This is a genomic window from Rhodococcus sp. 06-1460-1B (assembly GCF_002258475.1).
In the GTDB taxonomy this organism is placed as follows: domain Bacteria; phylum Actinomycetota; class Actinomycetes; order Mycobacteriales; family Mycobacteriaceae; genus Rhodococcoides; species Rhodococcoides fascians.
Genome location: NZ_NOYS01000019.1, coordinates 451,472 through 508,712, shown reverse-complemented (window position 1 = coordinate 508,712; position 57,241 = coordinate 451,472). Strand labels below are relative to the sequence as shown.

Genomic DNA, 57,241 nt, shown 5'->3' with positions numbered 1-57,241 from the left:
CGGGGAGTCGTCCGGCGAGTGCCCATCCGGCTCCCGAGAGATCGAGAGCCGTCCGGTCGCGTACCAGTACGAGCACGCTGACCACGACCGCGAGCATGATCAGCGTTCCCGGTACCAGTCCGGGGTCGACGATGGCCACGATGGGGGCGGCCAGCATGCCCATGCCGAAGCCGATCGACGCCTGCATCGCGGATGCGAAGAAGATCGCGAGGGCGACGACGACGAAGCCGGTGACACTCAGGTGCGTGAGTGTCATGTTCCGGCGGCGACGAGACCGAGATTTCCTGCCACGAGCGGATAATGGCATTCGGCAACATGATCGGCCTCGTCGGCGTCGTGTGCGACGGGTGGTGCGTCGCTCGCGCACAGGTCGGTCGCCTTCCAGCAGCGAGTACGGAAACGGCATCCCGACGGCGGATTCAGTGGCGACGGCACCTCGCCTTTCAGCAGGATCTTGTCGCCGCGGCTCGACGCGTCGAGTGTGGGTGCGGCCGACATCAACGCTGCGGTGTAGGGGTGGGCGGGCCGATCGAATACTGCCTCCGTAGCGCCTGATTCGACGATGCGGCCCAGGTACATCACCGCGACTCGGTCGGCGACGTGCCGGACCACCGAGAGATCGTGCGAGATGAAGACGTAGGAGATGCCGAGTTGCTTCTGCAGATCGTTGAGCAGGTTGAGCACCTGGGCCTGGACCGAGAGATCGAGAGCCGACACCGGCTCGTCGCAGATGATGACGTCGGGGTTCAGTGCCAGAGCGCGCGCGATGCCGAGGCGCTGGCGCTGACCGCCGGAGAACTCCTGTGGGAACCGGTTCTCGTCGCTCGGCCGCAAGCCCACCAGATGCAGCAGCTCACGCACCCGCGCGGAGCGGTCACGTCGAGTCTTGTACAGGCTCTTGTGGGTTCGCCATGGTTCACCGATGATGTCCCCGGCCGTCATGCGTGAGTTCAGTGAACCGTACGGATCCTGGAACACCATCTGTACGCGGCGGCGCCAGGCGAGGAGTTCCTTGCCGCGGAGCGCGAACGGATCCGTGCCGTCGAAGGCGACGGTGCCCGAGTCCGGGCGTTCGAGCATCATCAACGTCCGCGCGAGGGTGGACTTGCCGCAGCCGGATTCGCCGACCAGGCCGAGGGTTTCGCCCCGCCGCAGGTCGAGGTCGATGGAGTCCAGGGCGCGGAGCTTTCCGCGGCCGACGTCGAAGGTCTTGTTCAGGCCACGAACGGTCAACAGTTGCTCAGACATTGCGCGATACCTCGTTCGGGAAGTGGCAGGCCGACAGGCGGCCGTTGCCGACGGATTCGAGCGGCGGGCGGCTACTGATACAGATCTCACGGGCGATGGGGCAGCGTGCTTGGTAGACGCATCCGTCGGGGATCGAGTGCAGATCCGGCGGGGTGCCGCCGATGGATTTGAGATCCTCGCCGCGGACGGCGTGGACGGGGACCGAGTCGAGCAGACCCTTGGTGTAGGGGTGGCGCGGCGATCCGAACACCTCCGAAACCAACCCGGTTTCGACGACGTTGCCCGCGTACATGATTGCCACTCGATCGGCCTCTTCGGCCACCAGAGCGAGGTCGTGGGTGATGAGTACGACGGCCATGTCGTGCTCGGTGCGCAATTCCTTGAGCAGTGCCATGATCTGCGCCTGCACGGTCACGTCGAGGGCGGTGGTCGGTTCGTCGGCCAGCAGTACCGACGGACTCAGGGCCACAGCCATCGCGATCAGCAGGCGTTGCCGCATGCCGCCGGAGAACTGGTGCGGGTAGGAGTCGGCGCGTGATTCGGGCTCGGGGATACCCACGCGGGACATCAGGGCGATCGCTTCGACTCGCGCCTGCTTGGCCGACATACCCCGGTGGATCCGAAACGGCTCGGCCAGTTGAGTTCCCACGGTGTAGACGGGATTGAGTGCGGTCAGTGCATCCTGGAAGACGATGGCCAGTTCTGTGGCCGCGATGGTGCGTCGCACCTTGGTCTTGGCGGTGACCAAATCGACGTCGCCCATCTCCACCGAGCCGCCGGTGATGTCGGCGATCGGCTCGAGCAACCCGACGATGGCCTGTGCCGTCATCGACTTTCCACAGCCGGATTCGCCCAGCAGAGCCAGGGTTTCACCGCGGCGTGCGCTGAAGGTGACGTTGTCGACGGCGCGAATGACGCCTGACGGCGTTCGCAGGTCGACGGTCAGTCCGCGTACGTCCAGGGCGACACTGCCGGTGTCGGGTCGCGCCGACGGTGCGCTGGTTGCCGGTGCGCTCATGAGACGACCTTTCGTGCGGGGATCAGGCGAGACCGCTTGGAGCGGGGGACATTGAGTCGCCACCGCTGCGCGGGATCGGTGGCGATGCGGGCCCAGGCGGCGAGAACGGTGGCCGAGACGGTCGTCAACACGATCGCGAGGCCGGGGAAGAAGGAGAGCCACCAGGCGGTCTGCAGGTAGGTACGGCCCTGCGAGACCATCAGGCCCCAGGAGACGTCGGGCGGCTGAATGCCGATGCCCAGGAAGCTCAGTGACGACTCGGCCAGGATGACGAAGCAGAAGTCCAGGGTCGCGACGGTGAGCAGGGTCGGCAGCAGGATCGGGGCCACATGGCGTCTGATCACCGATCCGCTCTTCGCGCCGAACGTACGGGCAGCGTCCACGAACAACCGACTCTGCAGTTCTGCGGACTCGGCGCGGGCGGTACGCAGGTAGATCGGGATACGCGTGACCGTCAGGACCAGAACGATGTTCGCGGCACTGGGCGAGAAGACGTAGAGCACGACGACGGCCATCAGCAGGGACGGAAAGCTGAGGATGACGTCGGCTACGCGCATCGCCGCGGTCTCGCGCCAACCGCGATGGAAGCCGGCCCACATTCCGATGAACGAGCCAATGATCGCCGAGAGGATCACGGCCGGAATGGCTACCGACAGTGTGGTTCTGCTGGCGACGATCAATCGGGCCAGCATGCTGCGTCCCAATGGATCGGTGCCGAGGATGTTCATCCAACCGGTGTCGAGGGTGAACGGTGGCAGGTTCGAGCGATCGAGATCTTGGTCGGTGGCGGCGTCCCCGACCAACATCGGGCCGAAGATTGCGGTGAGGAAGACCAGCACCAGGATTGCGGCAGCGACGGTGGCGACCCGGTCCCGCAGGAGTAGCTTCCACAGCGGGGCCGACGCCTTGCGGGCTTCCACCGGAGCCGTCGGTGGAACATCCTCCGGCTCGGATGTTTTCGGTGCTTCGAAGTCGAGTGACATGTTCTTAGACCTTCGCCTTGTCGCGAACCCGGGCATCGAGCAGTGCATAGCAGGCATCGATGACGATGTTGAGCACGAAGATGCTCACCGCCGTCAACAACACGGCCGCCTGCAGAACAGCGAAGTCGCGCTGCAGGATGGCGTCGATCATCAGTTTTCCGATACCCGGCCAGCCGAAGATGGCTTCGACGACCACCGCGCCGTTGACGAGTCCGACCATCAGGTCGCCGGCCACGGTCAGCGCCGGTGCCGCGGCGTTGCGCAGAGCGTGGTGGGTGACAACTCGAAGGTCGCCCGCCCCTTTGCTTCTCGCCAATCGAACGTACGGTGCCGACAGTGCCGAGACCATCGCGCCACGGACGACCTGAGTCAGGACGCCGAGCGGTCGAATGAGCAGCGTGGCGATCGGCAACACCCACGAGAGCATTCCGCTGTCCACCCCGGAGGTAGGCAGCCAACCGAACAGGATGGCGAAGACGTAGACGCCCATGATGGCGAACCAGAAGTCGGGAATGGACGCCGCCGTCATCGACAGCAGGCTCGAGATGCGATCGGCGAGCGAGTTCGGCCGGTATGCGGCCCAGCAGCCGATGATCACCGCACCGAGGATGGCGAGGAACATCGTTGCGAACGCCAGCTGCAGCGTTGCGGGGAAGGCGCGCAGGGCCATTGCCGACGCGTCCTCGCCGGTGCGCAGTGACTGCCCGAAGTCGAGTTGTACGACACCTTTGAAGTAGTCAAGCAACTGAGTCAGGACCGGCTGATCGAAGCCGTTGGTGGCGCGGAACGCTTCGCGCTGCGCCTGGGTGGCCGACTCGGGGAGGTACAGGCTGGTGGGATCGCCGGTGAGCCGAGCGAGGAAGAAGACGCCCAGCAGGACGACGAACAGCGGGATCAGGCTGGTGTAGATCCGTCGGCGCAGAAATCTGAACATGTCAGGGCCTCTCGGTCTCGGCGCGGGTCATCGCGGCCAGATGCATTTCGTCGACCGTGGCCGAGTCCGGGGTGTAGTCCACGGAGGCGGCCTTCGCCAACACCCCGTTCATGTGTGCGATGTAGGCCATCTGCATGATGTCCTTCGGCTCGTCCGCGAAGACCTGCGCGTACGCGGCCTGCCTGTCTTCTCCGGTGAGAGCGCCGGCAGCGGCGATCTCCTTGTCGAAGTCCGCTGTGCCGTAGGCACTCTGGAACCCATCACTGGTGAAGTACTGATCGACCGTGAAGGCGGAGTCGCCGGCCTGGTTGCCGTGCTGGATGACCAGCAGGTACGGACCGACGTCCGGGAACGGCCGCTCCTGGTACTCGGCGGTTCCTGCGGCGTCCATCATTTCGATCTTGACGTTCATGCCGATCTTGGACAGCGAGTTCTGGATGACCTCTACTGTCTCGTTGATCTTGGGGAACTGTCCGGTGCGTCCGATCAGGCGGATCTCGGTGTCCACCGGAACCCCGTCGGCACGGGCCTGCTCGATCAACGTCCTGGCCTCGTCCATGTCGTAGGGCCAGGGAGTCAGGTCCTCGTTGTATCCCACGACGCCCTCGGAAATGAGCTGTGCTGCAGGTGAACCGAGTCCGCGGAACAACGCCTTGACGATGCCGTCGCGATTGATGGCGTAGTTGATCGCCTGCCGAACCCGCATGTCGTCCAGTGGCGGTTGCGCGGCCTGCATGCGCAGTGCCGTGGTCTCGTTGTTGGGATAGGCCACGCCGAGGTCGCCTGCACCGTCCTCCGGTCCGACCGACGTGGCGATCTCGGCCTCGCCGTTGGTCACCATCGACGCGCGGACACTGCCTTCACTGCGCCATTGGTATTCGGCCCTGGCGTATTCGGGCTTCGGGCCCCAGTAGGTCTCGTTGCGTACCAGGGAGAGCTTCTGGCCGTAGTCCCACCGCTCGATCGCGAACGGGCCGGTGCCGATCGGTTCGCGTACCCGCTCGGTGTAGCTCGAAGTGCGCGGAACCATTTCCACAAACGAGAGCCGCAGCGGCAGAATGGGATCGGGCTCGGGTGACTGCACCGTCAGCGTCAACGGGTCGACGGCTTTCACCACCAGGTCGGCGTCGCCGAAGACGTATCCCTCGACGTTGCATCCCAGTTCGGAGTTGACGGTGCGGTCGATGGAGAACGCTGCATCCTCGGCTTCGAAGGGGCTGCCGTCGCTGAACGTCACGCCGGGGTGAATGGCGAACGTCCACTCGGTGTCCGAGGTCTGCTCCCACGAGTCCGCCAACTTCGGTTCGAGATCACCCGTACTCGGATTGCGCTCCATCAGCGGCTCGGTGATGTTCGAGCGCGTGACCACTCCGACCGACGTCAGGGATACGTCGCAGGCTTCGAGGGTGGGCGGTTCCTGAGGCAGAACGATGCGCAGGGTGTCTGCGCGGGCTGCGGTTCCGTTGCTCGAGTTCGCGACGGTGCAGCCGCTTGCGATCAATGAAAGTGATAGTGCGCCAACAGCAATAGCGGCGACGCGACGGGTCCGTCCCTGCTGCACGGAGAGTGCAGGGCTCATGGTGGCCTCCAGTGGGAAAAGGGATACGCGTCATCGAGCCGCATTCGGATCTGTGACGGTAGACACACGGTAGGAGTGGGTGATCTCCACCGTCAACCGGACGAAAGCGACGTTTCGGCTCGTTATCCACGTCACAATCGTGCTGGATCAGTGCGGATGCTCGCAGTTCAGCGCCTCTGAGCAGGTCGAACGTCCAAACGGGTTAGGTCTACCTGCATGCTGAGGGTCATGTTCATGCCGTTTGGGTATCGGTCCATGTTATTTGCGTGTTGGACAGGTATCCGAGAAGCGGCATACCGTACAGGAAACGCGCACGCTCCACCACATCGCGAGGAGAACAACGGTGACCACCGGTCAACAGGAAAAGTCTGTGTTGCAACAAGATTCACGCCAAGGGGGCCGCGTGCTCCGAGTCGGGCCGCTGAAGCCGTCCCTGATGGACACTCTGGTTGCCGACTACGACGCGCTGACCTTGCCCGACGGGGACGAGCGTGAGCAGTTCCTGGCCGAACACGGCCCGTCGATCACCGCCGTCGTCACCTCCGGCCGAACCGGCGTCGACGCAGCGCTGATGGAGCGGTTGCCGCAGCTCGGAGCCGTCGTGAACTTCGGAGTCGGATACGACACCACCGACGTCGACGCGGCCACCGAGCGTGGCATCGGGGTCAGCAACACCCCGGACGTGCTCACCGACTGCGTCGCGGATCTTGCTGTCGGCCTGGTGATCGACACCGTGCGTGGGCTCTCGTCCGCGGAGCGATTCGTACGGGCCGGCCGCTGGCCGGCCGAGGGCAACACTCCGCTGACCCGTCAGGTCACCGGCAAACGAGTCGGGATCATCGGGCTCGGCCGGATCGGATCTGCAATCGCGGACCGGCTCACCGCATTCCGATGCCCCATCTCGTACCACAACCGCAACGAGATCGACGGTTCACCGTATGTGTACGCGGCCAGTCCTGTAGCGCTCGCCGAGAGCGTCGACGTACTGATCGTCGCCGCCTCGGGCGGCTCGGGAACGGCCCATCTGGTCGATCGCGCGGTGCTCGACGCGCTGGGGCCGCAGGGCTATCTGATCAACGTGGCGCGCGGAAGCGTCGTCGACGAGGAGGCGCTGATCGAACTGCTCGCCTCCGGGCAGCTCGCCGGTGCGGGTCTGGACGTGTTCGCCCACGAACCGAACGTGCCCGACTCTCTGCTCGCGATGGACAACGTGGTGCTGCTGCCGCACGTGGGCAGCGCAACGGTGGAGACTCGCGCCGCCATGGAAGCACTGACACTGGAGAACCTCGATCGATTCCTGGCCGACGGCTCCCTCGTCACGCCGGTGACGAAGTGACGGTCGTCGTCGGCTACTCGCCGACCACCGAAGGAAAAGGCGCGCTGCCCTTCGCATTTCGCGAGGCCCAGATGCGCGGAACGGATCTGCTCATCGTCGCCGAGGACAACAGCGCGGCAGACGCCGACTTCGCTGCCACCGTCGAATCGGCTCGCGAGGAGGCGTCGGCGGTCGGTGTCACGACGAAGATTCACGACAACGAGGCCGGCCGCTCGCACGCCGACAACCTGATCGACCTGTCGTTCGACGAGCAGGCTCAGTTGGTCGTCATCGGCATCCGACGTCGATCGCCCGTCGGAAAGTTGTTCATGGGCAGCATCTCTCAGCGCGTACTGCTCGAGGCGCACTGCCCGGTGACGGCCGTCAAGCCGCCGGTGGGGACGCCGCGATAGTTCGGTCGCGTGTGCGGCGGTTCGGGTGCCGAGTCGCCGGACGATGCCGGTGAGCAGGTTGACGTTGCGAAGCGCAGCCCAGAAACTCATCGGCAGGAAACTCCCGGTGGGTATGCGCTGATTCATCGCTCCAAGAATCTCGCTCAGCGGTTTCCTGAACCTCTGCGGTGCTCCAGCTGGCGTGTCAATTTCGTGTCGGTGGACATCGACCTCGACAGCAACGACCTAGCGGAAACCGACGGCAACAGCGACAATGGGGGCTACAACACACCGCGAGGAGCGCCCATGACCACCACCGAACCGCGCCGGGCCTGGACCCCCGAGCAGCGCCGGAAGGTACGCGCAGCAGCCGCAGGAGCGTCCATCAAACTCCGCGAGTACGACAACAAGCCGGTCCCGCAATGGCTCCGCGACGTCGCCGCTGGCAAAGACGCCAATCCGCCCAAAGACTGAGCACCCACGAACCCGACAAGGCCCGCTCCCAACCAGGTGCGGGCCTTCGTCGGCTTTCGTGGCGCGCCGTATTCACACGAGCACTCGACCGAGACCGGCTTCGGGCACTGTCGAACCACGCCTCGATCAGCAGGAAAAAATCACGACCACTCACGCGTCGGCAGCACATCGGTCATGAAGCGGTGCAGTGCCGGGTTGTCGTTGTCGACGCGCCAGGCAGCGTCGAGTTCGACGGGGCGTTCCTTTACGGTCCGAACCGGCCGGAACACAACGCCTTCCGGCCGCATGGTCGACGCCGACTCGGGTACCAGGGCCAGTCCGATTCCCGAGCGAACGAGCACCAGCATCGTGTGTACCTGGGTCACGTACTGCACGTAGCGCGGTGAGACCCCGACGATGGTGAAGGTGCTGATCAGCAGTTCGTGGAAGTACCGCGCGTCGACGGGCGAGTACATGATGATCGGCTGCTCGTCGAAGTCCTCTACCGACAGCTCGTCCTTTGCGGCCAGTGGGTGTTCTTCGGGCATCGCCGCGATCAACGATTCGTGCAGCACCGGCCGGGACGCGATGCCCGGTCGCTTGAGCGGGGGTCTGGCCAACCCGAGATCCAGATCGCCAATGGCCAGAGACTCCATCTGTACCGCCGAGACCATCTCGCGTAGAACGATTTTCACGTCCGGTAGCTTCTCGCGCGCGGCGTCTAGCAGCTGCGGGAGCACCGCATGCGCCGATGCCCCGGTGAATCCCACGACCACAGTCCCCAGGTCTCCGGTGGGAACGCGTCGCACCGTCAGCAGTGCGCCCTCGGCGAGGTCGAGGATGCGTCGGGCCTCGGGTAGGAAGGCCAATCCCGCGGCCGTCAGGGTCACCGACCGGCTCGTGCGGTCGATCAGCTGCACGCCGACTTCGCTCTCGAGTTGTTGGATCTGCCTGCTGAGCGGCGGCTGCGTCATGTGCAGACGTTCGGCGGCGCGGCCGAAGTGCAATTCCTCGGCGACGGCGATGAAACAGGACAGCCTGTTGAGCGAGAACATCGATTCATTCCTTGCATCGCGCTGGGAGTTCCGGCGTGCCTTTTCGTATAAATCTAGCGCACGTCGTCCGTGCTTCGATGATTGGTAACCTTCCCTCCGGTAAGAGTAGAGTTGCTCGCGGAGTGGACGCCCATCCCGGTTGTCGTCCCTCGTAACCATCGAACGGAGTCGTCGTGTCTCGAGCTGCCCAGGTGCCCGGCACCGCCGTCGAAGACGTCTCGGTGCTGGGTGCGTTGCGCTCACCGAGGCGACTGAAGACCGAGGTTCTTGCCGGACTGGTGGTGGCGCTGGCGTTGATCCCGGAAGCCATTTCGTTCTCGATCATCGCCGGTGTCGATCCGCGCGTCGGCCTGTTCGCGTCGTTCACGATGGCCGTCACCATCTCCATCGTTGGGGGTCGACCGGCGATGATCTCCGCGGCCACCGGAGCGATCGCCCTGGTGGTCGCCCCCTTGGCTCGCGAGTACGGCCTCGACTACCTCATTGCCGCGGTCATCCTCGGGGGAGTGCTGCAGATCGTGTTGAGCGTCCTCGGTGTCGCCAAGTTGATGCGATTCATTCCGCGCAGTGTCATGGTCGGATTCGTCAATGCGCTGGCTATCCTGATCTTCACCTCACAGGTGCCGTACCTGATCGGGGTGCCGTGGTTGGTCTACCCGATGGTCGCCGTCGGACTGCTCATCATGTTCTTCCTGCCGAAGCTCACCACTGTCGTGCCGGCACCTCTGATCGCCATCGTGATCCTCACCGCCGTCACACTCGTCTTCGCGCTGGCCGTCCCGGACGTGGGCGACGAGGGTGAACTGCCGTCCTCGCTGCCGTCGTTCCTGATCCCGGACGTGCCGTTCACGTTCGACACCCTGTCGATCATCGCGCCGTTCGCTCTGGCCATTGCCCTGGTCGGTCTGCTCGAATCACTGATGACGGCCAAGCTCGTCGACGACATCACCGACTCGCACTCCAACAAGACTCGTGAGGGCTGGGGCCAGGGCGTGGCGAATCTGGTCACCGGATTCACCGGCGGTATGGGCGGCTGCGCGATGATCGGCCAGACCATGATCAACGTGAAGGTCTCCGGTGCCCGCACCCGTATCTCCACGTTCCTCGCCGGCACCTTCCTGCTGATCCTGGTGGTCGGTCTCGGCGACATCGTCGCACTCATTCCGATGGCCGCATTGGTCGCCGTGATGATCATGGTGTCGGTCGGCACCTTCGACTGGCACAGCATTCACCCGAAGACGTTGCGCCGCATGCCCAAGAGCGAAACTCTCGTCATGGTGGCCACCGTGGCTGTCACCGTGGTCACCCACAACCTCGCGTACGGCGTCGTCGTCGGAGTGATCACCGCGATGGTCTTGTTCGCCAGGCGGGTTGCGCACCTGACCGAGGTTGTCGACGTCGCACATCCCGACGACGACACCCGCGTCTACGCCGTCAAGGGCGAGTTGTTCTTCGCGTCGAGCAACGATCTGATCTACCAGTTCGACTACGTCGGAGATCCGAAGAATGTCGTCATCGACATGTCCGAGTCGCACATCTGGGACGCGTCGACCGTTGCGACCCTCGACGCCATCACCACCAAGTACGCCGCCAAGGGCAAGACGGTGGAGATCGTGGGCCTGAACGCGCCGTCGACCGAGCGGCACGATCGTCTCAGTGGGAACCTGGCTGCCGAGCACTGACTAGGGTGGTTGGTCGGGCGAAGAGAGGCGGCACATGACAGACGACGGCGTACACATGCAGATCGGGCAGGTAGCTCAGCGAACCGAGCTGTCGATTCGCACGGTTCGTCACTACGACGATGTCGGTCTGGTCACGCCCTCTGCTCGGACCGTCGGCGGCTTCCGGCTCTACACCGAGTCCGACGTCGAACGCCTGCTCGTCATTCGCCGGATGAAGCCACTCGACTTCACGTTGGCCGAAATGAAACAGCTACTCGAATCCCTCGACATTCTCGGCGACGAGAACGCGACCGACGACGCGAGGTCGTCGGCCGCGGCCTTCGTTCGTGAGTGTCACACCAAGGCCGAGGAAAGCTGCCGCACGTTGCGGCGGCAGCTCGCCTACGCCGAGGAGCTGACCGAGGTGCTGTCGACTCGCGGCGCAGCGGCCCAAATCTGACCGGCCCAGATCTGACCGGCCCAAATCTGACCGCCCAGTTCTAGCCGTCCACGACCACCGGGACGATGAGGGGCTGGCGGCCCAGGGTCTGCTTGGCCCAGCGGGCCGATTCCTGCACGATGCGCTTCTCGATGTTTTCGCGGGAGGCAACCTTGACGTCGCTCTCGCGTGTGAGGGTCTTGCCGATCGCCTTGGCCAACGAGTCGAAAGCGTTTGCCTCATGAGCGAATCCGCGTCCGATGAAGTCGACGTCGTCGACCAGCAGGCCGGTGTCGGGATCGACGATGGCGATGACGGTCAGCACGCCCTCGTTCGCGAGGAGGCGACGCTCGGCCAGTGAATCCTCCGTCACGCCACCGACGGCACTGCCGTCGACGTAGATCAGTTCGATGGGGACGGAGCCGGTGATCTGCGCGACGCCGTCGTACAGGTCGATGACGCTTCCGTTCTCGGCGATGATCACGCGATCGCGAGGAACACCGGTCCTGATGGCGAGATCGGCATTGGCACGCAGGTGCCGCGACTCACCGTGTACGGGAAGCACATTGGCGGGTTCGAGGATGTTGTAGCAGTAGACGAGCTCGCCGGCGCTGGCGTGACCGGAGACGTGCACCTTCGCATTGCCCTTGTGCACCACGCGTGCACCCTTGTCGACGAGGCCGTTGATGACGCGGTAGATCGCGTTCTCGTTGCCGGGGATCAGGCTGCTCGCCATCAGCACGGTGTCGCCGTCGCCGACCTTGATCTGATGCTCGCCCGACGCCATCCGCGACAGCGCCGCGAGGGGCTCGCCCTGGGAGCCGGTGCAGATCAGCGTGATCTTGTTGGCCGGAAGCCGATTGAGCTTCGGGAGGTCCACGACGAGGCCGTCGGGAACGTCGAGGTAGCTCAGGTCGGTCGCGATCTTCATGTTGCGCACCATCGATCGGCCGACGAACGCCACCTTGCGGCCCTGTGCGTGTGCGGCGTCGAGTACCTGTTGAATGCGGTGCACGTGACTGGCGAAGCTCGACACGATCACGCGTCCCGTAGTTTCGCGGAACACCTTCTCGATGGCCGGGACCAGGTCGCGTTCGGACACCATGAACCCGGGCACTTCGGCGTTGGTGGAGTCGACGAGGAGTAGATCGAGCCCTTCCTCGCCAAGGCGTGCGAAGCTACGGAGGTCGGTGATCCGACCGTCCAGCGGGAACTGGTCCATCTTGAAGTCACCGGTGTGCAGCACCAGCCCGGCGTCGGTACGGATGGCGATGGCCAGACCGTCGGGGATCGAGTGGTTGACGGCAATGAACTCGAGCTCGAACGGGCCTTCCTGCCGGGTTTGCCCCGCCTCGACCTCGATCAGCGTGGTCGAGACCTTGAATTCCTCGAACTTGGCAGCCAGGAAATGCAGCGTCAGCCGCGACGAGATGACGGGAATGTCGCCACGCTCGCGCAGCAGATACGGGACGCCGCCGATGTGGTCCTCGTGCCCGTGCGTCAGAACGATGGCAACGACGTCGTCGAGGCGATCCCGGATGCAACTCCAGTCGGGGAGGATGACGTCGACGCCGGGCTGATGCTCCTCGGGAAACAGCACGCCGCAGTCGACGATGAGCAGCTTTCCGTCGAATTCGAAGACGGTCATGTTCCGGCCGATCTCGCCGAGACCGCCCGTCGCGATCACGCGAAGGTGCCCTGCCGACAGCGCTGAGGAGGATCGCTTTCGAGGTGCGGCGGGGGATCTGCGTTGGCGTGGTGATCTAGACATGACCTCAACGCTACGGGGGACTGCCGACCTGGCTTCGACCCCGGTCCGAAGATCCACGCATTGCTCGCCGTCGAGGGTGGAATGCCGACCGTGTCATGGCCGTCCTCGAGCCATGGGACAGCTCGTCGTCCACGTCGATCTCGCGGCCGGCGCTCGTGTCGTCAGGGGGTGCAGAGTGAACGCGATGCAGCAACCAAGGCTGCAGCGTGCACGATGTCCCTGTCGTGGGCGGTGTTCGTGGCAACGACCGCTTGGACGAGGTCCGTGTAGCACGTCGGTGATCGAAGGGCTTGCGCGTTCGAGGCAAGCTGGGTGACCACCGCAGAAGTGAGTGCGGTGATGCGTTCCCGGATCGGCGCGAGGTCCGCGGGCGCATCGGGAGCGCCGGCCGGATCGGCGTGCCACTGGGCCAGGCGGAGCGATTGGATCGCCTTGCCCACCTCGATCTGGTCGCGAACCACAGTCCCTGCGCGTTCTGGTGCAAGTCCGAGCCCGATGGCAGCGTTCTGCGCCGCATCGATCACCTGGGCCTCGCGCTCGGGATCGCTGACGGGGCCGCCTGTCTTCCACTTCACCGCGGCCACGCTGTCTGCGGTGGCCAGACGGTCTGCAAGAACGTCGGTCAGAGATTGCAGATTCTCGGCAGGCGTCTCGGCCGCGCTCGTCGCCGCCGTCGGTAACAGGACCAGCGGTACGACCGCTGAGATCACGGCAATTCTGGCGATGCGACGCAGCCGCGACGCGTTTGCCGGTAAGGACACCTCAGGAGACATCTCACGCACCTTTCGTTCGACGGTTCGACGCCGATAGTGCCCGACGACGGTGAACAACAAGGGAACCGCCATTGCGGAATCACACGTCATCACTTTAATGTGATGACACGCAACATCGGATTGCGTCTTGTGCTGGAGGGGTTCGTCGATATGCGTATTCATACGGTGGTGATCATCGGTAGCGGCTTCGGAGGTCAATGCGCCGCCAAAGCCCTGCTCGACCGCGGTATCGACGACCTCGTCATTCTCGAGCGAAGGCCCTTTCTCGGTGGAACCTGGAAGCAGAATCGCTACCCGGGCGCGGCAGTCGACGTGCAGAGTCCCCTGTACTCCATTGCCTCCGAGCCGTTCGAGTGGTCGCGCATGTTCGCCGAGCGGGAGGAACTCGAGCGCTACACCCAGCACGTGCTCGAGTCCAACGGGCTGCCGCAACGCACACATGCCGACACCGACGTTCAGAAGATCCAATGGGTCGGCGATCACTGGCTGATCACCACGTCGCGCGGTGACTACGCAGCGAAGTTCGTCGTCAATGCATCCGGGCCGCTCAGCACCCCGGTGATCCCCCCGTTCTCAGGCCGAGAGAAGTTCCGCGGCAAGCAGTTCCACACCAACGACTGGGACACTTCCTACGATCACGCCGGAAAACGGGTAGCCATCGTCGGTAGCGGTGCCAGCGCCGCACAGGTGATCCCCGCGATCCAGCCCGACGTCGAAGCGTTGCACGTCTTCCAGCGCACGCCACACTGGGTGATGCCGCGTCACGATCGCGAATTCACGCCGCTGCAACGAAAGTTGCTGCGATTCGAGCCCATTCGTCGGCTGGTGCGAGCCGGCATCTACTGGAGCCTCGAGACCCGCATCATCGGATTCAAGTACTCGCGGCGGATGCTGAAAGCCGTGGCCCAGCGGACTGCCCTGAAGCACATCGAGTCTCAGGTTCCGGACTCCCAGCTTCGGGCGAAAGTCACCCCCGACTACACCATCGGGTGCAAGCGCGTGCTGCTGTCCAACACGCTGTATCCCGCACTGGGAGAAGCGAACGTGACCCTGCACGACAAGAACGACGGCATCGCCGAGATCACCGAAACCGGGATCGTGACCACCTCGGGGGAACACGTCGACGTCGACCTGCTGGTGTGGTCGACCGGATACGACGCCACCGACGGGGTCATCTCGTATCCGGTGATCGGGCGGGACGGCCGGGCGCTGTCCGAGGTCTGGGATCCTTATCCCCGCGCCTACCTCGGCACCACGATTCCCGGTTTCCCCAACCTGTTCGTGGTCACCGGGCCGAACACCGGGATCGGGCACACCTCCGCCATCTTCCTCATCGAGGCGCAGATGGAGTACATCGTTCGAGCCGTCGACGCAGTTCAGCGCACGGGTGCAACCGCCATCGAGGTCACTGCCGCCGCCGAGCAGGAGTACACCGACACGATTCACCGCGAGATGGACGGCACCGTCTGGAAGGACGGCGGCTGCCACAGCTGGTACCAGTCGAAATCCGGGCATGTTGTCGCAATGTTCCCCGGCTTCAGCTTCACGTTCCGACGGTGGGCCAAGCGTTTTCGGCCGGAAGCCCATCACATCCATCGGTCGTCCACCGACGTGACGACGAAGGACGAGGTATCGGCATGAAGAATCATTCGGGCCAGGTAGCGCTGATCACCGGTGCGGCAGGCGGTATCGGCTCTGCTGTGGCGGCAGCACTGCATCGGCGCGGTGCCTCGATCGTCCTGGTCGACATGGAGTCGACCGATCTCGAGTCGGTTGCTGCGAAGCTGGGCAACCAGCGCGTAGCGATCGCCCATGCCGACGTCACCGTGCGAGAGCAACTCGACGCGGCGGTCGCCACCGCGATCGACACCTTCGGCTCGCTCGACATCGTGTTGGCCAACGCCGGAATCTCCAGCGGTGCAGAGGCATCGACGATCCGTTCCGTCGACGATGGTGTTTTCGAGAGAGTCATCGGGGTCAATCTCGTCGGTGTGTGGAACACGGTGCGAGCGGCGCTGCCGCACATCGTCGAGTCCGGGGGCTACGTGCTGCTCACCTCCTCGACGTACGCCTACCTCAACGGTCTGGCGAACGCACCGTACGCGGCCTCGAAGGCGGCGGTGGAACAACTCGGTCGCGCTCTGCGTGCGGAACTCGCGGGCACGAAAGCAACAGCGGGAGTGCTGTATCCGGGGTGGGTGGCGACGCCGATCGCCGACGTTGCGTTCGGCGGCGACACCGTCGCTACGGCGATGACTGCCCGCGCCTTTCCCTCGCCACTGCTCCGCCCAATCACACCGGACAAGCTTGCCCGCGTGGCCGTACGAGGCATCGGACGCCGGGCGGCGCGCATCGCCGTGCCCGGTCGCTGGATCCCGATCTCGATATTGCGCGGCATCGTCAACCCGATCATGGACGCCGCGATGGAGCGGGATGCCGAATTGATCCGTCTGACTGCCGAACTGGATGCCCGACAGTCATGAGCACGGTGTCCGAAGCGGCCGGCCGCGCCTACGGCGGTGAAAGCGCGGCCGACCGCGACGATCGCAGGCGGCGACAGTTGCTGGACGCGGGACTGCGGGTGTTCGGCAGCGTCGGGTACCGCGCCGCAACCGTCCGTGGACTGTGCCGTGAGGCCAAGATCGCCGATCGGCACTTCTACCAGTATTTCGACAAGACCGAGGATCTTCTGCTCGCCGTCTACGCAGAATGCATTGCACACCTGACCGACTCCGTGTCCGAGGCCATGGCCGAGGTGGATCCGGACGGCGACCTGAAAGCGGTGGCCGAACACTTGCTCGAACCGTTCTTCCGAGTCGTCGAGGACCCGCACCTCGCCCGGGTGGTGTGGATGGAGGTGCTCGGCGTCAGCCCTCGCGTGGAGCAGACGTATCTGACGGTGATGCAGCAATTCGGCACCCTGCTGCTCGGCTACCTCCGCACGTTGGCCGGTGATGTGCCGTCGGGCCCGGAGCTCGACGTGGACCTGCTCGCCACCGCTGCCATCGGCGCCATCAGCCACACCGCCATGACCTGGTACCAGAGCGACTACGCCGCGGATCGCCGCATCGTCGTCGCCACGATCGCGACCATGCTCGCCAATATCGTCGCGCCGCTGCAGACGTAGAGTCCGATCACCAACGTGGGCAGGTGTTCTCGAAGCTCGGATCGATGCTCTGCATGTATCCGGTGTCGTCGCGGTCACGAATTCCGCAGTCGAGGTACTGCTGATGCAGTGCCGCGAGTGCGTCCTCGTCGATCTCGATGCCCAGACCGGGTCCGGTGGGAACGGCCACTGCGCCGTCGACGAAGTTCAACACCCCCGGCACGACGACATCCTCGTTCTTCCAGGGCCAATGCGTGTCGCAGGCATAGGTCAAGTTCGGTGTCGCCGCTGCGAGATGAACCATGGCGGCCAGACTGATTCCGAGGTGGCTGTTCGAGTGCATCGACAGCCCCATCTCGAACGTATCGCAGATTCCGGCGAGCAACCTCGATCGTTGGAGTCCGCCCCAGTAATGGTGGTCGGACAACACCACCTGCACCGAATCCTTCACCACGGCAGGCTTCAGGTGATCGAAGGCAACGACACACATGTTCGTCGCCAGCGGCATCTTGGCTTCGCGCGCGACCCCGGCCATCCCGTCGAGCCCGGGTGTGGGATCTTCGAGATATTCGACGATGCCGTCGAGTTCGGCGGCTACCCGGATGGATGTGTCGACAGTCCAGGCGGCGTTGGGATCCAACCGCAACGGTAGCTCCGGGAACGCCTGCCGGAGCGCCTTGATTCCGGCGATCTCCTCGTCGGGCGTAAAGACGCCGCCCTTGACCTTGATTGCCCCGAAGCCGTACTCGTCGATCATCTTTCGGGCCTGACGAACCAATCCGTCCGGATCGATCGCCTCGCCCCATTCGTCGGGCTCCTGGCCGGGATGAGCTGCCCACTTGTAGAACAGATACGCACTGAACGGAACGGAGTCCCGAACCTTGCCGCCGAGCAGGTCGGACACCGGTCGACCCAGGATCTTGCCCTGCACGTCCAGGCACGCGATCTCGAAGGGGGAGAACACCCGATCGGTGGTGCTGGCCGTGGTGATCATGCCTGCGACGCCGTCGCCGCCGGTGATCGACAGGGTTCCCAGGACGGCATCGATGGCATCTCGGATCTCGTTGAGCGCGAACACGTCCAGACCGGAGATGGCAGTGGAGGCCGCTTCCAGTCGAGCCAGATGAGCAGTGTCGGCGTACGTTTCACCGAGTCCGACGACACCGGCGTCGGTGTCCAGCTGAATGATCGCGCGGAGCGCATATGGCTGATGCACGCCGACGGTGTTGAGCAACGGAGGATCGACGAAGGCGATCGGTGTGATTCGAGCGCCGGTGATCAGTACCGGTTCTTGCATCAGTGCACCGCAAGCTCGTCTGCCAACACGGCCCGGCCGGCGGCAACGATTGCGGTGAGTTCCTCGAGGTGCGGTGCGCTGATGTCCACCAGGGGTGGGCGAACCGGCCCTGCTTCGATGCCCTCCATCGTCACGCCGGCCTTGATGAGAGAGACGGCGTAGCCGGGAACCTTGTCGCGCAAGCGCACGAGCGGGTGGAAGAACTCGCGGAGCAGTGCGGCAGTGAGCTTGTCGTTTCCGCTGTCGAGAGAGCGGTAGAACGCCAGTGCCAGTTCGGGTGCGAACGCGAATGTCGCGGAGGAGTACAGCGTGACACCGATCGCTCGGTACGCCTGCTGGGAGACCTCGGCGGTGGGTAGTCCGTTGAAGAACTGGAAGGGCTTGCCCGACGGCTCCAGTGCGTCCAGTACCGCGCGGACGATGCGGCCGACCTGATCGAGATCGCCGGTGCCGTCCTTGAATCCGACGACGGTGGGAAGCTGTGCGACCTCGACGGCGGATTCCTCGGTGAAGCGAGCGTTGCCGCGGTTGTAGACGATCAGCGGCAGGTCCGATGCGGCGGCAACGGCCTTGGTGTAATTGACGAGACCGGCTTGCGGCATCGTCACCAGGTACGGCGGCAGCAACAGGATGCCGTCGGCTCCGTTGGCCTTCGCAGCGTGCGCGAATGCCTTTGCCTGCGCGACGGATCCGCCTGCACCGGCGTAGACCGGAACGCGGCCTGCGACGCTGTCGACTGCGGTGCGGACGATCTTGCCGAACTCCTCGATTTCTAGGGCGTGGAATTCGCCCGTGCCGCAGGCGATGAACACTCCACCGGGTCCCGCATCGACACCCTTCGTGATGTGAGCGGCCAGGAGGTCGTAATCGACCTCACCGGATGCGGTGAACGGGGTGACGGGGAAGAACAGAACTCCGTCGAGCATGGGGGTCTCCTCGAGAACTAGGTGGGGTGTGTCAGTCTTGGGTGAGCTGGCCGTCGATGCGGCGGAAGATGCCGTCCGGGTTTCCGTCCGCGATGGCGTTGGGCAACAACGATTTCGGTACGTCCTGGTACGCGACCGGGCGCAGGAAGCGTTCGATCGCGAGCGATCCGACCGACGTGGTGCGGGAGTCCGAGGTCGCGGGGAACGGCCCGCCGTGCACCATGGCATGGCCGACCTCGACTCCGGTGGGCCATCCGTCGAACAGGATCCGGCCGGCCTTGAGTTCGAGCACCGAGAGCAGCTTTCCGGCCTCGGAATGATCGGATTCGTCGGCATGAATGGTGGCGGTGAGCTGACCTTCGAGCTGTGCTGCCACCCGCCGAACCTGCTGGGCATCTGCACAGCGCACGACCAGGCTCGACGCGCCGAACACCTCGGCCTGCGCTGCCTCCGAGGTGAGGAACGTGTCCGCATCGGTGTCGAACAGCGCTGCGCGGCAGGCATTCGGGGCATCGGTGTCGGATCCCCGCGCTACCACCGTCACCGCGTCGGACAGTGTTCGCACACCCTCGGCGTAGCTCGAGGCGATGTTCGGCGTCAGCATCGTGGAGGGAGCGGATTCGTGCACGGCGGCGGCAGCGGCGTCGATGAACGACTGCAAGCCCGGGCCGTCGACGGCGATGACCAGACCGGGGTTGGTGCAGAACTGACCCGAGCCCATCGTCAGCGATGCGACGAACGCGCGGCCCAATTCGGCTCCACGGGTGGCGAGTACACCGTCCATGACGAACACCGGATTGATGGAGCTCATCTCGGCGTACACCGGGATGGGCTCACGACGACCCGCCGCTGCGGCGACGAGAGCTGTTCCACCCGAACGCGATCCGGTGAATCCGACGGCCTTGATGCGAGGGTCGGTCACCAGAGCGGTGCCGAGTCCGCGACCGGAGCCGAACAGCAACGAGAATGTGCCGGAGGGCATTCCGGTGGAGACAACCGCGTCGGTGATGGCGCGGGCGACCAGCTCGGAGGTTCCTGGATGGGCGTCGTGTGCCTTGACGATCACCGGGCAGCCGGCAGCGAGGGCGGACGCGGTGTCGCCGCCGGCGACGGAGAAGGCGAGTGGGAAGTTGCTGGCACCGAACACGGCAACCGGCCCGAGGGGGATTTGGCGCTGACGGATGTCTGCACGCGGCAGCGGGCTGCGCTCGGGCTGGGCCGGGTCGATGCGGGCTCCGTTCCAACTGCCCTCGCGCAGAACCGAAGCGAACAGGCGGAGTTGACCGGTGGTGCGGCCGACCTCGCCGGTGATGCGTGCCAGCGGCAGACCGGACTCGGCGACCGTCCGCTCGATGAGCGTGTCGCCCAGGGCCGCGATGTTGTCGGCGATGGTCTCGAGAAACCGTGCGCGAGTGTCCGACGAGGTAGCGCGGTAGTCGGCGAAGGCGTCGGCCGCTGCGGCACAGGCCCGCTCGACATCCGAGTCGTCGCCGTGGCCGTAGGCGGGTTCGAGATCTTTCCCGGTACCGGGATCGATTCCGTGAATCTGCGTCCCGGCACCGAAAACCGGAACGCCGGCGATGATCATCCGACCGGTGAGGTCGGTGGACTGTGTCGTCGACGCTGTCATGGGGTGACTCCTAAGGCAGTGGTGCGGTACGTGCAGTGACGCCGAGGCCGTGACCTGGCTCATAGCTCACCACGGTAGGAGCCGGATCGATACATGTCCAAGTCTAAAAATGTTGTGTTTGATGCAGTCTCGGTATCGCCTCGCTGACCGTCTACTCGAGCGTGGATGCCGGTCCTCGATACCTCGACTGCATCAGTCGATGCGCAGATGGTGTTGGACGGGAATCGATAGCTGGCCCTACTGTCGTCTGTGAGCCGAATCACCAGAGGTATGCGAGAAAGGTCGGGCATGGTCGTCCACACCAGCACCCCCGTCGTCACCGAAATGCGTGTCATTCCCATTGCCGGTCACGACGACATGTTGCTGAACCTCAGCGGCGCGCACGCGCCGTATTTCACCCGCAATCTGGTGGTGCTCACCGACTCGGACGGGCGCACCGGCGTCGGCGAAGTGCCGGGCGGGGAGCCGATTCGACAGACGCTCGAGGACGCGCGCGTACTGGTCGAGGGGCAGAACATCGGCCGGTACAACGCGGTGCTGGCCGCAATGCGTCGCGCGTTCGCAGATCGTGATGCAGGTGGCCGCGGCGCGCAGACGTTCGATCTGCGGATCGCCATTCATGCGGTAACGGCAGTGGAATCGGCATTGTTGGATCTGCTCGGTCAGCATCTCGGCGTCAGCGTCGCGGCGTTGCTGGGCGAAGGACAGCAGCGCGAGAAGGTGCAGGCGCTGGGCTACCTGTTCTTCGTCGCCGATCGCAACAAGACCGATCTCGCATACCGGAGCAGCGCCGACGAGGCGGCCGGAGCCGACGACTGGCTGCGGATCAGGCACGAGGAGGCGATGGATCCGGAGTCGATCGTGCGCCTCGCCGAGGCTGCGCAGGCACGCTACGGCTTCCAAGATTTCAAGCTCAAGGGTGGTGCACTGCCGGCAGCCGAGGAGGCCGCCGCTGTTCGTGCTCTGGCCGAGCGCTTTCCCGAGGCGCGAATCACGTTGGATCCCAACGGCGGCTGGTTGCTGAAGGATGCGATCGAGACCTGCCGAGGGCTGCGTGACGTGCTGGCGTACGCCGAGGATCCCGTCGGCCCCGAGGGCGGTTTCTCGGGCCGCGAGGTGATGACGGAGTTCAAGCGGGCCACCGGGTTACAGACCGCGACCAACATGATCGCGACGGACTGGCGCGAGATGGGCCACACCGTCCGGTCCGGTGCCGTGGACATCCCGCTGGCCGATCCGCACTTCTGGACGATGGCCGGGTCGGTGCGTGTCGCGCAGCTCTGCGACGCGTGGGGCCTGACGTGGGGATCGCACTCCAACAATCACTTCGACGTCTCCCTGGCGATGTTCACGCACGTCGCTGCTGCAGCTCCCGGGAACATCACCGCCATCGACACCCACTGGATCTGGCAGGACGGGCAGCGAGTGACCAAGGAGCCGTTCACGATCGAGGATGGCTACCTCACGGTGCCCGACAAGCCGGGTCTGGGTGTCGAACTCGACTTCGAGCAGATCGATGCGGCGCACGAGCTGTACCAGAAGGAAGGACTGGGGGCCCGAGACGACGCCATCGGCATGCAGTACCTGATCGAGGGCTGGACGTTCGACAGCAAGCGCCCGGCCCTCGTTCGATGAGTTCTGGTGCGTCGAGTTCTGGTGCGTCGATGAAGATCGTCGTCGGTGACCGCAACGTCGTGCCACATCGCGAGCAGTTCGAGGCGGGTCTGCCGGCGAACGCCGAGGTGGTGTGGAGCGTTCCCTTCGACGAGCAGGACGTGATCGCCCATCTCCACGACGCCGACGTCTATGTCGGCGGCAAGTTCAGTGCGGCCATGGGGGCGGCTGCCCCGAGGCTGCGGATGGTTCACGTTGCCGGTGCCGGTACCGACAACGTGGATCGATCCGGAATGCGGCCCGATGTGCAGGTGTGCAACACCTTTCACCACGAGCAGTCGATTGCCGAATACGTCGTCGCGGCAACGGTGATGTTGCGACGAAAGTTCCTGGAGCAGGACCGTGCCCTCCGCTCGGGGTTGTTTGCCACGTCCGTGTACGACCCGACCATCCCGCAGCCGTTGTCGCTGAGCGGTGCGCGGATCGGGTTCGTCGGGTTCGGGCACATCGGCCGGCAGACCTGGCAGCTGTTTCGGGCATACGGGGCAACCGGTGCTGCCGTCACCGGGAGCGGTCGTGCCCTGGGCGATGGCCTCGAATGGGTCTCGGATACCAAGGATTTGGGAAAGCTTGCCGAGTTCGCCGATGTACTCGTGGTTTCCGCACCACTGAACGAGCACACCCGCGGCATGATCGGTGCCGAGGAACTGTGCAGGCTGGGAAGCGGAGGGGTCGTCGTCAACGTCGGTCGAGGCCCGCTGATCCAGGAACAACCACTGTTCGACGCCCTCTCTCGCAACGAGATTGCAGCCGCCGCCATCGATGTCTGGTACAGCTACCCGGGGCCGGACGGGCGTGGTGAGCCCAGTTCCCTGCCGTTCCGCGAGCTGGAGAACGTGCTGATGACGCCGCACTCGTCGGGCGTCACGCATCACACGTTCGTCGGCCGGGTTGCCGACATCGCGTCGAACATCAATGCACTTGCCGTATCGATGGCCCGCTGAATTGTGTTGGACGCGTATTGGAACCCGAATTAGGCTGTGAGGCAACACCCTTCGCAATCACAGGAGATGTGAGATGACAACGTACATCGACAAGCCCTCGAGCGGTCTCACCGCGCCCGATGCGGCGATTCGGGCCCTCGCATCCGGTGACGCGTCCGTCGACAGCATCGCCGAGGTGACGCTGTCCTCGATCGTGCTGCCGCTGCGCAATCCGATCAGCGACGCCAAGGTTCTCACCGGTCGACAGAAGGCGATGACCGAGGTGGTGTTTCTGTTCGTCGAGATCCGTACCGAACAGGGCCATGAGGGAATCGGTTTCAGCTATTCGAAGCGGGCGGGTGGGCCTGCCCAGTTCGCGCACGCCCAGGAGATCGCGCCGGTGCTCATCGGTGAGGACCCGAACGATATCGGCAAGGTCTGGACCACGTTGGTGTGGGCCGGAGCGTCGGTGGGCCGCAGTGGCGTTGCCACACAGGCCATCGCTGCGATCGATATTGCCCTGTGGGATCTCAAAGCCAAGCGTGCCGGGTTACCGCTGGCGAAGCTGATCGGCGCGTCCCGCGATTCGGTGCAGACGTACAACACCTCCGGTGGATTTCTGCACACTCCGATCGAGGAGGTCATGGATAACGCGGCCGGGTCGCTCGCGAACGGCATCGGCGGTATCAAACTCAAGGTGGGCCAACCTGATTGGCGCACCGACATCTCACGCGTCACCGCGGTACGCGAGTTTCTCGGTGACGACGTCCCGCTCATGGTCGACGCCAATCAACAGTGGGATCGTCCGACGGCCAACCGCATGTGCCGCATCCTCGAGCAGTTCGACCTCGTCTGGATCGAAGAACCGCTCGATGCCTACGACGCCGAGGGTCATGCGATGCTGGCGAGAAACTTCGACACCTCCATCGCGACGGGGGAGATGCTGGCCAGCGTCGGCGAGCACGTCCGTCTCCTCGAGGCCGGCGCGGTCGACATCCTGCAGCCCGACGCACCCCGCATCGGCGGCATCACCCAGTTCCTGAAATTGGCCGGGTTGGCCGAACACCACAATGTGCAGCTTGCCCCGCACTTTGCGATGGAGATTCATCTGCACCTCGCAGCGGTGTACCCACTGCAGACCTGGGTGGAGCACTTCGACTGGTTGGACCCATTGTTCGACGAGCACCTCGAGACGCGGGACGGCCGGATGCACCTGTCCGCTCGCCCGGGGCTGGGATTCACATTGAGCGAGCAGGGCCGGGCCTGGACGGTGGCGAAGGCAGTGGTGCGCTGACGTGGAGCGCTGACGTGCGCGGAAACTCGACCCCTGCTACGAAGTTCCGCGCACGTGCCGCGAAGCGGCTTTACCGCACTCCCTCGGCTCGCAGTTCTCGGGCCCAGGCCGCAGCATGGTCGGTGAGGACGCCCGCGATGCGTTCGAGTTCGCCCGGGTACGACGCGACTTCGGCAGGCATGGAGACGCTGAGTGCGTCGGTGGCCGGAATTCGGTACGGCACCACGGTCGCGATGCAGACGACGCCGGGGGTGCCCTGCTCCTGCTCCAGTGACCAGCCGCGGCGGCGAACCTGCGCGAGTTCGGCGATCAGGGCATCACGGTCGACGATGGTGTTCTCGGTGTACCGCTCGAGTTTCTTCGGCAGCAGCTGTGTCACCTCGTCGGTCGTGAGTTCGGCGAGCAGTGCTTGGCCGAGGGCGGTGACGTGGCACGGCAGCTTGCGTCCGACACGGTGCATGCGCCGCACCTCGAGCTTGGAACCGCGGCTGGCGAGGTAGATGACGCAATCCTCGTCGCGCCGGGCGAAGTGGACGGTGTGCCGGACGTCCGAGCGCAACGTCTCCAGTACCGCTGCGGCCCGACCGACGACGGAATCCTTGTCCAGGTAGGACGTGCCCGTGAGTAGCGCGTGGGTCCCGATGCCATATCGCGAACCGGATTCGTCGGCCTCGATCCAGCGGAGGTCTTTCAGCGTCCTGAGCAGTGCATGCAGACTCGACCGCGGATACCCGCAGGCCTCCTGGAGCTCGCCGAGACTCATGCGGGTGGGAGACGCGGCCAGGGTCTCGAGGATGTGGATCGTGCGTTCGGCGGACTTCACCGGCTGGCTCTCCGGCGCAGCTGTTGCCGTGACATCGTTCACCATGGAGACAGTGTCCCCCATGATGAACGACGGCTCATACGCGGACACGAATTTTGTGGACGGACATCAGTACTCGGCGACCAGATTGTTCGAGATGTACTCGAGGTCGATGTCCTCGCCCAGGCCCGGGCGGGTGGGCATCTGGACCATCCCGTTCGCGTCGATCGGATCGACGATGGACTTCAGATGCGGCGGCACCCAGTCGTAGTCCACCAGCGGATGCAGCAGGCCGCGCTCGTACCACTGGATGTTCGGAGCACCGCCGACGAGCGCGAGGTTGGGTGCGCCGTTGCCGTGGATCTCGCAGTCGAGTCCGAAGCCGTCGGCCATGTGCACCGTCTTGAGTGCAGGCGTGATGCCGCCGCCGTTCATCGCACCGACGCGCAGGATGTCGCAGGCATCGCTCGCAATCCAGTCCGCTCGCGAACGATGCCGACCTGGTGTGGTTTCGGGACCGATGACGGGTGTGGCGATCTGATCCGCCAGCCACTTGTAGGAGCGCATCGAGAATTCGTCCATGGGCTCCTCGAACCAATCGAACTTCAGCGCATCGAGTTCGCGGCCGAGCTTGAGAGCGTCGGTGCGGGAGTACCAGTGATAGCCGTCGAGCATCAACGAAAACCCGGGCCCGACGGCATCTCGTACCGCGGCGCAGGCCTCGATGTCCCGAGTCAGGTTCGGAGCCCCTTCCAGGGGTGGCATCCAGGTGTGCAGTTTGATTCCCTGATAGCCCTGATTCTTCAGTACAACAGCAAAATCCGCGTACTCCTGGGGACTCGAAAGGCCGCCCTCGATGGTGTCTCCGCACATGGTGCTCGCGTAGGCCTTGACTTCACTTCGGGCTCCGCCCAGCAGCTTCCACACCGGGGTGTCGAATCGGTTGCCGGCCAGATCCCACAGGGCCTGATCGAGGTAGCTGCAGGTGTGTTCGGGAAGCTCGACGGCCCTGGTGCGTTGTCGAATCGCGAACTTGCGATCCATCTCCTCGCGATGCAGCGGGTCGGTACCGATCAGCACCGGCCGAAAGTGCTGCTCCACTTGATCTTCACGCAGATAGTTGGTCTTGCCCAGCACGTGCCCGCTGACTCCGTCGGAATCGGTGATGCGCAGCAAAGCCTGGGTTGTGGGTATCGACGGTCCGGGGTGTCGATGTCCGTAGGAGTCGACGGCGGTACGGGCCTCGGTCTTGAAGACCTGGACGGCAATCTCGGTGATGACGCTGGACATAGTAGTGAAACCCCTATTTACCCTGTCGGGCATCGTATTTGGCCTTGGAACGGTTGAGCTTCTCGGCGAAGTCGTCGGCGAAATCCTGGGCGCTGAGCTGTCCGATGAGCACCTTCTGCCACTGCCCGAGCATCTGAACCTGCACGATCTTTCCGAAATCGGGTAGATAGTCCGGCGGGGTGACCAGCACGGTCTTCGGATCGTCGAGGGCGGACTGGGCCGCCTGGACCGATGGCATCGTCTGGAAGGACGGTGCGGATCTGGCGGTGGCATTGACCGGGATTTGGCCGACGTTCTCGTTCCAATAGGCCTGCGAATCCGGCGAGGTCATGAACTCGAGGAACTTCCAGGCCGCTGCCTGGTGCTGGCTACTCTTGAACACTGTGTAGGAGGGGAACGGATCGGTCATCACCGTGCGGACGCCGTTGTCCGCGAGTGGAAGCGCAACGGCACCGACTTTGTCGCCGAGTGCCTTGCGGTGGTTGCTCAGTGATCCGAGGTTGTGCTGCATCATCGCAACCGAACCACCGCCGAAGCTGGCGACCATCTGTGGAAAACCGTTGTTGACGTCGGCGGTAGGTGTGTCGACGTCGTAGAGGGCCGCAAAACGTTCGATGGCGTCCACCATCTCGGGCCGGTTGACGGTGGATTCGCTACCGTCGAAGAAGTTGTCGATGCCGGTGGTGGCGAACATGTGCTGCAACAACGGGTAGATCGAGCCGGCACCGCCTCGGATGGTGAACCCGTAACGACCCGCGGACTTGTCGGTCAGTTCGTCTGCGGCCTCGTAGAATTCGTCCCAGGTGTCCGGTGGCTCGATGCCGGCCTCCACGAACCAGTCGGCTCGGTACCACAGCGTGGCGTTGTTACTGGTGAACGGCAGACCGTACAGGTTCTCGCCGCCTCCGGACTCCATCGCCGACTCGATGATCTTCGGGTCGTACTGGTCCTTCTGCGGAGAGGCCGCCATGAAGTCGTCGAGCGGAATCACGGCATTCTGGGCAACGAGCGGTGCAAGGTACGCGGTGGATACGATGCCCAGATCGGGAGCCGACCCACCGGCGAGGGCTGTCTGATACTTCTGCTGGGCACTGTCGGACGGTAGACCGACGTATTCGATGTCGATGCCGGGGTTGATGTCCTCGAAGCGTCGAATCAGTTCCTCGTACAACGGGGTTCGATCAGGCCCGGCGTTGTTGTCCCAGAACGTGAGGGTTCCGCTGTTCGGATCGCCGAGGGCACCGTCGGGCAGGGAGGTCTCGGAACTGCAGGATGCCAGCACGAGCGTGGCCACCGCACCGACGAGGGCGGTGCGCAGCAGGGTGCGTCGATTCATGTCGATTCTCTTTCCGTACGTCATGATCAGCCCTTCACCGCACCGGCGCTGAGGCCTTGGACGAGGTACTTCTGGATGACGGCGAAGACCGCGACCACGGGCACTGCGGCGATCAGACCGCCGGCCGCGAGGACGCCGAAGTCGACGTTGTAGGAGCCGATCGTGTAGCTCAAACCGACTGGGAGAGTGAACTTGTCCTGGCTACTGATGAACATCAGACCGAACAGGAAGTTGTTCCAGCTGCCGATGAATGCGAAAGAACCGACGGCGATCAACCCGGGCCGCAGAAGCGGGAGCATGATGATTCGGAAGGCTTTCAGACGCGAGCAGCCATCGACCATCGCGGCCTCTTCGAGTTCGACGGGGATCTGAGAGATGAAGCCTGCCATCAGCATTGCTGCAAGTGGTAGTTGGAAGACGGTATCGGCGACGATGAGACCGAAGAGGTTGTTCACCAGGCCCATTTCGCGGAAAACCTGGAACAGCGGAATGAGCAGCATCGCGCCGGGGACGAACTGGCTGCACAGCAGAGCCATCACGAGGGGAATCTTGGCGCGGAACTTGAAGCGTGCCAACGCATAGCCGGTCGCCAGCGCGACGAAGGTGGTGAGCACGAGAGACAGGCCGGCCACGATGAGGCTGTTCTTGAAGAAGAAGCTGAAGCCGAGGGTGTTCCAGACCGTGTCGAAATGGTCGAGCGTGATAGGCCAGGGGAGCATCGAATTGGACCCGGCAGGCCGGAACGCGAAGACGATCATCCAGTAGAACGGGACGAGGGTGAAGAGCAGGTAGACGGCCAACGGAAGGCCGACGCTGAACACGCGGGGCTTGGCGCGATGCACGCGCACCTTCTCGGAGTGGTCCTGCGGCGGAGTGGTCACGACGGGACGGTCTGCGGTAGTGGTCATGTGCGTCAGGCCTTATCGCTGTTGAATTTGCTGAGGCGCAAGTAGAGGATCGAGCAGAAGAGCAGGATCACGAAGGCCACGGTGGTCAGAGCCGATCCGTACCCGAAGTCCTGCGCGGTGGTTGCGAGCTGAGAGACGTAGAGCGGCAACGTGGTTGTCACGTCGGCCGGTCCGCCCGCAGTGAGGGTGTATAGAAGATCGACGTTGTTGAACTCCCAGACCCCGCGCAGCAGGGTGGACAGAATAATCACGGCTTTGAGGTGTGGCAGCGTCACGAACCGGAAGCGTTGCCAGCGGTTCGCGCCGTCGACGTTCGCGGCCTCGTACAGATCCTTGGGCGCACTCTGCAGTTCGGCCAGGATGAGAATGGCGAAGAACGGAACTCCGCGCCAGAGCTCGGCAACGCTGGTGGCCCAGAACGCGGTGTCCGGATCGGCGATCGGCGCGGCGGTACCGTCGCCGATGCCCATGTTGCCCAGCAGTTTGAACAATCCCGTCGACGGGTTGTAGATGAGCAGCCAGATGCCGGTGGTGAGTACCCCGGAGACGGCCCAGGGAGAGAACACCAGGGCACGGGCCAGGCCGCGTCCGCGGAATACCTCGTTGACCAGCAGGGCCAGTCCGAGGCCGAGGATCAGCTGGAACACGACCTGCACGCCCACCCACTTGGCGGTGACGACGAGGCTGTTCCAGAACAGGTCGTCGGCGAACATCAGCTTAAAGTTCTCCAGGCCCGCAAAGCCGTTGTCCCACGGCGTCGTCGGGTTGTAGAACTGCAGGCTGTAGTAGAAGACGCTGCCGACCGGGTAGAAGATGAACACTGCCAGCAGGATGACGACGGGCGCGATCAGGATGTACGGGGCCGAGATGCGGCGCTTGCGTTTCGGTCGAACGGGAGGGATGGCCGCGCTGGACGCGCGGGTACCTCCCGGCCGGGGTGGTGTGGTGGTGACCATGGGGACGCTCCGAAGCGTTCGGGGCCGGATGGAAAGCCGGCGAGCGGGTCTGGCGGGATGTCTTCCGACCCTGAGTGAGCCGGGTCGTGCAAGTTTTGTCTGTTCACATATCTGAACGCGCGTCTTCTATGTGAATTTCTGGACCAACTATGACGGCAGTCACAAGCGCTGTCAAGCATTCCCGGTCACACGTGCAGGCTCAACCAGCCGGCCGCCGCGTCCTGCATGGTCGTGGTGAATCGATGCGGTTCCGAAAACCATTGTGTGAACAGTGTTTCCGATTCTCCGTAATCGCGGCGCAATGATGCCTCGGCGTCGCGCATGCCGGGGATGCCGAAATGGGAGTCCAGCTCAGCAAATTGGACCAACAATGGGGTCGGGGCTGCTGCCCCGGCGATCTCCGGCCAGTCGCACACCGCAGGCAGGCCCGGGGTGATCATCAACCAGGTGGTGTCGTCCGCGTGACCGTTCGCGATATCGGCGAACGTGCTCATCGATGCCGTGATCACTCCTGCCCGCAGGCGATCGCTGCACGCCAGTAGATGTGCGACGCGCACTCCGCCACCGGAGAAGCCGGCAGTGGCGATGCGGTGTGCGTCCACCTCGGGGCACTCCGTCAGTACCTGCAGCGCGATCAGGTCCTCGCTCAACACCTGCCCGGCCAATGAACTGCCCCGTAGCGCTGCCACTTTTGCGAGTCCGTGCTCGTGCTCGCGTGCGGCGGCCTCGTATCTCGGCAGCCCTTCCAGTTGGGCACCGGCACGTCGAGCCCGCTCGGGGAGGTCCTCCCACGGCACCCGGCGACTGCCCCACGGGAACACGTCGTGGACCAGGACTGCGAAACCCGCTGCAACCAGACGGGCGGCGGGCGCGCTGCCGCCGTATCCGCGCCTGCGCAACTCCTCGAGGTCGGGTGCCATGCCGTCAGGGCCCTCTGCCACCTTCTCCTTGCCGTAGAACTTCATTCCGTCGTGACCGTGCATGAGCAGGATCGCGGGCAGTGGAGTCTTTGCGTCCGGGGGCGTCAGCAGCCATGCGGACGTGTCATCCCAGTTCAGCTCCACGCCGGAGATGCCATCGCGTGTCCAGGTTCGACCGCGGGTCACGTGCGGACGCGAAGGATCGTCGAATGCCCCCAGGGCTCGCCGGATCTCTGCTCGTCGCGTGAATCGTGGACAGTTGGGCTCGAATTGTGTTCCCATGTGTGAACTCAGTTCTCTCTATCGAACAAATCAGCCATCGAAGGATGATCTTCATGACCGTCGACCGCATCGTCGCGCACGCCTACCCCTGGGACGTCCTGGGCGATCCGCATTTCGTCGAACGCGCCAACACATTCGGGGTGCACGAGATCTCGCTGGCCGCGACCTACCACTCCACCAGAGCGGCAACCCCGCTGCATCCGCAGCACAAAGTGGTCGACGCCCACCACGCAGCGCTGTATCGACCGGTTCGTCCCGACGCTTGGGCCGGGCACACGATCACTGCGCGGACGGCCGCCTGGGGCGGTGCCGAGGACGCGTTCGGCGAGGCAGCGGGTGTGCTGCGGGAGGCCGGATTCCTGGTGAACGCGTGGATCGTGCTGACACACAGCACGATTCTCGGCCACGCCCATCCCGAGGCGACCGTCGTCAACTGTTTCGGAGATGCCTATCGCTATGCCCTCGCACCAGGGCATCCCGACATCGTGCGTTACAGCGCCACGCTCGCGGCCGAAGCGATCCGCGGCGTCGAAGTACACGGGGTGTCCGTCGAGGCCTGCGGGCAGCTGGGCTTCGCTCATGTCGGACCACACGAGAAGACGGACGGCGCGTTCCCTGGCATCGGCGACACGCTGATGTCGATCAGCTGCACACAGCGGGAGCTCGACGCCTGGAGCGAACGAGGCGTCGACTCGGGGAAGGTGACGCACAAGCTGCGCGACGGTGTCGACGCCCTGTCGGCCGGAACCTTGCCTGCCGGTGCGGCGATCACGGACGTGTTGGCCGCCGACGAGATCGACGCGGTGCTCGCCGTCCGACACGCCGACGCCGATCACCTTCGCGCGGAAGTGCTTGCCGCCGTGCGTGAACAGGCGCCGTCGGCACGCGTGACGCTGCACGGTCACCCGGATCCATGGAAGACCGGGCCTTCGCCTGCGTTGACCGCCTCCGCGCCCGCCGATGTCGATGCGGTGCTCGTGTCGGCCTGGCCGGGAACGGCCGAGACGGTGTCGGTGGTGCAGGCAACCCGCGCGGCCGTCGGCGACGGGGTGGACGTCGGTGCCTACGTATCGGTACTGCCGCCGAAGAAGCTGGACGAGGTCGCTGCGCATGTGGCCGCGACCCTCGACGCGGGGGCGAACGAGCTGCACCTCTATCACCTCGGTCTCGTCAATCGACCCCAGCTCGATGCGCTGGGGTCGATCGTCACAACGTATTCGTAGGGGTCGACAACGGGTGCTCCACTCGACCGGCCTCGGCGCGGAATCCCGCAGTCCGGGTGGTCGAGTGGAGCAGAGGGTGCATCACCGCATCCGTTGGCCGAGCGGGTGATCACAGAACGCGCCGCCGACTCGCTGCAGGATCGGATCGCTGAACGTCCACTCGTGTTCGGCCAGGAATTGCTCGGCGAACTGTTCCGCGTCGTCGCGAGGCAGGTATCCGATCTCCGCACCCTCGTTGCCCGACCACCATGCGCGCGAGTTCTTCGAGATTCCCCACACGGTGTGAAAACCTTTGGCGCTGTCCGACAGTGACGCCTCGATCAGTCGCGCAGTGTCGGCGGGCGACATCCAGGTGGCCAGGCCACGGTAGTTGGGCGGCGCGGCGAAGCTCGAACCGATACGCAGATTGACGACGTCGATACCGAAGCGGTCGTGGTACATCCGGCCGAGGGCTTCGACCGCGGCCTTGCTCCACCCGTAGAATCCGTCGGGTCGCGGAACGGCGTCGCCCGGAAGTGGCGAGTCGCCTGCCTCGTCGTGCGTCCAGAAACCGACTGCGTGATTGCTCGACGCCACCACTATCCGAGAAACCCCCTGCGCCACAGCGGCTTCGAAGACTGCCTGAGTGCCGTCGACGTTCACCGAAAGAATGTTGGCCCACGAGTCCTCGGTGCTCAATCCCCCAAGGTGCAGGATTGCATCGACACCGTCCACCGCGGCGGCCACGGCAGCGCGATCGGTGACCGAACCCTGTACGAATTCCTCTGTGGCCGAATCGATGTCGGTGATCTCGGCGATATCGAACAGGCGCAGCGTGCGGCCGGGAGTCGCCAGTAGAGGTCTGAGCATCGCCCCCATGTTGCCTGCGGCCCCGGTGATGAGCACTCGTGAAACGGTGTCGGTCATTCTTCTCGAACTCCTTCGATGGAAACCTTGTAATGGGCATCACAGTAATACATACTTCTAAACGAAGTCAGCATTCTGGCATCCATTCACATACATGAATCTCACTCGGATCGCCCGGCACGTTCCTGCCGGTGAAGGGACCACCATCATGGCCACCGTTGCATTTCAGGGCGTCACCAAACTGTTTCCCGGCGGCGACAAGGCTGCAGTCGACCAGCTCGATCTCGACATCCAGGACGGTGAATTCCTCGTCCTTGTGGGCCCGTCCGGCTGCGGAAAGTCGACGTCGCTGCGCATGCTCGCCGGTCTGGAAGAAGTCGACAGGGGAGCCATCACCATCGGCGGCAAGGACGTCACCGACCATCAGCCCAAGGATCGCGACATTGCGATGGTCTTCCAGAACTACGCCCTGTATCCGCACATGACGGTCGGCGAGAACATGGGATTCGGACTTCGCATCGCCGGCGAGGACAAGGCCGAGATCAAGCGCCGCGTCGAGGACGCTGCCAAGATCCTCGATCTCACCAAGTTCCTCGACCGCAAACCCAAAGCGCTCTCCGGCGGCCAGCGTCAGCGAGTCGCCATGGGCCGCGCCATCGTTCGCAAACCCCAGGTGTTCCTCATGGATGAGCCGCTGTCCAACCTCGACGCCAAACTTCGAGTGCAGACCCGCGCGCAGATCTCTGCACTGCAACGCAGGCTCGCCACGACGACCGTGTACGTCACCCACGATCAGGTCGAGGCCATGACGATGGGCGATCGCGTGGCCGTCCTCAAAGACGGTGTGCTGCAGCAGTGTGACTCGCCGAGGCGCATGTACGAACACCCGAACAACGTGTTCGTCGCCGGCTTCATCGGATCGCCTGCAATGAATCTGCTCGAGCTGCCGCTCGTCGACGGCGGCGTCCGCTTCGGCGGTGAAGTGGTTCCGGTTCCCCGCTCCGCCATCGCCGGAATCGGCGAGAACACAGTGACGCTCGGTGTGCGGCCCGAGGACCTGCAGATCACCACCGGGGCAGGCCTCGAAGTGACCATCGACGTCGTCGAAGAACTCGGAGCCGACGCCTACGTCTACGGCCAGGCCGATATCAACGGCACGCGTCAGCCCATCGTCGTCCGCGCCGACGGCCGCATCCCACCGGAACGCGGATCGACGATCACGCTCTCCTACGCCGCCGAGCGCACCCACCTGTTCTCCACTGTGGCCGGGGAGCGCTTGGTCGACTGATGCCGTAGGCGGTGGAGCGCTGACGCGCATGTGCGCGGGAGTGGAGCCTGCGGAATGACCCAGGTGCGCGGAAACTCGACCCCTGCTACGAAGTTCCGCGCACGTGCCGCGAAGCGGCTCGTCCCACCGGTACTGTCTGCCGGGTGACAGACGCTCACCAGGCATCACGACGGTTCGCGCTCTTCAGGCCGACGCCGGTCAGAGTGATGGCAACGGGTTTCGCGGTGGCCATACTCCTCGGTGCGGGCATCCTGATGGTTCCGGCGGCTACCGTGCCTGGAAACGACACCGGGATTCTGCAGGCGCTGTTCACGTCCACCTCGGCGGTGAGCCTGACGGGTCTGATCGTGGTGGACACCCCGGTGTACTGGTCGGGTTTCGGTCAGGGCGTCATTCTCGGCCTGATTCAGATCGGCGGGTTCGGGATCATGACGATCGCATCCTTGGTCGGGTTGGTCCTGGCGGATCGGATCGGTCTTCGGGGCAGGTTGAATGCGGCAGCCGAGGTACGCACATCCGGGCTGGGCGACGTTCGAAGCGTCGTCGTGGGAGTGTTTCGCACCAGTCTGATCATCGAGGGCGTTGTCGCGCTCTGTCTGTCGGCGCGCTTCTTCTTCGGATACGACGAGCCCCTCGGCCGCGCGATCTGGCTGGGGATCTTCCATTCCGTGTCGGCGTTCAACAACGCCGGATTCGCGCTCTTCAGCGACAACATGATCGGGTTCGCCACCGACCCGTGGATCTGTGTGCCGTTGTTGATCGCGGTCGTTCTGGGCGGCGTCGGGTTTCCGGTTCTGTTCGAGATCGCCCGTCGTATCCGATCACGTGCTCGCGGCGTTCGTTCTCGCAAGCGCTGGACCTTGCACACCCGGATGACGTTGTCCGTCACCGCCGTTCTGTTGGTTCTCGGTCCGACGGTGGTGTTGCTTTTCGAGTGGTCGAGAACCCTGGGCGGATTCGGGTTCTGGGACAAGATGCTCGTCGCGACGTTCCAGGGCGTCATGCCCCGCACCGCAGGCTTCAACAGTGTCGATTACGCGGATGTGGACAACGCGACCCTCTTGATCACCGATGTCCTGATGTTCATCGGTGGTGGCAGCGGCGGTACGGCAGGCGGCATCAAGGTCACCACATTTGCCTTGCTGCTGTTCGTCATCGTGGCCGAAATCCGCGGTGACCGCGAGGTGACGGTGTTCGACCGTCGAATAGATCCTCGGGTGCAACGTCAGGCATTGACCGTCGCGTTGATCGGGGTGGCCCTCATCATGCTGCCGGTGTTGGCGCTGTTGGCCGGTACGAACTTCGACCTCGACGTGCTTCTCTTCGAGGTCGTCTCGGCATTCGCGACGGTGGGCCTGTCCACCGGAATCACCGCGCAGTTGCCGGGCTGGGGCCAGATGATTCTGATCGTCCTGATGTATCTGGGCCGCATCGGTTCCATCACTCTGGTCAGTGCTCTCGCCGCCCGCGACCGCGGTCGGCGCTACACGCTTCCCACGGAAAGGCCGTTCATTGGCTAGGAAACCGTCCTCCGACGTCGTCGTCGTTCTCGGTCTCGGCCGCTTCGGTAAGTCGCTGGCGCTGGAACTGATGAGCCAGGGAGTCGAGGTGCTCGGCGTCGACAGCGACGAGGCCGTAGTGCAACGCGTGGCAGACCGTTTGACGCATGCTGTGGTGGCCGATACCACCGACGAGGAGTCGTTGCGACAACTTTCGGTACACGAGTACGACCGCGCCGTCGTGGGCATCGGTTCCAATCTCGAAGCGAGCCTGCTCACCGCATCGGCTCTGGTGAATCTGTCGATGTCGACCATCTGGGCCAAGGCCTTGAGCAACGCGCACGCCAAGATTCTCAGCCAGATCGGCGTCCACCACGTCGTCAGGCCCGAGCACGACATGGGTAAGCGAGTAGCTCACCTGGTACGTGGTCGGATGATGGACTACATCGAGTTCGACGACGGCTTTGCCATGGCGAAGACGTCGCCCCCGGCCTCGCTGCTAGGAAAAACCTTGGGCGAGAGTGGAATTCGCACCAAGCACGGAGTAACCGTCGTTGCAGTCAAGCGTCCGGGTGAAGGGTTCACCTACGCCACGGCCGACACGGTGATCGGCGCAGGCGATACCGTCATCGTCTCCGGCCAGGTTCGAGACACCGAAAAATTCAGCGAGTCGACCTGAGCGCCTCCAGGGTCGCGCGCGCACCCTTCTCCTGAAGTGACGCCAACTGTTTCGTGTACTCGGCGACGAAACGGTCGTTGTCGATCAGATCGCCGAACACTGCGCGATTGGCGATGAAGGCCGTCGGATTCTCTCGCTGACTCTGCGCGATCGGAACGAGTGAATCCTTCAGTTGATCGACGATGTCGATGGGCTCACCGGCCTCGTCGACTGCCTCGGCGTAGCGTGCCCAACTGGCAACGACTGCGGTGGAGCGAGTGATCTCACCGCCGCTCTCGAGATTCTTGCGGATGACGGGCAAGAGCCACTTGGGAATTCGATCCGAGGACTCGGCGCACAGGCGTGCGACGGTGTCGCGGATTTCCGGGTTGGAGAACCGTTCGATGAGCGTGTGCTTGTATTCAGCGAGGTCGATGCCGGGAACGGGTTGCAATGTGGGCGTTGCTTCCTCGTCCATGTACGCGAGCAGGAACGCGGCGAACTGCGGGTCCTGACAGACTTCGTGCACCAGTCGAAATCCGCTGAGGTAGCCGAAATACGCGAGCGCCTGATGGCTGGCGTTGAGCAGCCGTAGCTTCATCAGCTCGTACGGCGTGACGTCGTCGACAACCTGAACTCCGACGTCCTCGAGAGGCGGGCGCCCCAGCGTGAAGTTGTCCTCGAGCACCCACTGTGTGAACGGCTCACCGGCTACGGGCCACTGATCGTCGATGGCGTAGCGGGCAGAGAGTTCCTCGATCACTTCCGGTGTCGTGACCGGAGTGATGCGGTCGACCATGGAGTTGGGGAACGCCCCTTCTGCGGCGATCCACTTTGCGAGAGCTGGATCCTTCAGGCGGGCAAAGGTGGTGAATGTCGATTGTGCGATGTGGCCGTTGCCTTCGATGTTGTCGCACGACATGATCGTGAACGGCTTCAGTCCGCGTTCCTTGCGCCGTGACAATGCCTCCACGACGAGCCCGAATGTGGTTGCCGGATCGGCCCCGTCCTCGAGATCGGCGACGATGGCGGGGTTCTCGACGTCGAACTCGCCCGTCGTCGCGGAGAAGTTGTAGCCGCCCTCGGTGATCGTGAGAGAGACGATCCTCGTGGTCTCCGCGGCCATCTTCTCGATGACGGCTTCTGCGTCGTCGGGCGCGAAGAGATATTCGACGATGGATCCGATGACGCGGGTGTCCCACGTGCCGTCGGAATGCTTGAGCGCCAACGTGTACAGGCAGTTCTGCGCCTCCATCACGTCCTTCATCCGGCGGTCTCCGGGAAGTACGCCCACTCCGCAGATGCCCCACTCGGACCCTTGCCCCTGTTGCAACAACCGGTCGATGTACATCGCCTGATGTGCTCGATGGAAGCCGCCGACACCGAAATGCACGATGCCCACGGTGACGTCGGAACGGTCGTAGGTGGGAACGGCCACGTCCTCGATGAAGTCGTCGAGATTGCGCGAGTTCAACTTCATACGTTCGTCTCCTTCGATGGGCTCTGGGAAAGACCTGGAATCACAACGGCTTTGATGCTGCCGGGTTGCTTGTCTGCATTCAAGGCATCCTCGACGCGATCGAGGCCGAAACGCGCGGTGACCATAGCATCGAGGTCGACGCGACCGGCCAGGACGAGCTCGCGCGCGATCGGCCACGTGTTGGCGTACCGAAAGACGCCGGTGAGAACCAGTTCTCGATTCTGAATCAGTGAGATGGGGAGCGGGTAATCCGAACCGCCCATGCCCACCAGTACGACGGTACCCGCCGGCCGCACAGCATGAATGCCGTCGACGACGGCCCGAGCGGCACCCGACGCGTCGATGAACGCGTCCACTTCCAGCGCACGCACGTCGTCCACTGCTGGATCGAGCACCCGCGTCGCACCGAGTCTCGCGGCATTGTCACGTCTCGGTGCGTCGATATCACTGACGATCACCTCGGTGGCACCGAAAGCACGGGCCACCTGGGCGGTGACGATGCCGACCGGGCCCGCGCCCGCGATGAGCACGCTGGATCCGGCGGTGATTCCTGCCTTCTGCGCCGACGCGATACCGACCGACAGTGGCTCGAACAGTGCTGCGGCCTCGTCGGAGATCGAGTCGGGGACGTCGTGGGCGAATACCGACTGGATCAGTACGTACTCTGCCAGCGCGCCGTCGATCGGCGGCGTGGCGAAGAATTCCATGGCCGGGCACAGGTTGTAGCGGCCGGCGCGCGACTGGGCGCTGGTCGGATCGGGACGCTGCGGTTCGATGGACACCCGCTGCCCGACGCGGGCGTCGGACACATCGGAGCCGACCGCGACGATCACACCGGCCGCCTCGTGACCGAGGACCAGCGGGCCGTCGACCACGTACTCGCCGATGCGCCCCTCCCGGTAGTAATGCGCATCGGACCCGCACACGCCGACGGCGGTGACCTGGACCAGTACCTCGTCGTGGGCTGGGGTCGGCACCGGCCGGTCTTCCATTCGTATCTCGTGCACGCCGGTGAGCACGCTGGCCTGCATGGACTGTGGCACGGGCCGCTGAATGCGAGGGGGTGTTGTGTAGATCACACCTTAATGTTAGCTTAGTGAGCAGATGAACACGAGCTGAGCATTTGCTCACTGGTCAGGGAGGCGTCATGGACGGATCGGAGCCCGGCGGGGCGAAGTCCGCGCGGTCGGGAGAAGATCTCCGGCTGGCTCTGCGCGCCGCCACCATGTACCACCTCGAAGGTGCGACGCAGGCCGAGATCGCCGTGAAGCTGGGCGTCTCGCGCCCGACTGCAGGACGGTTGGTCGCGCGGGCTCGTTCCCAAGGGCTCGTGACGATCGAGATCAACGTCCCCGACGATCTGCAGGGCACCGTGCATGCGGACGTCGAGCGTGAGCTCGAAGCGAAGTTCGGACTCACCGAGGTGTTGGTCGTCTCGGACGTCATCGACGGCACGGACACCGGCTACGGATCCCTCGGCCGAGCGGCAGCGACGTTGCTCTCGCGTCGACTCAAGGATCGCGACGTCCTGGGGTTCACCTGGGGCCCCGAAACGGTGGCGGTGGCGAGCTCGCTGAAGACCCGATCCACCAAATGTGCTGCGGTGGTACAACTCGACGGCTCCATCACCTCGGCCGACTATCAGACCGGTGTCGAGTACACACTCGGACGGTGCGCTGCGTACCTGCAGGCGACACCCATCAGGCTCAACGCGCCGCTGTATGCCGATCAGGCGACAGTCGTTGCGTTGGAGCAGGATTCCGTGATCTCGCGCGCCCTCAAAGCCGGGACCGATGCCGATGTGATGATGTACGGCATCGGTCCCGTTTCCACGTCCACCACCTTGTTCGAGGGCAGCTTCATCGACCTCGACGTGCTCGAAGAATTGCGCCGCCTCGGTGCAGTCGGCGAGATAGGCGGACGGTTCTACGACGCCGACGGCATCGATACCGGAGGATCACTCCCCGGCCGAACCGTGTCGGTGGGGCTCGACGCCATCAGGGCGTGTGATCGGGCTGTGCTCGTCACCGGTGGGCAACGTAAACACGAGGCGCTCCTCGGTGCTCTGCGCGGCGGACTGGCCTCGATCCTGGTGACCGACATCGAAAGTGCACGCTGGCTCGTTGCGCAAGCTCCTGCAACGGCGACCTCCAATGGAAAGGTATTTCAGTGAGGGTTTTACCGAAAGTGGCTGTCGCGGCATCGCTTGCGACAACCTTGGTGCTGTCCGGCTGCGCCGGAGCCGGCTCGTTCGGTGGTGACGGTGACGGCAAGACGATCACCGTCGCGATCGTCTCCAATTCACAGATGTCCGACGCCATTTCGCTCGCTCCGGAGTTCGAGGCGGAGAACCCCGGTATCAATCTGAAGTTCGTGTCGCTGTCGGAGAACGAGGCGCGGGCCAAGATCACCGCCTCGGTCGCCACCGGCGGCGGCGAGTTCGACGTGGTGATGATCAGCAACTTCGAGACCCCGCAGTGGGCCGAGAACGGCTGGCTGACCAACCTGTCCGAGTATGCCGACGCAACACCGGGCTACGACGAGGACGACTTCATTCCCACCCTGAAGGAGTCGCTGTCGTACGAGGGGAGCATGTACTCGGTGCCGTTCTACGGCGAATCCTCCTTCCTGATGTACCGGAAGGACCTGATGGAGGCTGCCGGCATCACCATGCCGGAGGAGCCCACCTGGCAGGAAGTCGCCGACGCCGCCGCGAAGCTCGACAGCCCGGACGTATCGGGAATCTGTTTGCGCGGCAAGCCCGGTTGGGGTGAAGTACTCGCCCCGTTGGATACCGTCATCAACGCATTCGGTGGTCGGTGGTTCGACGAGAACTGGAACGCACAGCTCAACAGCCCAGAGGTGGAACAGGCCGTTCAGTTCTACGTCGACCTGGTCCGTGAGCACGGTCAGGCAGGCGCAGCGACGAGCGGTTTCAGCGAATGCGGAACGCAACTGTCGCAGGGAAATACGGCAATGTGGTACGACGCCACATCTGCAGTGTCGGTCCTCGAAGACCCGACGTCTTCGAACGTCGTCGGCAAGATCGGATACGCCAAGGCACCGTCGGCCGCCAAGGGCGACAACGGGTGGCTGTACTCCTGGGCCCTCGGAATCCCGAAGACGTCCGAGAATCCGGACGACGCCTGGAAGTTCGTCTCGTGGATGACCAGCAAGGAATACCTGAACAAGGTCGGCAACGAATTGGGTTGGGAGCGAGTGCCTCCCGGCAGCCGTCTGTCGACCTACCAGATTCCCGAATACGAGGAGGCGTCCGCTGCGTACGGTCAGGTCACCCTCGATTCGATCAACGGCGCGGATCCGAACAATCCCACGGTGGATCCGGTTCCGTACACCGGAGTGCAGTTCCTGACCATCCCCGAGTTCCAGGACCTCGGAACCCGTGTCAGTCAACAGATCAGCGCCGCAGTAGCAGGACGAATCAGCGTCCACGACGCGCTCGAACAAGCGCAGCAATACGCCGAAGTGGTCGGTAAGACGTACCAGGAGGACCAGGGATGACCACCACCGCAACACGATCGGCGCAGGCCGATTCCGAGGAGTTCGTACCGAGACCGAGGACGATCTCCAAGGCCGAAGGGTGGCGTCGCCGCGGCCCGCTGCTGCCGGCCATGGTGTTCGCCATTCTCGTCACCCAGGTTCCGTTCCTGTTCACGCTGTACTACTCGACGCAGTCGTGGAACCTGGTTCGACCGGGTTCGCAGAAGTTCAACTGGCTCAACAACTATGTGGCAGTCTTCCAGGACAGCCAGTTCCGTGAGGTCGCCCTCAACACGGTGATCATGATCGTCGGAACCGTCATCATCTCGGTGGTTCTCGGGTTGTTCCTGGCTCTGCTGTTGGACCGGAAGTTCATCGGCCGCAGCCTGATTCGCACCCTACTGATCACCCCGTTCCTCATCACCCCGGTCGCCGGCGCGTTGATCTGGAAGACCACGATGTTCGATCCGGTCTTCGGCCTGATCAACTTCGCGCTGAGCCCGTTCGCTGTCGATCAGATCGACTGGGTCTCGCGCTACCCATTGCCCGCCGTCATGGCGAACCTGATCTGGCAGTGGACCCCGTTCATGATGCTGCTGATCCTGGCCGGCCTGCAGTCGATGCCGAAGGACATCGCCGAGGCGGCACGGGTCGACGGGGCAGGGCCGGTCAAGCTCTTCCGTGAGCTGACCCTCCCGCATCTGCGCCGATTCATCGAGCTCGGTGCGGTGCTCGGGGCCATCTATCTGGTCAACACCTTCGACGCGGTCTACATGATGACCTCCGGCGGACCGGGTGTGGCGAGCGCGAACCTGCCGTTCTACATCTACCAGCGAGCGTTCCTCGGCTTCGACATCGGCCAGGCCGCGGCCATGGGCGTCGTCACCGTCGTGGCCACCATCATCGTCAGCACCCTGGCGCTGAGACTGATCTTCAAGAGCTTCAGCGGAACCGAGGAGGCTGCGTGATGAGTACCGCAACTGTAGACAAGACAACTACTCCCGCGCCGATCAAGCGCAAGACCAAGTGGGGCCCGGGTTCCATCTGGTCCTTCGTCGCCTGGGTCGCAGGCATCGCGTTCTTCTTCCCGGTGCTGTGGATGGTCCTCACCGGTTTCAAGCAGGAGGCCGACGCCTACTCCGACCCGCCCAAGCTGTTCTTCACACCGACCCTCGATCAGTATCGAGGGGTCCTGGAGAGCGGCATCGGCACGACGTTGCTGAACTCGGCGTTCGCGACCGTCGTCTCGACGATCTTCGTTCTGCTGCTGGGTGTTCCGGCCGCCTTTGCTCTGTCACTGCGACCGGTCAAGAAGACGAAGGACGTGCTGTTCTTCTTCATCTCCACCAAGATGCTGCCCGTCGTCGCCGCGATCGTCCCGCTGTACGTCATCGTCGGTGACATCGGAATGCTCGACAACATCTGGACTCTGGTCGTGCTGTACACCGCGATGAATCTTCCGATCGCCGTGTGGATGATGCGATCGTTCTTCCTCGAAGTGCCGAGCGAACTGCTCGAAGCCGCGAGTATGGACGGCGCGTCACTGTGGACCTCGGTACGTGAGGTGATCCTGCCGCTGGTTTCGCCCGGCATCGCGGCCACGTCGTTGATCTGCGTCATCTTCTCGTGGAACGAGTTCTTCTTCGCGGTCAACCTCACTGCCGTTCAGGCCCAGACGATTCCGGTGTACCTCGTCGGATTCATCACCGGTCAGGGCCTGTACTGGGCCCAGCTTTCCGCAGCTGCGACGTTCGCAGCACTTCCCGTCGTCCTTGCCGGATGGTTCGCGCAGAACAAGCTCGTGCGCGGCCTGTCCTTCGGCGCAATCAAGTAGGAGAAAGTCCCATGGCTGCAATCACGTACAAGAAGGCATCCTGCGTCTACGAAGGTGCCGACAAGCTCGCCGTCGATTCACTCGACCTCGACATCCAGGACGGCGAATTCGTCGTGCTGGTCGGGCCTTCCGGCTCCGGCAAGTCCACTGCCCTGCGGATGCTCGCCGGCCTCGAGGAGATCGACGGTGGTGCCATCGAGATAGGTGGCAAGAACATGGTGGGTGTGCCGTCGAAGGACCGCGACATCGCGATGGTGTTCCAGAACTACGCCCTGTACCCCAACAAGACCGTCGGGGAGAACATGGGTTTCGCCCTGAAGATGCGTGGTGTGTCCCTCGAGGAGCGCACGAAGAAGGTGGCCGAGGCCGCAAAGATCCTCGACCTCACCGAGTACCTCGACCGCAAGCCCGGCAAGCTCTCGGGTGGTCAGCGTCAGCGAGTTGCCATGGGGCGTGCCATCGTTCGTGAGCCGCAGGTGTTCTGCATGGACGAGCCCCTGTCCAACCTCGACGCGAAACTGCGAGTCCAGACGCGTACGCAGATCGCGGCGTTGCAGCGCCGGCTCGGCACCACGACGGTCTACGTCACGCACGACCAGGTCGAGGCCATGACGATGGGCGATCGTGTTGCCGTGCTGCGCGGCGGCAAACTGCAGCAGTTCGCCTCTCCCACAGACCTGTACGACAACCCCGTCAACGCATTTGTCGCCGGCTTCATCGGCTCGCCTGCAATGAACCTGATGACGGTTCCCATCGGCTCGGGTGGCGTTCAGATCGGCTCGTTCCTGCTTCCGCTCGAACGCGACGAGCTGACCAAGCTCGCCGGCCTGGGTCTCGACAACGTCACCGTCGGGCTACGCCCGGAGCAGCTCGGCATCGTGCAGGGCGGCGGCGAAGGCTTCGAGGGCAAGGTGGATCTGATCGAGGAACTCGGCAGCGAGTCCTACCTGTACGCGCACCTGGACGACCCGAAGGTCAAGGGTCTCGATGGGGGACCGGTGTCGTTGGTTGCGCGTTCGGCCGTCCGAGCCCCGGCCAAGATCGGCGAGAGCATCGGGCTGACGCGACTCGACGGTGCGATCCACCTCTTCCACCCTGAGACGGGGGAGCGCATCTAACGCGGTTGGTACGGGGATCTTCTGGACAGGATCAGCGCCGTCAGAAGCGCTGCGCCCCAGAGCAGGAAGATGCCGTCGAAGAACAGGTGACCGTACTTGACCGATCGGTTCTCGTCCGAGACGACCAATCCGATCACTGCTCCGCTGAACGACGCACCGCCCCAGAGAATCAGCAGTACCGAGCCGGGCCAGGATATGCCGAAGATCAACGACGGCACCCTCGTCCGGTTCTGTGCTGCCAGGCGCGGCCGGTTCAGATAGGCGAGGGCCGGGAGAATTGCTGCGGCGAGTTTGACGAGGGCAAGCACCAGCAGTCCCGTTCGTGCCGTTGCCGGTTCGGAGTCGGCCCACTCCGTGGCGAAGGCACCGACGGTGTCGAGCATCCATCGACCACCTGCAGCCCAATAGGCGGAGAACGCGGCGTGAATGATCCCCAGTACGCACGCGATCGCAAAGAATCGGATGGCCACGGTGATCGAGGCTAGCCGAGTTGCCACCCCCGTTCAGGGGTAGCGAGGAACTGTTCATCTCCCCTACCGTGGCGGTGATGGGCATCACAGGCGCAGGAGGAAACATGGGCGACTCGGCTTATACGGCATTCAAAACCGCACGCGATCTTTTGCTCGACACCTACGGCGACTACGACCGTGCGGTAGCGACTTTCGAATGGCCGTCGTTCGGCGAGACGTTCAACTGGGCCATCGACTGGTTCGACGCGATTGCCCGTGGCAACGACGGCACCGCGCTGTGGATCGTCGAAGAGGACGGCAGCGAGGCCAAATACAGTTTCGACGACATGGCGCGTCGCTCCGATCAGGTGGCTCGTTGGCTCGAACTGCAGGGAATCGGCCGCGGCGACTCGGTGATCCTGATGCTGGGCAACCAGGTGGAACTCTGGGAGTCGATGCTCGCGGTGATGAAGCTCGGAGCGGTGCTGATGCCGACGACCACTGCGATCGGGCCCGCGGACCTGACCGACCGAATGGTGCGCGGCAATGCTCGCGCCGTGATCGTGAACCCCTCGGACACCGGCAAATTCGACGACGTGCCCGGAGACTATCTGCGAATCGCCACTACCGCCCACGACGGTTGGGTCGACTATTCGGATGCCCGCTCCGTCGAGGCCAAACCGTTCGAGTCCGTCACCGCACCGACCGACCGCCTGCTGATGTACTTCACCTCCGGTACCACCAGCAAGCCGAAACTCGTCGAACACACTCAGATCTCCTATCCCGCTGGGCATCTGAGCACGATGTACTTCCTTGGGCTACGCCCGGGCGACGTGCACCTGAACATCAGCTCGCCCGGCTGGGCCAAGCACGCCTGGAGCTGCTTCTTCGCGCCATGGATTGCCGAAGCGACCATCTTCATCTACAACTATGGCAAGTTCGACGCGAAGGCATTGCTCGAGCAGATCCGCCGCGCCGAGGTGACAACGTTCTGCGCGCCACCGACCGTGTGGCGCATGCTGATTCAGGCAGACCTCGCCGGCGGGGGTGGTTCACTGCGTGAGGCAATCGGTGCCGGCGAGCCGCTCAACCCAGAGGTGATCTCGCGGGTACAGCAGGACTGGGGCCTGAACATCAGGGACGGCTTCGGCCAGACCGAAACCACTGCGCTGGTTGCCAATACGCCGGGTGCGGTGCTGAAGTCCGGATCGATGGGCCGGCCACTACCCGGCGTCCCCGTGGTGATCGTCGACCCCACCACCGGCGAACTGGCCGACGAGGGAGAGATCTGCCTCGACCTGGGCCAGAATCCGTTCAACCTGATGACCGGCTATCTCGGCGACCCCGAACGCAACGCTGCCGTCATGGCCGACGGTTATTACCACACCGGTGACGTCGCATCGCGGGATTCCGAGGGCTACATCACCTACGTCGGCCGCACCGACGACGTATTCAAGGCCTCGGACTACAAGATCTCCCCGTTCGAGCTCGAAAGCGTGCTGATCGAACACCCCGCGGTGGCCGAGGCGGCCGTCGTTCCGGCTCCCGACGAGACGCGGTTGGCCGTCCCCAAGGCGTACGTTGCGCTCGCAGCTGGCTGGGAACCCAACGAGGACACGGCATTCGAGATCTTGAAGTACGCCCGCGAGCACCTGGCCCCGTTCCTGCGAGTTCGGCGTATCGAGTTCTTCGAGCTACCCAAAACCATCTCGGGCAAGATCCGCCGCGTGGAGTTGCGCGCCCGTGAGGACGCGGCCGTCGGACCACTGGACAGCGAGTGGCGTGACGACCAGTTCCCTGCGCTGAAGAGGTGACGTGAGCGCCCACTATTGGCTGCTGGAGGCGGGATCCCGATTCTCGAGGCGAATTGTGGACGCTCAGATCAGTTGTGGGTGGGGCCGGCAGGGTCGGTTGTCGTAGGTGACGTGAGCGCCCATTATTGGTTGCTCGCGGCGGGATCCCGATTCTCGAGGCGAATTGTGGACACTGAGCTCAGTTGCCCCAGAACCGCTCGAGGAATTCGAGCACCTCGTCCGATGCGGCCATCGTCGTCGCATGGTCGAAGCCGCGAACGATGTGCAGTTCGGAGTCGGGCACCAGGGCGGCGGCGGCACGGGTGTCGCCCAGCCGGGTTCGATCCTCGCTGCCGACGTAGAACAGCGACGGTGGGGTGAAGTGCTGCAGGACCTCGTCGGGTAGGCCGGGATCGGCGTCGCATGCGCGGATGTACGCGGCCATGGCCTGAGCATCGTTGGCGGAGAACACCGCTCGTGTTCCCGGGTCGATGGGGAACATGCGGTGCTCGTTCCATGCCTCGAGGAACCCGTCCATGCCGCTGCGCTCCAACACGTCCGCGCAGCCCGGGAAGAACAGCCTGTCGAACGCTCCCGCCTGAGCGCCGTGACTACCGCCGCCCACCGCGAGTGAACGCACGCGTTCGGGCCTCGCTGCCGTCAACGCGAGGCCGGCTCTCGCACCGAACGAATAGCCGAGATAGTCGACGGTCGGAGCGCCGACCGCGTCGAGAACCGCGGTGAGATCGCCGACGATGTTGGCCATGGAATAGGCGTCGGGAGTATGGGGCTTCTCGCTGCGGCCATGACCGCGGCTGTCGACCAGAATGAGCTGCCGAGTCCCGCGCAACGCCTTCACATATCCGAACGTCCGCCAAATCGTGTGCGTCAGGAAACTGCCGTGCACCATCAACAACGGCGGCCCGGACCCCACCACCGTGTACGCGATCTGCGTCCCATCATCTGCATTCGAGGCATATTCCACCTCCCGATTCTGACCCTGGACGTCCACTCAACGTGACATTGACCCCCGAAAAGGCCACCGAACGTCACATTGACTCCTCCCGGGTGGGTGTTTCCGCGGCCGACTCGGCCGACTCGGTGGGCTGGGCGATCGGCGTCAGGTCGATGGTGCGGGTAGGGGCGATCGCGTCGAGGAACGGGCGATCGTGGCTGGCGATGATCAGCGCACCCTCGAATGTGTTCAGTGCGTCGATGAGGTGTTGGCGGCTGGTGATGTCGAGGTTGTTGGTGGGCTCGTCGAGCATCAGTAGTTTCGGTGCAGGCTCCGCCAGCAGGATTCGTGCCAGTGCGGCTCGCAGTCGCTCGCCTCCGGAGAGGGTGGCGACGACGGCATCGGCGTCGGATCCGCGGAAGAGGAATCGCGCCAGTTGCCCACGGATCTGTTCGGCGGTGGCGTGCGGGGCCACGTCGGCGATGTTCTCGGCAACGGTGCGTGATTCGTCGAAGATGTCGAGGCGTTGCGGAAGGTATTTCCACGGCACTTCGGCCTCGGCGGCGTCGAGACTGCGCAGCAGGGTGGTCTTGCCGCTTCCGTTCGGCCCGACGAGCGCGATGCGTTCGGGACCGACGATGTGAACGTCGTCATGAGTCAGAACTACCTGTCCCGGATGAACTTTGGTTGCGGGCAGGTCGACGCGTATCTCGCGGTCGTCGCGCAGGAGATCCTCGGCGGCAGACAGGGACGTCCGGGCATCGTCGACGCGATCGCCGTGGGTACCGCGTAGTTTGCCGGCCGATTCCTGTGCGGCCCGCTTGCGTCTGCCCGCAAGGATCGGAGGTACGCGCTTCTGCTCCGACATCTTCTTGCCGTAGCGCAACCTGCGATCGAGTTTGATTTGTGTGTCGACCAATTCGCGTTCCTGCTTGCGCACGTCGTTCTTGGCGTCTCGGACGCTCGCCCGAGCGGCTTCCTGCTCGGCGTCGATCACCGATCGGTAGTGCGTGTAGTTTCCACCGAACAGGCGTACTCGGGAGGTGCCGCTGCGTTCGGCGCGGACCTCGGCGATGGTATCGACACGCTCGAGCAATTCGAGGTCGTGGCTGCAGACGACGAGCACCCCCGAGCATCCGTCCACGGCCGCATACAGTCGTTCTCGTGCAACGCGATCCAAGTTGTTGGTCGGCTCGTCCAAAAGCAGTACATCTGGTTCGGCGAGCAACTGCGCGGTGAGAGCCAGCAGCATCGCTTCGCCACCGGACAGCGTGCCGACCGGTCGATCCAGGTCGCCGAGGGAGCCGACGATGCCGCCCAGACCGAGCTTGTTCAGCAACGCCAGCGCGCGCTCCTCGACGTCCCAGGCCGATCCGACGATGACGAAATCGTCCTCGGAGGATGTGCCGGATTCGATGCGATGCAATGCCTTTCGGACCGAATCGATGGCCAGCACGCGATCCACTGGGAGCTCGGGGTCGAGTGCGATGTCCTGACGGAGATGACCCAGGACGCCGGGCATCGAGATCGAACCGCGCTGCGGCGTCAGTTCTGCGGCGAGCAATCTCAGAAGGGTCGACTTTCCGGCACCGTTCGATCCGACGAGACCTGTTGTGCCGCTGGGGAAGATGGCCGACAACGCGTCGAACACGGGGTCGCCGTCGGGCCAGGAGAACGTCAGATCGGAGACAGAGAGGGAAGATGAATGAGGCATGGATGCTCCAAAGGTGTGCGTGCGGTCGAACTGCAGGCGTCTAGAACCTTTGAAAGAGCAATGGCCTCTCCGAATCTGTGGGCAACAAGGCGATCTCCACGCTAATGCCGAACGTGGGCAATCCGCAAGCGATTTAGACCGAGGGCCCCTTCTTGCGGAGTTCGTCCACAGTCGACATGGCTCCGCGCAGTTCGTTCAACCAGTCCTGCGTGTGCTCGCCGACCAACTTCACGGCCCACGACAGAGCGTCTGCACGAGACCGCGCGACTCCGGCATCGACGAGGGTGTCGAGGACGCGTCGTTCGGGCTGACGCAGGCGGGTCATGACCGGGACGGCCAGGTGGGTGAACAGGACTACCTCGGAATCGGTCCGAACGCCCCAGGCGACCTTGCGTCCGTAGCGCTTCTCGGCCTCGTCGGCAATCTGCATGCGCTCGGCCCGGGTGCCTTCTCGGAATCGGGCGATGCGGCCTTCGGTGGCGGCAGGTGAACTGCCCTCCTCGGTGGCCAACGTCCCGACCACAACGATCTCTTCGCGATCCACCTCGACCGACGCGGTGCCCTCGAACCAGCTGTCGGGCAATCTGCCGCCGAACCAGTCGCCGGCATCGGTGGCGTCGGGAACATCTGCGTGCTGCCAGCCGCCGGGGCGACCGAACGAGCGTCCATTGGGTTTCATGGTGACTCCTCTGTAGGTTCCGTAATACTAATTACATAATTACACCCCATCTCGGGTTCGCGCCACCGCCGATTCGTCGGAGGCCTGGGGCATGATCGACTCCGTGCGCACAACGAGAAGACCGACGACTCTGGCCGCAATCGTGTCCGTGCTGGCCCTGGTGGTCGCTGCCTGCGGAAACAGTGGGCCCGATCAGCCGCAGACGGTCGCCGAGCAGTTCGCAGCCGCCGTCAACAGCTCGAACATCGATCAGGCAGCCGCGCTGACGACCGATCCCGCGGGCGCGAGCGCCGCGCTCACCCAGCTGTACGACGGGCTGTCCGGCGGCGGAACGGTGACGGCCACTCCCGATTTCGAGGCTGTCGACGCGAACGAGGATGCGGGCACGTTCACGCTGAACGCCGGTTGGCGCTTCTCGACCACCACCGACGGCACGGCGGAACCGGACGGCCAGCCGAAGGAGTGGAACTACACGACGTCTGCGACCGCGGCAGAGACTCCGCAAGGGTGGAAGATCACCTGGGACCCGGCCATCTTGGTCCCCGGACTGACGGCCGATTCCTCGGTCCGATTCACCCCGACCGACGCGCTCGTCGCGCCCAAGGTTTTCGATGCCAGCGGCGGCGAGCTCATGTCGCAGCAGGTCGTCACCCTCGTCAACGTCGATGCGACGGCCGATCCGGTGGCCGTCGCCGCTCTCGTCGGATCCGTCGTTCCCGGGATCACGGCCCAGTCTGTTGCGTCGTCTGTTGCTGCTGCACAAGGTGATTCGGCGACCATAGTCTCGCTCCGTCAGGCGGATATCGATCCCATCGGAGCGCAGCTCGCGGCCGTTCCGGGAGTCACCCTGGCACCACAGACTCGGCTGCTGGCCACCGATCGCAATCTTGTCTCGCCGGTTCTCAGCGACCTGACGACGCTGTGGGAACAGGAGCAGGCGGCCAATCGGGGCTGGGCGATCCAATCGGTCGCTGCCGACAACACCGTCACCCAGCTTGCCGGTCGCGACGCCTCCACCGGTGACGACATCGCGACCACCGTCGACTCGGCGTTGCAGATCAAGGCCGAGAACGCCCTGGCGTCGGTGCCGCAGCAGGCTGCGATCGTCGCGCTTCGGCCGTCTACCGGAGAGGTTCTCGCCGTCGCGCAGAACGCCGCAGCGGATGCGGAGGGCCCGATTGCTCTGACCGGTCTCTACCCGCCCGGGTCGACCTTCAAGACGGTGACCACCTCGGCTGCTCTGCAATCCGGTGCCGTCACCCCCGACACGGTGTTGCCGTGCCCGGCGACGGAAAACATCGAGGGACGTCAGATTCCCAACGACGACAACTTCGCGCTCGGCGACGTTCCGTTGCACACTGCCTTCGCGAAATCGTGCAACACGACGATGGGCCGACTCGGCGTCGCCCTGCCGCCGAACGGTCTGACCGACGCGGCCGCGCAGTACGGCCTCGGCGTCGACTACGTGACCCCGGGCCTGACGACCGTCACCGGTTCGGTGCCGTCGGCCGACACCCCGGCGCAGCGCGTCGAATCCGCCATCGGCCAAGGGCAGGTGACTGCGTCACCGTTCGGTATGGCGCTGGTCGCGTCGTCGATCGCGAACAACGGATTGCTCCCGCCGACGGTCGTCTCGGGTAAGCCCGGCGTGGGAAACATGCAGCCGGCAGCGGTGAACCCACAGGTCACCGAGCAGATCAAGGCCATGATGCGCGAGACCATCACCGGTGGTACGGCCACGGCACTGAACGACATTCCGGGGCTGCTCGGCAAGACCGGAACCGCCGAATTCGGGCCGAACAACGAAGGAGCGCACGGCTGGTTCGTCGGAATCTCCGGTGATCTCGCGTTCGCGGTCTTCGTGAACAACGCGGGAAGTTCGGCACCCGCTATCGAGGCTGCAGGACGCTTTCTGAGGTAACAGCGCGAGGTAAACGGACCACTCCGTATCTCAATCGTGACCGGCTCGTATGAATCCCGTGCTTGTTACTCGTGTGACTACAGTGAATATTGTGACTCATGAGTTCTATGAGTCGTGTCCGTCGTGGCCCGCGCAAGGTCCGCGGTCGCTACCTCGTCGCAGTTGCAGCATCGGCGACGCTGTCGGTCTCGGCCGTGTTCTGGATGGTCGACCGCCCACCGAGCGAGGCCGAGGTATTGGTCTCCAAATTCGTCGACGCGCTGGACAACCGCGATGTCGCGGCGGCGGCAGCACTGACGACGTACCCGAACGCCGCGACGGCAGCTCTGAATCAGATGTTCGACGGTTTGTCGGCCGACGGTAGATCGACGGGCGACTTCGACCTGACGCAGTACATGGATCTCTCCGACGAGAGCGGATTCTTCACGCTCGCGTCCGCCTGGAATTTCGGCGAGGGCAAGGACTGGAAGTACAGCGCTCAGGGCGCAACCAAGAAGCTCAGTGTCGGCTGGCGTATCGCGTGGGATCCGGCCACGCTCGTTCCGGATCTGACCTCCGGTGGGTCGGTTCGCTACACCCGCACCGACGCCGCTCCGCCGTTGATCTTCGATTCCGCGAACAACGTGCTGATGAGTGAGCGGACCATCAACGCCATCTCTCTCGACCCCGCCCAGATCAGTGATCCGGCGGCGTCGACTCAGCAACTCGCCGATGTCATCGACGTCGTCGCGCCGCTGATCACCTCCGAATCGCTACTGAAGGAACTCGATTCGGCCCACGGAGCTCCGATCACCGCAGTGACACTGCGCGACGACGACTTCGCCGTTCTCGAAGACGATCTGCGAGCGGTGCCGGGAGTGGTTGTCGCCCCGCAGCCGAAGCTCATCGTCGACGACCGTCGAATCACCTCCCCTGTGCTCGACTCCCTGCGCGCCGCATGGCAATCCGGCCGCGACGCCACCGCAGGCTGGGCCGTCGACACCTACACCGTCGACGGAACCGGTGAACGACGCGTGGGATTCCAAGGACCGGGCGGACCGGACCTGCACGCAACGCTCGATCCGCGCGTCCAACTCGCGGCCGAGAACGCTGTGGTGATGGCGGGTACATCCGCGTCGATCGTGGCGGTGTCGACGTCGACCGGTGCGATACTCGGTGCGGCACAGAACAGTTACGCCAACGAGCAGGGCGACGTGGTGTTCGCCGGCTCCTATCCGGCCGGCACCGCGTCGGAGTTGATCAAAGCCGTACAGGCCGATCGCGGCGACGACAGTGCGGAAGACGCGGCAGCACGATTGGGTCTGGGAATCCACTATGCGATGCCCGGTCTCGACGCCTACACCGGCACCCCCGCCGACAGCCGGAGCGCGATCGACGGTATTCGGAACGTCTCCACCGCATCCGGAGCCGAGGCGACGGTGACACCGTTCGGACTTGCCCAGATGGCAGCAGCGATCTCCCGCGGAAGCGCGCCCACGCCGGCCATCGTCGCCGGGCAGACTGCAGTGGCAGACCGCGCAGCCGAGCCCATGGGCCCTGACGCTGCAGCCCGCCTGCGTGAGATCGTGGCCGCATCGTCGAACAGCAGTGGTCTCGATACGTTCGACGGCGTGCAGGGATTTGCCGGAGAGAGCGGCGATGATCGCTTCGTGCTCGCGACAAGCGGCGATGTTGCCTTCGCCGTCTACATCGAGGACGCCGACGGTGGGGATCAGGCAGTGCGGATGACGAGCCGCTTGCTGCAGGAGATGGCGAACCCCGTCGAATAGGGGCTCGATCGTTAGGCACGGTAGTTTTGTCCGGTGACTGTGCTCGATTTCGGACTACTGGTGGTGGCCGGGTTCTTCGCCGGCCTCATCGGGTTCGTCACCGGGCTCGCATCCCTCGTGTCCTATCCGGCGCTGTTGGCGGTAGGGCTTCCCGCGGTCTCGGCGAACGTCACCAACACCGTCGCGCTGGTTGCTGCCGGAGTGGGTGCCACTACGAGCTCGTCGGCCGAACTCGCCAAGGACGGCAAACAGCTGATTCGCTACGCCGTCTACTCGGCGCTCGGCGGGACCACCGGGGCCATCCTGTTGCTCGTCACTCCGGAGGGATCGTTCGAGGTGATCGTGCCGTTCCTGGTCGCGATGGCTGCGATTGCGCTGCTGCTGCAGCCGAAAATCCGAACGCTGTCCGGCGGCAGGCAATTTCCGACGCTGTACCCGCTGGCGCTGTTCGCCGTCGCCATCTACGGAGGCTACTTCGGAGCCGGAGCCGGGGTTATCTTCCTGGCTCTGGCGCTGATCTGTACGTCCGATACGTTCTGGCGCGCAAGCATTCTGAAGAGCTTCTTCCTCGGCATCGCCAATCTCATTGCGGCGATCATCTTCTCGTTCTCCGGCCACGTGAACTGGTGGGCCGCTCTGGCTCTCGCAATCGGCTGCTTCGTCGGCGGTGCCTGCGGGCCACCGACCGTCAAGGTGATCTCGCCGATCGTGCTCCGCGTGGGGGTCGGCATTCTGGGACTCGGCCTCGCCGGCTGGTTGGGGTACCAGGCATTCGGCTGAAGCTGAGGATCAGTGGTTTCGTGCTTCGATGTGGGCGGGCATGCTCAGCAATGCCAGACCAATAGCGATCAGGGCCAGTAAACCGAGTGCTATGTAGGCACCCGAGTAGCTACCGGTCCATTCGGCGAGTACGGCACCGGCCCAGGGTGCCGACGCCATCGCGATGACGATCGGCGCGGACATGATTCCGCTGAGGTGCCCATATTCGCTCGGACCCCAGCGATCGGTGATGGCAGTGGCCTGCACCAGGGTGAACAAACCCCGGGCCAGACCGGCACCGATCGCTACGGCGATCAGAGTCACGACCGAGGTGGCGACACCGAGCAGGATGGTCGTCATGGCCGTTGCCGCGATGATGCCTACAGTTCGGACTCGGGTACCGGCGAATCGCTGCAGCGGAAGATAGCCGATGCGACCGAGGACCTGACCCGCTCCGCCGAGCCCGAGCGCTGTTGCTGCAAGAGCAGCGTCGGCACCGTGTTCGATCAGCAGCGGAACCAGATTGAAAACTCCGGCGAACGCGACGAAGCCGGTGACGGTCATCGCTGCGGTGAGCATGACGAACGGACGGCTACGGACGGTCGCTGCAGCGGTGGGCATCGCCCGCGTGCGTCTCGACCTGTCCGCGGACGGCCACTGTCCGCGCAGCCCGATCACGTGTGCGGGGACAGTCACGATCAGCAGAACGACTACGAGCACGAGATACGTTCGCCGCCAATCGGTATGGCTCGACAAGATCGCGGTCAGTGGGGCGAAGACCGTACTGGCAAGTCCCGCTGCCAGCGTGAGGATCATCAGGGCGCGGACGCGATCGGTGCCCCACCACCGTGTCAACGCCGCGAACGCGGGCGGGTACAGCACCGCTCCCATGGCGATACCGGCCATCGACCATCCGAGAAAGAACAACGGCAGGCTCGGTGCTGTCGCGACGAGAACCAACGCGGGTACAGCCAGAATGGAACCAGCGCTCATCACCCAGCGAGGGCCGCGCCGGTCCAGGATGCGACCGACAGGAATCCCGACCAGCGCTGCGACGAACTGACCGATCGAGAACGCGGCCACGATCGACGTCGTCGACCACCCGGTGTCCGCGGTGATCGCAGGCGACAGAACGGGGAAGGCGTAGTAGAGAATTCCCCAGCTGGTGATCTCCGTGACGCACAGAACCATGAGAATTCGGCGTCGCCCCGGGTGTGACTCCGAGGGCGACGTCGAATCGACTGTCACAGAATCAGTCACGAAGCGGTGCGCCGAGGCTGATCAATTCGGGAGCCGCCGGGGCACCGCAGCACCCACCGGTCGTGGGGGCGTCGGGCTCGTCGAACAGGCCGGCCCCACCGCAGACGCCCGTGTCGGGCAACGTCAGCTCCACTTTTCGCGCGCCCTCGTGATCGCCTGCCAGTTCGGCGGCGATGCTGCGCACCTGCTCGTATCCGGTCATCGCAAGAAACGTCGGCGCACGTCCGTAGCTCTTCATGCCGACCAGGTACAGGCCGGGCTCGGGCTGAGTGAGCTCCTCGACTCCGTGTGGTGACACCGAGCCGCAGGAGTGGATGTTCGGATCCACCAGCTCGGCGACGAACTTCGGTGCCTGCAGAGTGGGATCGAGATCGAGGCGCACTTCGGACAACCACGACAAGTCCGGACGGAACCCGGTCAGTGCGACGACGCGGTCGACGTTCTCGATACGGGTGCCGCCGTCGCCCACGAGGGTGAGCCGATCACCCTGCACCGCAACGGCTTCGGTGCGAAATCCGGAGACCACGGTGAGGTAACCGTCGTCGACGGCCTTCTTCGCGCGTTGGCCGAGTGCGCCGCGCGCCGCGAGTTCGTCGGCCGCGCCGCCGCCGAAGACCTCCGCGGTGACGCCTCGACGCACGGCCCAGGTGAGCGTCGTGCCGGGCTCGTCGGCGGCGAGCTCTGCGAAGGTGATGACGGCGGTCAGCGCGGAGTGACCGCTACCGGCGATGACGGTGTGCTTGCCCGCGAACTGGGAGCGAATCGTCGGATCGGCCAGATCGGGGACTCGGTAGTCGATGCGGTCGGCGGCGGCCTTCTCGCCGATGGCCGGAAGTCCCTCGCTGCCCAATGGATTCGGTGATCCCCAGGTGCCCGACGCGTCGACCACGGCGCGAGCGAGGATGCGTTCCTCGCTGCCGTCGGAGTGGCGAACATGCACCGACAGTGGTTCGGTGTCGCGTCCGGCGTCGACGACGCGGTCGCGTCCCCGGCGGGCAACGCCGACCACTTCGCAGTCGACTCGGACGGTATCGCCGAGCACAGCAGCGAGGGGCGCGAGATAGTGCTCCACCCATTCGCGTCCGGTGGCGTAGGTGTCGCCGTCCGGTGGAGTCCAACCGGTGGGTTCGAGCAGTCGGGCGGCAGCCGGGTCGACGACCTCGGACCACGGAGAGAACAGCCGCACGTGATTCCATTCGGACACCGCCGATCCGGCCGACGGTCCACGTTCGAGAACGATGACGGCAGAACCGGTTTCGGCCAGGTGCGCCGCGGCAGCGAGACCGATGGGGCCTGCGCCGACCACCACTACGGGGTATTCGTTCATGTCTGATCTACCTTTCCTCGTCGAACTAGAGTGTCCACTGCTGCGCGTGCCGTCCGGCCGACGCCGATGAGCGTCGCCGAGGCGGGGCCGGTCCAGTCGCCGTAGCCCAGGAACACCAGCGTCGCTTCGCCGCGGACGTGATTGCCGTCCAATACGATTCGTGATCCTTCGGTGTGCAAATGCAGCGGCTGCAGATGCCGCAG

The 57,241-nt window shown here is 64.3% G+C and carries 52 protein-coding genes (2 of these 52 cut by a window edge); 24 read left to right on the top strand and 28 right to left on the bottom strand.

Annotated features, from left to right (window positions below; translation table 11 throughout):
- The 6 genes in view from CH268_RS10560 to CH268_RS10535 are tightly spaced (at most 4 nt apart) and all read right to left on the bottom strand, a layout consistent with a single transcriptional unit that may run on beyond the window.
- A protein-coding gene (locus tag CH268_RS10560; protein WP_080731235.1) for a sulfite exporter TauE/SafE family protein crosses the window boundary here: on the bottom strand, positions 1–256 show its start. It extends 485 nt beyond the left edge of the window; the window shows 256 of its 741 coding nt (coding positions 1–256); it begins with the start codon at positions 254–256; the stop codon falls past the left edge of the window.
- Positions 253–1,248: an ABC transporter ATP-binding protein gene (locus CH268_RS10555; RefSeq protein WP_027495302.1), complete on the bottom strand. Its 996-nt coding sequence runs from the start codon at positions 1,246–1,248 to the stop codon at positions 253–255. The genes CH268_RS10560 and CH268_RS10555 overlap by 4 nt, the downstream gene beginning before the upstream one ends.
- Positions 1,241–2,266 carry an ABC transporter ATP-binding protein gene (locus tag CH268_RS10550; RefSeq protein ID WP_094663773.1) on the bottom strand — a complete coding sequence of 342 codons (1,026 nt, stop codon included), beginning with the start codon at positions 2,264–2,266 and terminating at the stop codon, positions 1,241–1,243. The genes CH268_RS10555 and CH268_RS10550 overlap by 8 nt, the downstream gene beginning before the upstream one ends.
- Positions 2,263–3,249 (bottom strand): ABC transporter permease, encoded by a 987-nt coding sequence (locus CH268_RS10545; protein ID WP_032387567.1) that lies wholly within the window; start codon positions 3,247–3,249, stop codon positions 2,263–2,265. Before CH268_RS10545 ends, CH268_RS10550 begins: the two co-directional genes overlap by 4 nt.
- 4 nt (positions 3,250–3,253) lie before the next feature.
- Positions 3,254–4,183, bottom strand: a complete 930-nt coding sequence (locus tag CH268_RS10540) for an ABC transporter permease (RefSeq protein WP_094663771.1) — start codon at positions 4,181–4,183, stop codon at positions 3,254–3,256.
- A 1-nt stretch (position 4,184) separates the two neighbouring features.
- Positions 4,185–5,762, bottom strand: a complete 1,578-nt coding sequence (locus CH268_RS10535) for an ABC transporter substrate-binding protein (RefSeq protein WP_094663769.1) — start codon at positions 5,760–5,762, stop codon at positions 4,185–4,187.
- 436 nt (positions 5,763–6,198) lie between these two features.
- Here CH268_RS10535 and CH268_RS10530 point away from each other — a divergent pair, with 436 nt between their 5' ends.
- The 3 genes from CH268_RS10530 (at position 6,199) to CH268_RS27890 (ending at position 7,943) form a co-directional block, all read left to right on the top strand.
- Positions 6,199–7,098 (top strand): 2-hydroxyacid dehydrogenase, encoded by a 900-nt coding sequence (locus CH268_RS10530; protein WP_169879418.1) that lies wholly within the window; start codon positions 6,199–6,201, stop codon positions 7,096–7,098.
- Positions 7,095–7,490, top strand: a complete 396-nt coding sequence (locus CH268_RS10525; protein WP_027495308.1) for a universal stress protein — start codon at positions 7,095–7,097, stop codon at positions 7,488–7,490. The genes CH268_RS10530 and CH268_RS10525 overlap by 4 nt, the downstream gene beginning before the upstream one ends.
- Positions 7,491–7,775: 285 nt before the next feature.
- Positions 7,776–7,943 (top strand): hypothetical protein, encoded by a 168-nt coding sequence (locus tag CH268_RS27890; RefSeq protein ID WP_156158493.1) that lies wholly within the window; start codon positions 7,776–7,778, stop codon positions 7,941–7,943.
- Positions 7,944–8,083: 140 nt separating this feature from the next.
- Here CH268_RS27890 and CH268_RS10515 read toward each other — a convergent pair whose 3' ends face one another.
- Complete coding sequence (locus CH268_RS10515; protein ID WP_094663765.1) at positions 8,084–8,977, bottom strand: LysR substrate-binding domain-containing protein; 894 nt, start codon at positions 8,975–8,977, stop codon at positions 8,084–8,086.
- 173 nt (positions 8,978–9,150) lie between these two features.
- Here CH268_RS10515 and CH268_RS10510 point away from each other — a divergent pair, with 173 nt between their 5' ends.
- Positions 9,151–10,659, top strand: a complete 1,509-nt coding sequence (locus CH268_RS10510; protein WP_369597503.1) for a SulP family inorganic anion transporter — start codon at positions 9,151–9,153, stop codon at positions 10,657–10,659.
- Between the two features lie 34 nt (positions 10,660–10,693).
- Entirely contained in the window at positions 10,694–11,098 is a 405-nt protein-coding gene (locus CH268_RS10505; RefSeq protein ID WP_032383326.1) for a MerR family transcriptional regulator, read from the top strand.
- A gap of 40 nt (positions 11,099–11,138) precedes the next feature.
- Here the strand turns inward: CH268_RS10505 and CH268_RS10500 are convergent, their stop codons facing one another.
- The gene (locus tag CH268_RS10500) at positions 11,139–12,848 is read right to left on the bottom strand and encodes a ribonuclease J (RefSeq protein ID WP_045841016.1); all 1,710 of its coding nucleotides are present in this window, start codon (positions 12,846–12,848) and stop codon (positions 11,139–11,141) included.
- A gap of 161 nt (positions 12,849–13,009) precedes the next feature.
- Positions 13,010–13,711, bottom strand: a complete 702-nt coding sequence (gene aroQ / locus CH268_RS10495) for a gamma subclass chorismate mutase AroQ (RefSeq protein WP_053068702.1) — start codon at positions 13,709–13,711, stop codon at positions 13,010–13,012.
- A gap of 12 nt (positions 13,712–13,723) precedes the next feature.
- Here aroQ and CH268_RS10490 point away from each other — a divergent pair, with 12 nt between their 5' ends.
- Genes CH268_RS10490 through CH268_RS10480 form a run of 3 tightly spaced genes read left to right on the top strand, consistent with a single transcriptional unit; the run spans position 13,724 to position 16,748 of the window.
- Positions 13,724–15,262, top strand: coding sequence for a flavin-containing monooxygenase (locus CH268_RS10490; RefSeq protein WP_255182341.1), 1,539 nt, complete (start codon positions 13,724–13,726; stop codon positions 15,260–15,262).
- Positions 15,259–16,104 carry an SDR family NAD(P)-dependent oxidoreductase gene (locus tag CH268_RS10485; RefSeq protein ID WP_094663759.1) on the top strand — a complete coding sequence of 282 codons (846 nt, stop codon included), beginning with the start codon at positions 15,259–15,261 and terminating at the stop codon, positions 16,102–16,104. The genes CH268_RS10490 and CH268_RS10485 overlap by 4 nt, the downstream gene beginning before the upstream one ends.
- Positions 16,101–16,748 carry a TetR/AcrR family transcriptional regulator gene (locus CH268_RS10480; RefSeq protein WP_094663756.1) on the top strand — a complete coding sequence of 216 codons (648 nt, stop codon included), beginning with the start codon at positions 16,101–16,103 and terminating at the stop codon, positions 16,746–16,748. The genes CH268_RS10485 and CH268_RS10480 overlap by 4 nt, the downstream gene beginning before the upstream one ends.
- 7 nt (positions 16,749–16,755) lie before the next feature.
- Here the strand turns inward: CH268_RS10480 and CH268_RS10475 are convergent, their stop codons facing one another.
- The 3 genes from CH268_RS10475 to CH268_RS10465 are packed head-to-tail and all read right to left on the bottom strand — an operon-like array spanning position 16,756 to position 20,580.
- The gene (locus CH268_RS10475) at positions 16,756–18,024 is read right to left on the bottom strand and encodes a glucarate dehydratase family protein (protein WP_094663754.1); all 1,269 of its coding nucleotides are present in this window, start codon (positions 18,022–18,024) and stop codon (positions 16,756–16,758) included.
- Entirely contained in the window at positions 18,024–18,950 is a 927-nt protein-coding gene (locus CH268_RS10470) for a 5-dehydro-4-deoxyglucarate dehydratase (RefSeq protein WP_094663752.1), read from the bottom strand. The genes CH268_RS10475 and CH268_RS10470 overlap by 1 nt, the downstream gene beginning before the upstream one ends.
- 31 nt (positions 18,951–18,981) lie before the next feature.
- Positions 18,982–20,580 (bottom strand): aldehyde dehydrogenase (NADP(+)), encoded by a 1,599-nt coding sequence (locus CH268_RS10465; protein WP_094663750.1) that lies wholly within the window; start codon positions 20,578–20,580, stop codon positions 18,982–18,984.
- Positions 20,581–20,868: 288 nt separating this feature from the next.
- On the opposite strand from CH268_RS10465, the gene CH268_RS10460 reads away from it, so the two are divergent.
- The 3 genes from CH268_RS10460 to CH268_RS10450 all read left to right on the top strand — a co-directional run bounded on the left by CH268_RS10460 (position 20,869) and on the right by CH268_RS10450 (position 24,471).
- The gene (locus tag CH268_RS10460) at positions 20,869–22,215 is read left to right on the top strand and encodes an enolase C-terminal domain-like protein (protein WP_032383321.1); all 1,347 of its coding nucleotides are present in this window, start codon (positions 20,869–20,871) and stop codon (positions 22,213–22,215) included.
- Between the two features lie 29 nt (positions 22,216–22,244).
- Complete coding sequence (locus CH268_RS10455; RefSeq protein ID WP_094663748.1) at positions 22,245–23,198, top strand: 2-hydroxyacid dehydrogenase; 954 nt, start codon at positions 22,245–22,247, stop codon at positions 23,196–23,198.
- Positions 23,199–23,271: 73 nt separating this feature from the next.
- Complete coding sequence (locus tag CH268_RS10450) at positions 23,272–24,471, top strand: L-talarate/galactarate dehydratase (protein WP_094663746.1); 1,200 nt, start codon at positions 23,272–23,274, stop codon at positions 24,469–24,471.
- Positions 24,472–24,541: 70 nt separating this feature from the next.
- On the opposite strand, the gene CH268_RS10445 is transcribed toward CH268_RS10450, so the two are convergent.
- From CH268_RS10445 to CH268_RS10420, 6 genes are all read right to left on the bottom strand, one after another.
- The gene (locus CH268_RS10445; RefSeq protein WP_176456778.1) at positions 24,542–25,339 is read right to left on the bottom strand and encodes an IclR family transcriptional regulator; all 798 of its coding nucleotides are present in this window, start codon (positions 25,337–25,339) and stop codon (positions 24,542–24,544) included.
- A 63-nt stretch (positions 25,340–25,402) separates the two neighbouring features.
- A complete protein-coding gene (locus tag CH268_RS10440) occupies positions 25,403–26,563 on the bottom strand; it encodes an enolase C-terminal domain-like protein (protein ID WP_094663744.1) in 1,161 nt (386 codons plus the stop codon).
- 13 nt (positions 26,564–26,576) lie between these two features.
- Entirely contained in the window at positions 26,577–27,899 is a 1,323-nt protein-coding gene (locus CH268_RS10435) for an ABC transporter substrate-binding protein (RefSeq protein ID WP_255182340.1), read from the bottom strand.
- Between the two features lie 26 nt (positions 27,900–27,925).
- The gene (locus CH268_RS10430) at positions 27,926–28,807 is read right to left on the bottom strand and encodes a carbohydrate ABC transporter permease (protein ID WP_027495325.1); all 882 of its coding nucleotides are present in this window, start codon (positions 28,805–28,807) and stop codon (positions 27,926–27,928) included.
- Positions 28,808–28,812: 5 nt separating this feature from the next.
- Entirely contained in the window at positions 28,813–29,763 is a 951-nt protein-coding gene (locus CH268_RS10425) for a carbohydrate ABC transporter permease (RefSeq protein ID WP_094663740.1), read from the bottom strand.
- Positions 29,764–29,948: 185 nt separating this feature from the next.
- Entirely contained in the window at positions 29,949–30,869 is a 921-nt protein-coding gene (locus CH268_RS10420) for a hypothetical protein (RefSeq protein ID WP_255182339.1), read from the bottom strand.
- A gap of 149 nt (positions 30,870–31,018) precedes the next feature.
- On the opposite strand from CH268_RS10420, the gene CH268_RS10415 reads away from it, so the two are divergent.
- Positions 31,019–32,188, top strand: a complete 1,170-nt coding sequence (locus CH268_RS10415) for a hypothetical protein (RefSeq protein ID WP_255182338.1) — start codon at positions 31,019–31,021, stop codon at positions 32,186–32,188.
- Between the two features lie 81 nt (positions 32,189–32,269).
- On the opposite strand, the gene CH268_RS10410 is transcribed toward CH268_RS10415, so the two are convergent.
- Positions 32,270–33,094, bottom strand: a complete 825-nt coding sequence (locus CH268_RS10410; protein WP_032383313.1) for an NAD-dependent epimerase/dehydratase family protein — start codon at positions 33,092–33,094, stop codon at positions 32,270–32,272.
- Positions 33,095–33,242: 148 nt separating this feature from the next.
- Between CH268_RS10410 and CH268_RS10405 the strand changes: the two genes are divergently transcribed.
- From CH268_RS10405 to CH268_RS10395, 3 genes are all read left to right on the top strand, one after another.
- Complete coding sequence (locus CH268_RS10405) at positions 33,243–34,322, top strand: ABC transporter ATP-binding protein (RefSeq protein ID WP_094663880.1); 1,080 nt, start codon at positions 33,243–33,245, stop codon at positions 34,320–34,322.
- 206 nt (positions 34,323–34,528) lie between these two features.
- On the top strand, positions 34,529–35,842 hold the full coding sequence (locus CH268_RS10400) for a TrkH family potassium uptake protein (RefSeq protein WP_094663733.1): 1,314 nt from the start codon (positions 34,529–34,531) through the stop codon (positions 35,840–35,842).
- Positions 35,835–36,500: a potassium channel family protein gene (locus CH268_RS10395; protein WP_027495332.1), complete on the top strand. Its 666-nt coding sequence runs from the start codon at positions 35,835–35,837 to the stop codon at positions 36,498–36,500. The genes CH268_RS10400 and CH268_RS10395 overlap by 8 nt, the downstream gene beginning before the upstream one ends.
- Here the strand turns inward: CH268_RS10395 and CH268_RS10390 are convergent.
- Together CH268_RS10390 and CH268_RS10385 are read right to left on the bottom strand one after the other, a co-directional pair.
- Positions 36,484–37,959 carry a mannitol dehydrogenase family protein gene (locus tag CH268_RS10390; protein ID WP_094663731.1) on the bottom strand — a complete coding sequence of 492 codons (1,476 nt, stop codon included), beginning with the start codon at positions 37,957–37,959 and terminating at the stop codon, positions 36,484–36,486. The two genes, CH268_RS10395 and CH268_RS10390, sit on opposite strands and share 17 nt — an antisense overlap.
- A complete protein-coding gene (locus tag CH268_RS10385) occupies positions 37,956–38,990 on the bottom strand; it encodes an NAD(P)-dependent alcohol dehydrogenase (RefSeq protein ID WP_094663729.1) in 1,035 nt (344 codons plus the stop codon). Before CH268_RS10385 ends, CH268_RS10390 begins: the two co-directional genes overlap by 4 nt.
- Positions 38,991–39,106: 116 nt before the next feature.
- Between CH268_RS10385 and CH268_RS10380 the strand changes: the two genes are divergently transcribed.
- From CH268_RS10380 to CH268_RS10360, 5 genes are read left to right on the top strand one after another with little or no spacing between them, the layout of a single operon-like run.
- Positions 39,107–40,132 carry a sugar-binding transcriptional regulator gene (locus CH268_RS10380; protein WP_032367122.1) on the top strand — a complete coding sequence of 342 codons (1,026 nt, stop codon included), beginning with the start codon at positions 39,107–39,109 and terminating at the stop codon, positions 40,130–40,132.
- A complete protein-coding gene (locus tag CH268_RS10375) occupies positions 40,129–41,481 on the top strand; it encodes an ABC transporter substrate-binding protein (RefSeq protein WP_441344194.1) in 1,353 nt (450 codons plus the stop codon). The genes CH268_RS10380 and CH268_RS10375 overlap by 4 nt, the downstream gene beginning before the upstream one ends.
- On the top strand, positions 41,478–42,428 hold the full coding sequence (locus CH268_RS10370; RefSeq protein WP_094663727.1) for a carbohydrate ABC transporter permease: 951 nt from the start codon (positions 41,478–41,480) through the stop codon (positions 42,426–42,428). Before CH268_RS10375 ends, CH268_RS10370 begins: the two co-directional genes overlap by 4 nt.
- Complete coding sequence (locus CH268_RS10365) at positions 42,428–43,294, top strand: carbohydrate ABC transporter permease (RefSeq protein ID WP_032367120.1); 867 nt, start codon at positions 42,428–42,430, stop codon at positions 43,292–43,294. Before CH268_RS10370 ends, CH268_RS10365 begins: the two co-directional genes overlap by 1 nt.
- A gap of 11 nt (positions 43,295–43,305) precedes the next feature.
- Positions 43,306–44,412 (top strand): ABC transporter ATP-binding protein, encoded by a 1,107-nt coding sequence (locus CH268_RS10360; RefSeq protein ID WP_094663725.1) that lies wholly within the window; start codon positions 43,306–43,308, stop codon positions 44,410–44,412.
- Here the strand turns inward: CH268_RS10360 and CH268_RS10355 are convergent.
- Positions 44,409–44,882, bottom strand: a complete 474-nt coding sequence (locus tag CH268_RS10355; RefSeq protein WP_217900905.1) for a DUF3995 domain-containing protein — start codon at positions 44,880–44,882, stop codon at positions 44,409–44,411. The two genes, CH268_RS10360 and CH268_RS10355, sit on opposite strands and share 4 nt — an antisense overlap.
- 77 nt (positions 44,883–44,959) lie before the next feature.
- Between CH268_RS10355 and CH268_RS10350 the strand changes: the two genes are divergently transcribed.
- Positions 44,960–46,675: an AMP-binding protein gene (locus tag CH268_RS10350; protein ID WP_441346972.1), complete on the top strand. Its 1,716-nt coding sequence runs from the start codon at positions 44,960–44,962 to the stop codon at positions 46,673–46,675.
- Positions 46,676–46,853: 178 nt separating this feature from the next.
- Here CH268_RS10350 and CH268_RS10345 read toward each other — a convergent pair whose 3' ends face one another.
- The 3 genes from CH268_RS10345 to CH268_RS10335 all read right to left on the bottom strand — a co-directional run bounded on the left by CH268_RS10345 (position 46,854) and on the right by CH268_RS10335 (position 50,002).
- Positions 46,854–47,639 (bottom strand): alpha/beta fold hydrolase, encoded by a 786-nt coding sequence (locus tag CH268_RS10345; protein ID WP_094663874.1) that lies wholly within the window; start codon positions 47,637–47,639, stop codon positions 46,854–46,856.
- A gap of 64 nt (positions 47,640–47,703) precedes the next feature.
- Positions 47,704–49,323 carry an ABC-F family ATP-binding cassette domain-containing protein gene (locus CH268_RS10340; protein WP_094663723.1) on the bottom strand — a complete coding sequence of 540 codons (1,620 nt, stop codon included), beginning with the start codon at positions 49,321–49,323 and terminating at the stop codon, positions 47,704–47,706.
- A gap of 133 nt (positions 49,324–49,456) precedes the next feature.
- On the bottom strand, positions 49,457–50,002 hold the full coding sequence (locus CH268_RS10335) for a hypothetical protein (protein ID WP_094663721.1): 546 nt from the start codon (positions 50,000–50,002) through the stop codon (positions 49,457–49,459).
- 91 nt (positions 50,003–50,093) lie between these two features.
- Here CH268_RS10335 and CH268_RS10330 point away from each other — a divergent pair, with 91 nt between their 5' ends.
- From CH268_RS10330 to CH268_RS10320, 3 genes are all read left to right on the top strand, one after another.
- Positions 50,094–51,923: a penicillin-binding transpeptidase domain-containing protein gene (locus CH268_RS10330; protein ID WP_094663719.1), complete on the top strand. Its 1,830-nt coding sequence runs from the start codon at positions 50,094–50,096 to the stop codon at positions 51,921–51,923.
- Positions 51,924–52,030: 107 nt separating this feature from the next.
- Entirely contained in the window at positions 52,031–53,692 is a 1,662-nt protein-coding gene (locus CH268_RS10325; protein WP_176456782.1) for an NTF2-like N-terminal transpeptidase domain-containing protein, read from the top strand.
- Positions 53,693–53,725: 33 nt separating this feature from the next.
- Positions 53,726–54,472 (top strand): sulfite exporter TauE/SafE family protein, encoded by a 747-nt coding sequence (locus CH268_RS10320; protein WP_027495346.1) that lies wholly within the window; start codon positions 53,726–53,728, stop codon positions 54,470–54,472.
- A 9-nt stretch (positions 54,473–54,481) separates the two neighbouring features.
- On the opposite strand, the gene CH268_RS10315 is transcribed toward CH268_RS10320, so the two are convergent.
- From CH268_RS10315 to CH268_RS10305, 3 genes are all read right to left on the bottom strand, one after another.
- Positions 54,482–55,642, bottom strand: a complete 1,161-nt coding sequence (locus tag CH268_RS10315; protein WP_048317876.1) for an MFS transporter — start codon at positions 55,640–55,642, stop codon at positions 54,482–54,484.
- Positions 55,643–55,703: 61 nt separating this feature from the next.
- Entirely contained in the window at positions 55,704–57,038 is a 1,335-nt protein-coding gene (locus CH268_RS10310) for an FAD-dependent oxidoreductase (protein WP_094663717.1), read from the bottom strand.
- Positions 57,035–57,241: the 3' portion of an ArsO family NAD(P)H-dependent flavin-containing monooxygenase gene (locus CH268_RS10305; RefSeq protein WP_094663715.1), read on the bottom strand. The gene runs 849 nt beyond the window's last position; the window shows 207 of its 1,056 coding nt (coding positions 850–1,056); its start codon lies beyond the right edge, outside the window — the gene reads right to left on this strand; its stop codon occupies positions 57,035–57,037. The genes CH268_RS10310 and CH268_RS10305 overlap by 4 nt, the downstream gene beginning before the upstream one ends.

Excerpts from the sequence above, each read along its gene's own strand:
- CH268_RS10555 (WP_027495302.1), bottom strand. The coding sequence starts at position 1,248 with ATGTCTGAGCAACTGTTGACCGTTCGTGGCCTGAACAAGACCTTCGAC.
- CH268_RS10550 (WP_094663773.1), bottom strand. The coding sequence starts at position 2,266 with ATGAGCGCACCGGCAACCAGCGCACCGTCGGCGCGACCCGACACCGGC.
- CH268_RS10545 (WP_032387567.1), bottom strand. The coding sequence starts at position 3,249 with ATGTCACTCGACTTCGAAGCACCGAAAACATCCGAGCCGGAGGATGTT.
- CH268_RS10540 (WP_094663771.1), bottom strand. The coding sequence starts at position 4,183 with ATGTTCAGATTTCTGCGCCGACGGATCTACACCAGCCTGATCCCGCTG.
- CH268_RS10535 (WP_094663769.1), bottom strand. The coding sequence starts at position 5,762 with ATGAGCCCTGCACTCTCCGTGCAGCAGGGACGGACCCGTCGCGTCGCC.
- CH268_RS10530 (WP_169879418.1), top strand. The coding sequence starts at position 6,199 with ATGGACACTCTGGTTGCCGACTACGACGCGCTGACCTTGCCCGACGGG.
- CH268_RS27890 (WP_156158493.1), top strand. The coding sequence starts at position 7,776 with ATGACCACCACCGAACCGCGCCGGGCCTGGACCCCCGAGCAGCGCCGG.
- CH268_RS10515 (WP_094663765.1), bottom strand. The coding sequence starts at position 8,977 with ATGTTCTCGCTCAACAGGCTGTCCTGTTTCATCGCCGTCGCCGAGGAA.
- CH268_RS10505 (WP_032383326.1), top strand. The coding sequence starts at position 10,694 with ATGACAGACGACGGCGTACACATGCAGATCGGGCAGGTAGCTCAGCGA.
- CH268_RS10500 (WP_045841016.1), bottom strand. The coding sequence starts at position 12,848 with ATGTCTAGATCACCACGCCAACGCAGATCCCCCGCCGCACCTCGAAAG.
- aroQ (WP_053068702.1), bottom strand. The coding sequence starts at position 13,711 with ATGACGTGTGATTCCGCAATGGCGGTTCCCTTGTTGTTCACCGTCGTC.
- CH268_RS10490 (WP_255182341.1), top strand. The coding sequence starts at position 13,724 with ATGACACGCAACATCGGATTGCGTCTTGTGCTGGAGGGGTTCGTCGAT.
- CH268_RS10485 (WP_094663759.1), top strand. The coding sequence starts at position 15,259 with ATGAAGAATCATTCGGGCCAGGTAGCGCTGATCACCGGTGCGGCAGGC.
- CH268_RS10480 (WP_094663756.1), top strand. The coding sequence starts at position 16,101 with ATGAGCACGGTGTCCGAAGCGGCCGGCCGCGCCTACGGCGGTGAAAGC.
- CH268_RS10475 (WP_094663754.1), bottom strand. The coding sequence starts at position 18,024 with ATGCAAGAACCGGTACTGATCACCGGCGCTCGAATCACACCGATCGCC.
- CH268_RS10470 (WP_094663752.1), bottom strand. The coding sequence starts at position 18,950 with ATGCTCGACGGAGTTCTGTTCTTCCCCGTCACCCCGTTCACCGCATCC.
- CH268_RS10465 (WP_094663750.1), bottom strand. The coding sequence starts at position 20,580 with ATGACAGCGTCGACGACACAGTCCACCGACCTCACCGGTCGGATGATC.
- CH268_RS10460 (WP_032383321.1), top strand. The coding sequence starts at position 20,869 with ATGGTCGTCCACACCAGCACCCCCGTCGTCACCGAAATGCGTGTCATT.
- CH268_RS10455 (WP_094663748.1), top strand. The coding sequence starts at position 22,245 with ATGAAGATCGTCGTCGGTGACCGCAACGTCGTGCCACATCGCGAGCAG.
- CH268_RS10450 (WP_094663746.1), top strand. The coding sequence starts at position 23,272 with ATGACAACGTACATCGACAAGCCCTCGAGCGGTCTCACCGCGCCCGAT.
- CH268_RS10445 (WP_176456778.1), bottom strand. The coding sequence starts at position 25,339 with ATGGTGAACGATGTCACGGCAACAGCTGCGCCGGAGAGCCAGCCGGTG.
- CH268_RS10440 (WP_094663744.1), bottom strand. The coding sequence starts at position 26,563 with ATGTCCAGCGTCATCACCGAGATTGCCGTCCAGGTCTTCAAGACCGAG.
- CH268_RS10435 (WP_255182340.1), bottom strand. The coding sequence starts at position 27,899 with ATGAATCGACGCACCCTGCTGCGCACCGCCCTCGTCGGTGCGGTGGCC.
- CH268_RS10430 (WP_027495325.1), bottom strand. The coding sequence starts at position 28,807 with ATGACCACTACCGCAGACCGTCCCGTCGTGACCACTCCGCCGCAGGAC.
- CH268_RS10425 (WP_094663740.1), bottom strand. The coding sequence starts at position 29,763 with ATGGTCACCACCACACCACCCCGGCCGGGAGGTACCCGCGCGTCCAGC.
- CH268_RS10415 (WP_255182338.1), top strand. The coding sequence starts at position 31,019 with ATGACCGTCGACCGCATCGTCGCGCACGCCTACCCCTGGGACGTCCTG.
- CH268_RS10410 (WP_032383313.1), bottom strand. The coding sequence starts at position 33,094 with ATGACCGACACCGTTTCACGAGTGCTCATCACCGGGGCCGCAGGCAAC.
- CH268_RS10405 (WP_094663880.1), top strand. The coding sequence starts at position 33,243 with ATGGCCACCGTTGCATTTCAGGGCGTCACCAAACTGTTTCCCGGCGGC.
- CH268_RS10400 (WP_094663733.1), top strand. The coding sequence starts at position 34,529 with ATGGCAACGGGTTTCGCGGTGGCCATACTCCTCGGTGCGGGCATCCTG.
- CH268_RS10390 (WP_094663731.1), bottom strand. The coding sequence starts at position 37,959 with ATGAAGTTGAACTCGCGCAATCTCGACGACTTCATCGAGGACGTGGCC.
- CH268_RS10385 (WP_094663729.1), bottom strand. The coding sequence starts at position 38,990 with ATGCAGGCCAGCGTGCTCACCGGCGTGCACGAGATACGAATGGAAGAC.
- CH268_RS10380 (WP_032367122.1), top strand. The coding sequence starts at position 39,107 with ATGGACGGATCGGAGCCCGGCGGGGCGAAGTCCGCGCGGTCGGGAGAA.
- CH268_RS10370 (WP_094663727.1), top strand. The coding sequence starts at position 41,478 with ATGACCACCACCGCAACACGATCGGCGCAGGCCGATTCCGAGGAGTTC.
- CH268_RS10365 (WP_032367120.1), top strand. The coding sequence starts at position 42,428 with ATGAGTACCGCAACTGTAGACAAGACAACTACTCCCGCGCCGATCAAG.
- CH268_RS10360 (WP_094663725.1), top strand. The coding sequence starts at position 43,306 with ATGGCTGCAATCACGTACAAGAAGGCATCCTGCGTCTACGAAGGTGCC.
- CH268_RS10350 (WP_441346972.1), top strand. The coding sequence starts at position 44,960 with ATGGGCATCACAGGCGCAGGAGGAAACATGGGCGACTCGGCTTATACG.
- CH268_RS10340 (WP_094663723.1), bottom strand. The coding sequence starts at position 49,323 with ATGCCTCATTCATCTTCCCTCTCTGTCTCCGATCTGACGTTCTCCTGG.
- CH268_RS10335 (WP_094663721.1), bottom strand. The coding sequence starts at position 50,002 with ATGAAACCCAATGGACGCTCGTTCGGTCGCCCCGGCGGCTGGCAGCAC.
- CH268_RS10330 (WP_094663719.1), top strand. The coding sequence starts at position 50,094 with ATGATCGACTCCGTGCGCACAACGAGAAGACCGACGACTCTGGCCGCA.
- CH268_RS10325 (WP_176456782.1), top strand. The coding sequence starts at position 52,031 with ATGAGTCGTGTCCGTCGTGGCCCGCGCAAGGTCCGCGGTCGCTACCTC.
- CH268_RS10315 (WP_048317876.1), bottom strand. The coding sequence starts at position 55,642 with ATGGTTCTGTGCGTCACGGAGATCACCAGCTGGGGAATTCTCTACTAC.
- CH268_RS10310 (WP_094663717.1), bottom strand. The coding sequence starts at position 57,038 with ATGAACGAATACCCCGTAGTGGTGGTCGGCGCAGGCCCCATCGGTCTC.